This window comes from Brevundimonas sp. (assembly GCF_018608325.1).
GTDB lineage: Bacteria > Pseudomonadota > Alphaproteobacteria > Caulobacterales > Caulobacteraceae > Brevundimonas.
Genome location: NZ_JABAZW010000142.1, coordinates 325 through 41,311 on the forward strand (window position 1 = coordinate 325; position 40,987 = coordinate 41,311).

Genomic DNA, 40,987 nt, shown 5'->3' on the forward strand with positions numbered 1-40,987 from the left:
GGTCAGGCCGACTACGCCGACGGGCGGCTGGCTGAAGACGCCGGTGGCCACGGCCTCGTAGTCGAAGTGCTGGGCATTGTCGCGGAAGACGGTCTGGTGGAAGGCGACGGCCTCGCGGATCGCCACGGGCGTCAGGTTCATCCGGTCGGTGACATCACCGATGGCCCAGATGTTTTCCGCCGTCGTCTTCGACCAGGGATCGACCTTGATCGCGCCCTCGTCGTTCAGTTCGACCCCGGCGTGCTCCAGACCCAGTTCCTTGACGTAGGGGATGCGGCCTGTGGCGAACATGACCACGTCCGTCTCCAGCTTCATGCCGTTTTCAAGGTGGTTCACCAGACCCGTCTCGGTCTTCTCGATCGACTGGTGCTGACAGCCCAGGATCACCTTGATGCCGCGCTTTTGAATTTCCGCCGCCAGATGGGCGCGGACGTCATCGTCAAAGCCGCGCAGGATGTTCGGCCCGCGATAGATCAGGGTCGTCTCCACGCCCAGACCGGCGAAGATGCCCGCGAACTCCACTGCGATATAGCCGCCGCCTGCGATCAGGATGCGTTTGGGCAGTTCGGGCAGGTGGAAGGCTTCTTCGGATGTGATGGCGTGTTCGATGCCGGGCAGGTCTTCCGGCTTCCAGGGGCGTCCGCCGGTGGCGATCAGGATTTTCTCAGCCGTGATCGTGCGGTTCTTGCCGATGATCTCGACCGTGTGCGCGTCCTTCAGGACTGCGCGGCCGTGGACCAGTTCGACACCTGCCTTGCCCAGATTGGCGGCGTAGATGCCCGACAGGCGGGCGATCTCGACATCCTTGGCCTCAAGGAATTTCGGCCAGTCGAACTTGGCGTTGTCGAAGGACCAGCCATAGCCCTCGGCGATCTCAAGCGCGTGGCTGACTTCCGAGGCCATGACCATGAACTTCTTGGGCACGCAGCCCCGGATCACGCAGGTGCCCCCGACGCGGTATTCTTCCGCCACCGCCACCTTTTTGCCGTCCAGCGCCGTCAGCCGCGCCGCCCGCACCCCGCCCGAACCGGCGCCGATGACAAACAGGTCGTAGTCGTAGGTGGTGGACATCTTCAACTCCGCACCCGACGCGCTCTGCGGTGAGCACGGCGGCGCAAGGGGACAAATCAGTAGGGCCGAACGGCTCAGGTCGATCTAGGCGCCGCCTGTGCGTCGGGCAAGGCGTGGCTCAGGGCGGCGATGCCGCAGACTGCACGCGCGCGAAGCGATAGCGGGTCACGTCGCGGGTGGTCGACGCCCAGGGCAGCAGGCCCAACTGACGCCGCTCATCCAGCAGTTCCAGCCTCAGGCCGTTGGTGTCCGCCGAGCGTCGTGCCGCATCCGGCCAGTAGGCCGCTGAGGGCTACAGCCCCCAGACCGACCCGACTGGAAATGCTCAAGGGGTGATCGTCTCGACGTTGTCGTCGTGGCCGATGATGGCCAGATCGGCCAGATCCAGAAACAGGCCGTGCTCCACCACGCCGGTGATCAGCTTCAGATCGTCAGCCAGACGGGCCGGATCTGTGATCGCCTTGCAGGCGGCGTCATAGATCAGGTTGCCGCCGTCGGTGCGGACCAGACCGCGATCCGCCTGACGCACGCGTGCCGGGGCGGCGATGTCATGATCGGCCAGAACATCGGCGATGCGGTTGCCCGTGGTCTTGTGTCCGAAGGCGACGACCTCGATCGGCAGGGGGAAGGTTCCCAGCACCGGCACGACCTTGGCGGCGTCCGCGATGACGATGCAGCGGGCCGACGCCTCCCACACCAGTTTCTCACGCAGCAGGGCCGCGCCGCCGCCCTTGATCAGGGCCAGACCGGGGCCGATTTCGTCGGCGCCGTCGACGGTCAGGTCGATGCGCGGCGTGTCCTCCAGCGTGGACAGGGTCAGGCCCAGTTCACGCGCCAGATCAGCGGTCTTTTCCGAGGTCGGCACGCAGCGCAGGTCGGGCAGGTTGCGCGCCGCCAGCGCCTTGACGAACCAGGCGGCGGTCGAGCCGGTGCCCAGTCCCACGATCATGCCCGCTTCAACGTGCTGGGCGGCGGCTTCGCCGGAAAGGCGTTTTTGATCATCTGCGCTCATGCCCGCTCCATACGGGCTGTGCGCGAAGGCGTGAAGGGGGCAGGGCTTGGGGCAGGCGACAATCGTGCTATTCGCGGGCTGATCGTTTCAGACTGAGGTAAGCCCGTGTCATCAATAAACCTGTTGGAAGCCGCTCTGGACGCCGCCTTCTCGGACCCGTCGCGGCAAGGCGGCGTGCAGACGGCCTTGCTGGCCGCCGAGCTCTATGTGTCGCCGACCGGCGGCAAACCTGCTGACGGCGTGGTTCTGGGGCGTGACGCGCCGTTCCGCCTTAACGGCATTGTCCTGCAGGAAGGGCATAACGCCACCGCCGCCTTCACGCGGACAGAGTTCGCCACCGCCCTGTTTGGTGAACCCGCAAGTATGGCCATTCGCGGTCGTCATCTGCTGGAAGCCTTCATTGGCGGGTGGATCGTGCTGAATCCGGGGCAGGAGAGAGGGCTGGTGCTGTCTCCAGCTGATATCGCAGCCATTCTAGCGCACGCGGGCGATGCGCAGCCTACCGTCGAAGATCCGAACATCGAAGTCTTGACGCCAGAGCCCGCGCCAACCGCTCTGATTGCGAACATGAAGGTAGTGCTGGACCATCCCGCAATCCGTTCGGCCTGGGTGTCGACGACGCGGGATCGGACGACCGGGCAAACCGGATGGCGGATGGAGGTCTATGGCGACCTTGAACTGGCCGAAGTCCGCGAGCGCGTACGTCAGGGCACCCGTGGTCTGGACTTCGGCGATGAGCCGCTGGATCTGCTGATCGGCCCCGCGTCCGACGCGGTCGGCGCAGGCCTGCGGATCATCTGATCCGGGTCAGTTCTTGCCGGACGCCTTGGCGGCCTTGGCCTTCTCGCGGAAGGCGGCTCCAGCGTCCGGCTTGAACGCCTGGCGGGCGCGACCAAAGGCCAGGGCGTCGGCGGGCACGTCCTTGGTGATGACCGAGCCGGAGGCGACGATGGCCCCGGCGCCAACGCTGACCGGCGCAACCAGCGAAGAGTTTGAGCCGATGAAGGCGCCGTCGCCGATCTCGGTGCGGGCCTTGTTGAAGCCGTCGTAGTTGCAGAAGATCGTACCTGCGCCGATGTTCGCGCCCGCGCCGACCGCGCCGTCGCCCAGATAGGCCAGGTGGTTGGCCTTGGCCCCTTCGCCCAGTTTGACGTTCTTGACCTCGACGAAGTTGCCGACCTTGACCCCTGTGGACAGGTCCGCGCCGGGGCGCAGGCGGGCATAGGGGCCGACCTCGGCGCCGGATGCGACGCGGGCGCCTTCGATGTGGCTGAAGCTACGGATGCGGGCGCCGCCTTCGATGCGGGCTCCGGGGCCGAAGACGACGAAGGGTTCGATGACCGTCCCGCCGCCGATCTCTGTGTCCCAGGCGAAGTGGACCGTGTCAGGCGCGCTCATGGTCACGCCAGCGGCCAGGAAGGTCTCGCGCTGCACCTTCTGGAACAGGGCCTCGGCCTGGGCCAGTTCACCCTGCGCGTTGACGCCCATTACGGAGTCTTCGGGCGCGAAGACGGCGCGGGTCGGGTGGTCGGCCTTGCGGGCCAGTTCGACCACGTCGGTCAGGTAGTATTCGCCCTTGGCGTTGTCGTTCCTCACGTCCGCCAGCAGCGAGAACAGCAGGGCGGCAGGGGCGGCCATGACGCCGGAGTTGCAGGCGGTGATAGCCAGAACCTCGGGTGAAGCCTCCTTGGCCTCGGTTATGGCGGTCAGGGTGTCGCCTTCGATGATCAGCCGCCCATAGGCACCCGGATCGCGCGCTTCAAAGCCGATGACCGTCACGCCCGTTGATCCGAAAACGGGTTCGATATCGGCGGCCTTCAGCAGCGGCACATCGCCATAGGTGACCACCACCTCGCCCTCGAACCCGGCCAACGCCTGTTCCGCCGCGCGGACGGCGTGACCCGTGCCCAGCGGCGGGTCTTGAACCGCGATGGCCGCTTCGCCCAGACGTTTGACGACATGGGCGCGGACCTCGGGCGAATGAACGCCGACCACCACCACGATCCGCTCGCAGCCCAGCGCCTCGGCGGCGTCAATGGCGTGGTCCAGCATGGCGCGTCCGCCAACCGGGTGCAGCACCTTGGGCAGCGGCGATTTCATCCGCGTGCCTTGCCCGGCGGCGAGAATGATGGCGGCGCGAGCGCGTGTCTGGCTGGTCATGAATCGTCCCGGCGTCTAGGTCTTCCTTCGCCGTCTACAATGCGCAGGCGAGCAATAGAACCGTCATCAGCTTTTGACGCCGTCATCCTCGGGCTTGACCCGAGGATCGGGCGCTGGGCGTGACATGCTGCTTGTTTCGTCGCACGTGCGGCGGAACCTCCGATCCTCGGGTGAAGCCCGAGGATGACGAACAAGGATGACCTGAGACCATGACCCATCGCGACCTAGAAGGCTGGACCATCGCCTTTGATCTGGATGGGACGCTGGTCGATTCCGCGCCGGACCTGATCGGAACCCTGAACCGGCTTCTGGTCGAAGAGGGTCTGCCGACGGTCGCGATGGAAGAGGCGCAAAAGCTGATCGGCTCCGGAGCGCGGGCCCTGCTGGTTCATGGCTTTGAGGCAGCAGGCGCATCGGTCGAGCGCGCGGAATCCGACGAGTTGTTCGAACGGTTCCTGACCGACTACACCGCCCATATCGCTGACGGCTCCCTGCCGTTCGAAGGCGTGGTCGAGACGCTGGAGCGGTTGACGGAGCGCGGCGCTATTCTGGTGGTGGCCACCAACAAGCGCTCGGACCTGTCGGAACTGCTGCTTGAAAAACTGGAACTGACCCGGCATTTCGCCGCCATCGTCGGTCCCGACCGCGTCAGCGCCCGCAAACCTTCCGGCGCCCATCTGAAGGAGGCCGTCACTCAGGCCGGTGGTGATCCCGAACGCGCCATCATGGTCGGTGACGCCGCGCCCGACGCCGGTGCAGCGCGTGACGCAGGCATGCCCTGCATCCTGACCACCTTCGGCTATACCCCCGTGCCGGTCGAGACGTTGGGCGGCGACGTGTTGATCGACGCCTTTGAAGACGTTGAGGAAGCCATCGACGGCGTCCTGTCCGACTTCTACGTCCTGAAGGCGCTCAAAGGGATGATGTAGAAAAACTGAGGGTGGGTTGCAGAAAAACTGACGCCCGAACCCGCGCCGGTACGGTTGCGGATTGCGGGCGCAATGGACAGATTGGCGCACTGTTTTGAAAGTACGTCCATGCTCGCCCGCCTCTTCAAAATCCCCCTGTGGCAACGCACAGCCGCAGGGTTCGCCCTGGGCATCCTTGCTGGACTGATACTGAGAGAAAAGGCCGAGGTCTGGCTCCAGCCGATCGGCGACGTCTATCTGAACCTGATCCGCATGGTGGTCGCGCCTCTGGTGCTGTTCACCATCGCCAGCTCCATCGCCAAGCTGGGCGAGGGGGCAGGGGCCGTGCGTCTGGGTGTGCGCACCATCGTCTGGTTCGCCATCACCTCCCTGTTGGCCGTTCTGGTCGGTTTCGCCTTTGGTCACATCATCAATCCGGGCGTGGGCCTGTCCAACCTGCCACTGGGCGAGGTCAAGGAACGGGTGATCCCGACTCCGCTTGAGGTTCTGATCGGCGTGGTGCCGCGCAACCCGTTTGCGGCTCTTGCCGAGGGCAAGGTGCTGCAGATCATCTTCTTCTCGGCGCTTGTCGGGATGGCGCTGGTGGCGCTGGGCGACCGGGCGCAGGGCGTACGGCGGCTGGTGGACGAAGGCGCCGCAGTCGTCTTCCGCATCACCCGCTGGGTGATCCAGCTGACGCCCATCGGCGTGTTCGGCCTGATCGGTTCCGTGGTCGGCGGTTACGGCTGGGAAGCCCTGCTGCCCCTGCTCAAGTTCATCGCCGCCATCTATGCCGCCTGCCTGTTCCACATCCTGATCGTCTATTCGGGTCTGTTGAAGTTGCATGGGCTGAAGGTCCGCAGCTTCTTCCGCGGCGCCTTTGCCGCGCAACAGACTGCCTTCGCTACCTCGTCGTCGCTGGGCACCCTGCCGATCACCCTGCGCCAGACGGTCGAGCGTCTGGGCGTACCCCAGGCCTATGCCGCCTTCGCCGTGCCCCTGGGCGCCAATGTGAAGATGGACGGCTGCGGCGCCATCTATCCGGCCATCGCCGCGATTTTCATCGCCCAGTATTTCAAGATCGACCTGACGATCACCCAGTACATCCTGATCGGCCTCACGGCGGTTCTGGGCTCGCTGGGCACGGCGGGGGTTCCGGGAACCTCCATCGTCATGCTGACCCTGACCCTGTCCACAGCGGGCCTGCCGCTGGAAGGCATCGGCTATATCGTCGCCATCGACCGCATCATCGACATGATGCGCACAGCGACCAATGTGACCGGCCAGATGGTCGTGCCGGTGCTGGTGGCCAAGGAAGAAGGCATCCTGAACGAGGACATCTATAACGGTCACGTCGCCTGGCTGCCGGGCGACCCGGATGCGGACACCGCAGAGACGGTGAAAGCCGCAGGAATCTGAAACGGACGCTTGCGTGATGCGGAGGAGCGGGCTACATCGCCGCCTCCGCAAGGCAAGGACGCGTAGCTCAGCGGGAGAGCACCTCGTTCACACCGAGGGGGTCACAGGTTCAATCCCTGTCGCGTCCACCATCCTTCCCTTTTAAGCGATTGCCCGACACCGCTGTTTTGCAGGGCTTGTCTGGCGGCAGACACTCGGCGATCGTGCCAAGTCAAATACAGGAAAGCCGTCGCCCTGCGATGAGAACGACGGCTCAGGCTGCCGCGGCCGATCGGCATGCGAATCTGGACCGTTTTAGGAATGGTCCGCCGTCAGATCGGCCGTGGGGTAGTCACGCGGGCTCAAGGCTACGGTCTACGTGCACTCACATTTCAGACCAATGACATGATTGGGTGGCAGGTTGGTGCCACCGGTTTGCGGCGCCACCTTGTGACCCCAGTTGGCGCCATTGCCTCCATAAAGAATGGCCCGGCATTGTTGCTGCAACTCGACGCCGGCGATCCGACCCGCGATTTCCGGGTGGTGATATGTGGTCGGTCCACGCAGTTGGCGGAGCGTTGCACTGTCACGCGGGACCAGCAGCACGGTTTCGCCATTTCCAATCGCGAAAAGCTGCCTGTTTTCAGCATCCTTTGCGGCGCATTCAGCGACTTGCATCGGAGCGAAACTGGCTTTGGCGACGGTGGCTGACGCCCCGCTTGCATGAATGGACGCCGCAGCCAAGGCGACGGTTGCTGTAATCGCGGCAAATACTGGAACTTGATAAGACTTTTTCAAAATGGCCTCCCTAAGGCGTCTAGTTTTCACCCTCTAACCGAGCGTGTTATCGTCCGAAGACGCCATTGGGATAACATGGATTCATCAACTTGGAAGTGTGCAAAAATCTCCCATAGTTGTGTTTTGCGGGCTCTCCGCCGCATTGGGAGCGATGTTGCGCTTTCAGCCGCTTCACCGCGCTTCAGGTAGAAGTTGCGTGGGTTGGAAGGGCGGTATGGCGCAGCCGAGAGCGCGTCGCGCCGGGTTGCTCTAAAGCCGGTCAGTGCTCGCATATGCGCTGAAAAGACGATGGTGGGTGATCACAGGTTCGAACTGTGGACCCGCTGATTAAGAGTCAGAGGCGAGGCGTTGATTTTACTGATATTCGCTTGATTGTTCTGTGAATGTTTACGGCTGCTAAACGACTGATTTGATTGGAGTATGATGTTGAGTCTGACGGGCGATGCGGTTGGCTCTAGTGCGGCTTGCTGGCCCATATAATCACTGTCTCGCCAGCTAGGTTTTCGATGAGCCTCTCTCGGATGAGAGGCTCATCCTCCTCATCAGGAGACACAATGGTCGCGACTGACCGAACTTCAAATCCGACCCCTTTCAGAAACTCGGCCAGTCTGGTGTGCCTGAAATAGTGGATGTGCCACGGCGGCGCCCACCACTTCCAATCCTGACGCTCTGCCTGCGCCTTGGCGCTTCCCCAGTGCGGTAGAGCGAGTATCAGCAGGCCGCCAGGGCGAAGCAAATCCCAGAACTTTCTCAGCGCTGCATATGGATCCGGCATGTGTTCAAGTGCGTGGCTTGAGCAAATGGCGCCAACCCCACTTAGGATAGGAAAATCCGGGTCAAGGACCGTTCCCGACCATGCCTGAGCGCCATGGGCGCGAATAAATGAGGTAGCGTCGCCGTTCGGATCTATACCCCAAGCGTCATATCCAATCCGCGACCATTCAATGGGCCCGAGGCCGTGGGAGCAGCCTACGTCCATCAATGTCTCGCCATCCTGAATGCCGTTGCACCGCAGATCGCGTTGAAAATCAGCAGCCTGTTGACGCCAAGGGGACGGATCGCGCAACCAATCCGCCGCTATTCCATCGCCTTGGTCACTGAAGCAGTTCTTCTCTCGATATGCGTTTGACAAGTCCGGTATGGGCCAAATCATTTCGGCTCCGCACTCACATTCGACAAGCCTCCAGTCGTCGTGACGCAAGGTCACTGCACCAGATCGGGACGCGCAAGCGGGACAGATGAAGCGTTCGTGGAGCATTGAAAATTATCGCTCCAATAATCCTCGAGCGCAAGGCTAGGTGGTGATCTGGCTTGGCGCACTAGTGTAGTCGCTTACATAGCTTGCTGGTGCGTAATAGGATCCGACAACCTTTGCGCGACCGGTAGCGTCAGAGAACTCGATATTATTCTTCACCTTGTTGCCACCCGAACCAAGGAACGCGGGTGTCTCGATGACAAGTGATGTGTCGCCGGTTCCGACGAAAATATCTGACCAGGTATTGTTGGCTGCAGAGCCGTTATCGTTAAAATCGACACCCTTCAGTCGCCGGATAGGCAAGATGCTGCCACCGCTCGTGTAGGCCTGGCTAAGGACTCCGTGCTTAGCGTTCTTGTCAACTCGGAAGCCGTTGATCCGAGCCATCAGGCATTCCGGTGAAAAACGCAGACCGATCCCATTATTCAGATAGCTCGCCCCTCCATTGATATCGACTTGAGCTACAGCGCCTAAGACGATTCCGTCTCCCCCGCTCGTTCCGACATCCACGCCGGTGAGAATGCAATCAAAACAACCTATGAAGAGGGCGGCGTCGGTTAAGCTGCCGCAATAGTCGATTGCCAGGTCATAGGCTTTCGATAGGCCACGTGCCGCCCCAAGATACAGACCGGAACGGTTGCTACCTTGGAGGTAGAGATTGCTAGATTGCAGTCCAAAGCCGTAGGCACCGTCAGATCTGTCCATAAACTCGACGATATGTTGCGGCAACGGGATGTTTGTCGGGTTCCCGTTCAGAAGAAGGTTTTCAAGAACCACGTGTCCTGACTTTGGACGCGCCCGGATCAGTGGGGCAGTAGAGCCGTCAGCCAGCTTGAGGCCCACGCCACGGTCAAAACCCCGTCCGTTCAGACCGCGTGTACGTTCACCAGCACCAAGCCCAATGAAGGCGACGCCCAAGCCCGCAACAGTTGATGTGTCCCGCACCTCCAACCCGCTTGTCACGTAGAAAGTTGCCGTTCCGCGCGGGTCCGTCCCATCCTGTGGCGGGATGAAAAGGGCGCCATTGTAGGGCTGGAGCAGATCGATAGCCCTCTGAAGTTCTGCTTGGTTGTCTTTCAGCGTGCCATTCGGGTTGAACAGCGAGACGCCGAAATCCGTCACTGCATTGGCAAAATGTTTGTGGCGATCACGAAGATTCGACGGAACGATGCCCGCACCGGAGCCTCCGATGGGAACCGGGAAGACCTTGCCCGAATAGTCGCCAGCATCGACATTACCGAGGTTGGAATTGGCTTTACCGATAAGACCGATACTTTCACCAGCCTCTTCCACGGCATCAGCGATGAGCTGCGCCAGATCCTGCTGCTGAGCGGTCAGTCGGTTCAGCGCTTGGTCAACAGACCCGACAGGGACATTGTTGGCTGGCGAGAAGTTGGAAGCGCGCATCGGCCGGACGTTCCGCCAAATCCGCACCTCACCTGTCGCGGGCACGTTCAGAGAGACGGCTCCGCCTGCGTACCCGCCTCCATCCAGCAGAGTGCCGCTGAATGTGAAGTCTGACTGAAGCAACTTGACGCCATCGATCGATACCGACAGGTTCTCCTTTGCGAACAGGCTGAAGCTGATCGGAAATACGGCCTGCGCCGATGCGGTGAACGTCGCGAACGTCGGTTCGTCGGGAATGGTGAGGCGGGCCATTGCGGCAGATTGTGCGACCGTCGCAATGGCTCAACGCACGGGGGTTAGTGGGTTGTTGGCCTGACCAAGATCACAGGGTGTCCACCGCTGACGGGCCGCTGGGCGTCCTGCAGGATCATCCCGTCACGCTCCATTTCGGCGAGCAGCGCTTTGACCCTGGAATAGCCGTGTCGCTGGAACCGCTTGATGATGTCGCGCTGGGTCGCGCCCGGAGAAGCGTGGACCTGCTGGAGGATTCGGCCCTTCAGGTCGTCCTGGCTGGCGCTGCGGCTCGTGGTGAGAGAGCGCATGGAGGGCGTCATCGGCAAGCCGAGCACCTCCCACAGCTCACGAGCCGACTGCCGGCAAAAGGTCACTCGCGCCTCGTTCACCATCTGACGGCGCTCCTGAAGAGTCAGGCCGTCGTGCAGTTGGGGGACGTGGGGCAGGGCGACTTCCTGACCTGAAGGGCCGAAATGGTCAGCGAGAACCTGGAAGCACTCTCGCCGGTATAGGGTGATCTTGTCTCTGATCTCAGGCCGCACCCGCGCGGCGTCGACGCCGAACAGCCAGCCGTTGAGCAGGTGGAGGGGGAGGCAGATGGTTTCCTGGACGCCGCCGCTGGAAGGTGTTGCCATCATGGCAACGGCTTCTTTCAGGATTGGATCGCGGTCTATGCGCCGGTACTGCGCCGACCAATCCAGACCCAGCGCCTCGACTATGGGACGCATCGCCACGAAGGGTTCGCCCTCGCGCTCAAAGGCGAACAGGGTGTCGCCGTGAAAGTCTATGGTGGCGAGTTCCATCAGTGGCCCCGCAGGAATGCCAGAACCTCGCCCAGCATGGACCGATCCGTTCCATCGGCGCGCTCGGCGTTCCCCTCGTCGATCCACGCTAGCACGACCGCCAGCTTTCCTGCGGCGTCGGCATGGGTCTGGATCGGGGCCTTGGCCACCAGATCCCATATGGCCTCTTTGGTGGTCCACGCGGGTTCGAAGACGGCGTCATGCTCGGAATCGTGCTCCGACCAACGCATGATCGCATTCGTGGCGAAAAACGCCCTCGCCAGTTCAGCGGGTGGCGCGGGTATGCTAGAGGCTTCGCAGGCCATGACGTGATCCTCGGTGATCCGTTTCGGTTTAGGGCCGAGGAAAGGCTGCAATCCTTGCCTTGGCCCGTACTTTCTGGCATTAGAAAGTCATGTCGTCAAGCGTTTCTAACGTTAGAAAGAAAACCGGCCGTCCCCCGGTGAACGCGGTGCCGTTGTCGGTGCGCGTCCCTCCCGACCTCCTGACCGCTGTCGATCAATTCATTGACGAGCGCCGAGCATACGGCGAAGCTCTATCCAGGCCCGAGGCTATCCGTCGCTTGGCGACCGAAGCGCTTCAGAAGATGGGGCTCTATAGGCTCTGACCCTTTTGACGCCGCGATCATCCAAAAAGGCGTTGCAGCTAATGTCCTGCTTGCACACTCGCGTTCGGAATGCAGTGCGGATCGCAACATCACCGAGAACGATGTCGAGGGCTGCCATCCGTCGTTCGGCAGCATCTGCGCCAACTTCCTGCGCCAAATCTGACCGGATGCTTTCTCGGACATCGCTACATAGAAGCACCGCGACCCTTCCAGAATCGAGCAGCGGCTCAGCGCCATAACCGATGTAGTAGGCTGCCTGGTCGGTGCAGGCCTGATATCGAATCATATTGTCGTAGTTTTGAGCCGCCGTCATTTGCAGGGCGACTGCTAAAAGCATCTCAATACCCACCATCACGCGCCTCGTCCCTTCGCCTGATCTTCTCTGCCGCCATGTCCTGTAGGTCGCTGGCGTACCGCTCGTTTATCATGGCGCTCGCATCACGACGATAGGCGGTGATCACGTCCTTGATGTACTCGGCCTTGCCGCCGTCAGGGCCGTCGGTCAGGCTGAAATAATAGTCGCTGTCGGCGTGTTGACCGGACACGACCGCGTTCAATTGTTCGAACGCAGGCTCGCCCGCCAGACGTAGCATTTCGCTGTAGATGTCTGGACGGTTCTTTAGACTGACGCTTTCGCCCATGACGCTGATCGTCCGCCCCGGCATCGACACCGAGACGCCGTTGTTCAGGATTTCGAGATCGATGGCCGAGCCGCCAGCCGCGCGGGTTTGCACCGGCACGATGGCGTCATAGACGGTTCCCAGGCCAGTCTGATAGGTGCGCGGTTTGCCCCACAGATCGCGCTGCGGAGGCAACTCGTCGCTGAACCCCGGGATGGTGTTGCGGATTGCATCGACCACGCCTGCCGTCTCGCGCAGGTAATCGTCGGCTCCACGGCGCGTCATGCGGAGAGCGGAACTGCCGGGGATCATCCCGGAAATGCGCTGCTTCAGAAGACGTTCGGCATCGTCTGGCGTGCCGTCGAGCATTGCTGACGTGAACTCTGAGGCGCCCTTCAGGATGGTCTTGTCGAAGAAGGCCTGTCCGATGGCCTGCACGGCGTGGGCCGCAACTTCGTCCCATTCCTGGCGCCCAGCATCGTCCCAATCGCTGTTCTTCATAAGGTCGGCCATGTCGCCAATCAGGGCGAGGCCTTGCCCCAGTGGGTCGGCGCGCTCGAAGCTGTACCAGCGATCACCGAATCGGACGGAGTAGGGTTGCCAGACCTGACCGCCATACTCGTCGGATCGCATCAGGGCCTCTTTCTGGGCGCGGTTGCCCGGCCCCTGGCCCGTGATCTGTCCGTCCATCGCCATGCCCATCCAAACGGACCACAAGGCCGTGCCGACGGCCATCCGCGCCTTGGCGGTTTCAGCAGCGGCACCCCCAGCAGCAAGATCATTACGGAAGCGGCGGCTGAAGGGAGCGAGGGGAGAATAGCGCATCCCCATGCTGATTAGGTTAGCGGGCGTCTTGATGAAGGGAAGAATGACCGTTCCAAACGGCACCGGCGTGGAGTCTGCGCCTTCACGCAGCGCCATGAAGCCCTCGGCAATGGTTTCGCGCGGAGATTCCTTCTGCCCCTTGAACTCTCGGGTTGTGATGTCCCGCGTGAACGTCAGGTCGTGCATTTCCTGCTCGGCCGCTTTCAGCATGTCATCGGTCGGGTTCTCCAGCAGATCAGCCATGCGCTGCGCCGCAGGTCCGCCCTCCAGCCCTTCGTGCATCGTCTGACGGAAAGCCTGGGCGTGCAGTTCGCCCCGCGCCGCAATCGACTTGAACGCATCATCGGTCAGGTTGTTGATGTTCGACGGCGCGTTGACGATCATGTTCATGATGTCGAGCGTACGGCCCAGCACGCTATCTTCTTCGACGCGCCATGCGGCTGCTGACAGGGGGCGGTCTGCGCCGCTGCCCAGCATCCCAGCCTCTTCGCGCTCGGCGCGCAGCTTCAGGCCATCGGGAATGGAGTCGTCCAGACCCGGCGCCATGCCCCGAAACAGGCCGTCCCGACGCAGAGATTCGCCCGCGTTCGCCCCGATCCGTTCCGCCGCCTGCATGGGGTTCAGCTTGAACATGTCGCGAAGCGCCATCTGGTAGCCATGCACCAGCGCCGTCGCCTCACCGATCTGCGTTGACGCATTGCCTCCGAACGCGCGGGCGAGGCGAGGGGACACGGCACGGCTGGCGATGTTCATGCCCAGAATGCCGACGTTGCCGACGGCGTTGATTACGGGCGTGCCAATGCCGGACAACAGGCTGTTGGTGTAGATGAACTTGGCGACATCGCGCGTCCGCGCGCCCCAGCCGTTCTTGATCATCTGGTTCAGCGCTACGTCGCCCGCCTCAGCAGCCGCCAACACCCGGCTCGCCAGTTCCTGAGCGCTGTTCGCTCCGCCGATATCCGCCAGCAGGCTATCGACCTGACGCAGATAGGAGGCGGGCTGTCCGGCCGGAATCTTGAAGGCGTTCAGCGCGCGACCGGCCTCGGCACGGGCACCCAACAGTTCATTCTGGATGGCGCTGTGTGCGGCGGTCGCGCGACGGAAGGCGTATTGGTTCGCGACCGTCGGGTTTTCCTGCACCGCCCGCGCAAGCTCCAGCACCTTGGACGCGCTGGCGTTGGTTGCCTCGCGGAAGGCCAGTGCCGTTTCTGCATTGACCGCCTCCCCCGCGCGACGGCTGGCCATCTCCTGAACCCAATCGACCTTGCCGGATGCGGCACGGGTATCTTCCCACGTCCGCGTCGCACGGCGGGCCAGATCGGCGTCCTTGGCGAAACGATCCGCCATGCCGACGATGACGGCCTGCACGTCCTCGGGCGTGTCCAGGCGCGATAGGTTGATATCGAAGACGTTGGCGGACGGCGCGGCCTCGGCCACCTCTGCGGCCATCTCGGCGGGTTGTTTACTGGTCGAGCGCTCGGCTCGCTGTATTTTACGCGTGAGCAAAGCCGCGTCTGTTTCGGTGCGCTCCCTAAACCTCGGCGCCTCAGGATCGCCCAGCACAGCCTTGATCTGTTGCTGCATGGCCTCGCCTTCAATCTCGGCGCGCGGCTTGGGTAGATCGGGCGGCACCTGCAGCCCTTCGGCGGCCGCAACCTCACGCGCCATCAACTTGGTCTGGCGCGCGGCGCGCAGCGCACGGACGCCGCCGATCAGGGCGTCTGTGGCCAGCCCCAGGCCCGCACCCTCCAGCGCGTTCTTGGCGCGGCCCAGCAGTTCGGGGTCATCCTCCTTGGCGGCGAGGAAATCAAAGACTGGAGCCACGGCGTCCGGCGCATGCTCCGCCAACAGGTTGGACAGGCGTTCCTCCTGCCCGTCGAACACGGTGAAGTCTGCCAGTGCGCCTTGAGCCATTGCCTTACCGACACGGCCTGCGGTCGCCGCCGCCTTCCAGCCGCGCAGCGCTGCGCCACCGCCTGCCCATCCAGCCGCGAACTGTGTGATGCCCTCGATCAGGCGCCCCGTGACCGTCTCGGGGCGCTCTTCCTCCGTTTGGGGCGCACGGATGCGCGCGGCTCCAAGGCGCTGCCATATTGACCTTTGTCCGTACTGCGCCGCCTCCTGATCGGCCTGCGCCTGTTTGCGCGTCGTCAGTTCCAGCTTGAAGGGCGTCGATGCATCACCATCCAGACCCGACCACGCAATGGTGCCGGGGACGTACTGCTCGATCCAGTCGCCCGCCTCGTCAATCAGGTCCATCGTGGCGTTGAACGCCCGCTTTCCGCCCGACACGATGGCCTGACCGCCTTCGAGAAACAGACCCTTGCCGACATCCTTCGCCACGCCAATGGCCATTTCATCGGTGATGCCGAAACCGGCCTGCACAGCGTTGCTCAGGTCGCGCGTTTCCTGATCCAGGGCTGCGCTCTCACGCTCTTCCTGTCGCCGGGCATAGGACATGTCGAGCGGGGCAGATGCAGGGTCGCTGCCGACCACGCGCGCCCAGACGTTGCGATTGGGGTCCAGCTCGTAACCCTGCGCGCGCAGGCTCTCCGGCGTGTCGGTCGGCGCCAGATCCTGGCTGTTGATCACTCGATAGTTGGCATTCGTCGCATCGCTGCCGCGCCCAGCCAGAGCCTGCACATAGTTGCGCGTCTCGGCCGAATAGCGGCTCCAGTCCTTTCCGCGCGACCGCGCATTTCCGGGACCGGAGTTGTACGCCGCCAGCGCCAACTCAGTGTCGCCGCCGAAGGCCGTGAGCTGCTGAGACATGTAGCGAACACCGCCGTCGATGTTCTGGCGCCAGTCATTGGGGTTCACACCCATATCGCGCGCCGTCCCCGGCATCAGCTGCATCAGGCCGCGCGCGCCGACCGGGGAGACTGCGCTCGGATCGAAGCTCGATTCCTGACCGATCTGGCGCACGATCAGCTCAGGATCGACGCCATGCTCCTGCGCCTTGCTCCGGGCGAAGGACTCGATTTCGTTGCGGCTGGGGTTAGCGGCCATGAAGAATCTCGTTTCGCTTCTGGTTGAATTCGCGCGTGGACATGGGGCGTCCGGTTCCCGCGCGTTGGTTGCGTTCGGCAGACAGGGCGGCGAGGCGGGCGGCCTGATCGGTTTGCGCGGCCTGCTGATTGGCCGGACGGCCCGCGCCCTGACCGCCGAACACGGTCTTGGCGACAAACTCTCCGAACTCGATCCGCTGTTGCAGCGTGGCGTCAGGGTTGGCTCGCGCCCAGGTCACGGCGTGCGCTTCAGCCTGCGCCATAGGAACCGCATTGCCGCGCTGGCTCATGCCGGGGCGGCGTGACGCATCACGAACCGGCGCGAGCACGTCCGCGACGATGGGCTTCAGGGCGCGGTCGTTCAGACCCTGCAGGGTGCGCGCCTGCCCCTGCGTGATGATGCCTGCCGAAAGGGCGTCTGCGATCTCGGATGTCGACAGGGTTCCAGCCTGTGCCGAATCCCTGATCTCGCCATAGGCCAGACGCGCATTGGTGCGCTCAAGCTGCGCATCGCGGTTGGTGTCCGCGCGCTCGCGACGTTCTTGAGTGCGAACCGAGTTGATCAGGCCCGCCTTCGCCGTGTCGCTCAGATCGGCCCGCGCCTTGATGTCGCTCTCTGTGACCTCCCCCATCAGAATGCCAAGGCGCAGATCGCCAACGGCTTCCCGCTCGGCGGCGCGTGCAGCACGCTCGGTTTCCTCCTGCAGACGCTTCTCTTCACGGTCGGCTGCGCTGAAGACGCGCACCTGTTCCAGCGCATCACGATTCACGCGTGCGCGACGTTCAGGCGTCAGGTCTTTGAAGGCCTCGCCCTGCAGCACCTCAGCGTTCAGGAAGCGCGTCGCTGCCGCCAGCCCAGCCTGTCCGCCCCCGGCGTCAGAATAGGCCTGCACCGCAACGCGAGCGATGCCCGCACCCAGCACGGCCTCATCGACCTTGTTGTCATCCAGAGCCCGCTGCTCAGGCGAATAGGTGATGGCGGGATTGTCTTGACGCTGCTGCTGCAACGACTGCCGCTCGTCGGCGGCGGCGAGATATTCCGGCGCATCCTGGCCGCCCGGCTGCGAGGCCAGCGCGATCAGGCGCTCATCCAGCTCACGCACCCGCACAGTGAGGGCCTGGTTCGTCTCTGCCTCGTCCCGTTGCGACCGCGCATCCGCAACGGACGACAATCCGCTCGCCGTCACGCCAGTGGCGTATTGCTCTACAGCGACGGCGAAGTCCGGGGGCGCGCCCTGGATAAAGCCGGACACCATCTCCTTGGCGGCCTGCTCATATCCGATGGGATCATAGCGAAAATCGCGGCGGATCTGGCGTTCACGTGCATCCACATCACTGCGAACCCGCGCACTATAGGCCGTCTCCACCGCAGACTGCCGCGCCGCCGCGACATCACCAAAGGTGAAGCGCGGCGCCACATAGTCTTTCTCGCCCGCCGCAATGGCCGCGCCTTCCTCCATTCCGCGCGCCTGGGCGCGACGTATCTGGTTGGGCTTGGCCGCCTCCGACAGCCGGTCGAATACGCGGGTCGCCTGATCCCACATCTGACCTTCGCCGTTCCGAAGATCGACCTGCGGCGCGATGTTCGAGACTTCGATATTGCGGCGCGGCTGCGCGCTCTGTCCGGTCGCCATTCAGATCACCACTTGAACGCGCTGTTGGGCAGGGCGCGGTTCGGCGCCTTGCTTCCGCCCAGCCCTGCCGACACGGCGTTCGACACGCCGTCGGCCAGGGTTGTTCCGGCGCCGACATAGCCCATGATGTTTGCGGTCGATCCGGCGCGGCGCTTGGCCTTCGCGCTCATGCGCAGGGCGCCAGACTGATTGGTGAAACCGACCCGTTCCACATTCTCATCACGGACGGCCTGACGTGCCAGCTCCTTCTCAATGGCGATGCCGCTTGGACTATCCAGAGACAGGCCGCGCGCGGCGCGACTGGCCATGAAGGCGGCCATGTTGGCGTTCAGCTCCTCGCGGCGGCGCTCGCTGCTCTGAAGCGCCTGCAGGTCCACGCCCTTGGCCTGTGCCTCCAGCATGACGCCTTCAGTCTTTAGGGCCTTGGCCTGGGCGCGACCGCTCATGATCTGGGTTGCGGCCGAGAGGCCTGGCGCTGCATCGCCCATCAGCTTGTCACTTCCATGGTGATAGTCCGCACCTCCAGCGGGCCGCCGACGTGCTGCTCAATCGTGAAGGTTGGGTATTTTGCGCGGCCCAGCGGACGGAAACGACGCACGCCCGTCGTAGGCGTCACCTCGCCGCCAATCACGCCTGACCAGCCGGACGGATCGCGCCCGTTGCCCTTGAAGCCGACGGATTCTATGACATCGACATCGACACGCGTGATCTTGTAATTGGGTCGCAGCCCCATCTGCTGATCGATAGGTGGCACACCCTCGACAATCAGGGGGAAGTCCAGGCCCACACGCACGGCGCCGAAGCTGTCATCTACGCCGATCAGGCGTCCGTCAGGTCCGACCTCAAACTCGCCCAGCTTGGACGGGCCAGACCAGACGCCGATGGTGTGGCCGGCATAGAGCGGAACAGGCGTGTTGAGGTCGGGCAGAGCCACCATGCCGTCAGCCCACGCCGTCTCGTCGAAACGCTCCAGGCGGAACTTGCGAACACCGTCGACGACGCGCTCGGCCACAACGAACAACTGCCCGTCCGCGACGACCAGCGATCTCCAAGATCCCGCCGTGTGCCACAGGCTCCAGGCTGAGAACTGCGCGCTGCGGCGATAGGTCAGCACGGCCATCTGTCCGTCATCGCGCAATACCGGAACCAGACGGTCACTCTCTGTGCCCGCCGCCAGCAGCTCAAGCTCAATCGGCGTTCCCATCAGGTGGAAGGCCAATTCCGACAGGTCGGCAATCTCCCACGAGCGACGCACGTTGCCGGTCGGCAGGCAGATCATGGTGCGGCCGCTGTCGCGCTCGATGAACATCATGCCCTCGCTGACCAGCAGCGGTTGCGGCGAGGCGGCGGACTCGGGGCCGATCTTCAGCAGTTCGAAGTTGGTGGGTGACAGGGGGGCAGCGACCTGCTCCGGCACGTAATAGACCCCCGCTTCGGTGAAGAGTAGAAGCTGCTCAGTCGATCCGAAGTGACGCAGTCCAAGGCTCGTTTCTCGACCCACGCGCTCGATGATGGCGTCAGTCTCAAGGCCGGTGCCGGTGCTGAAGTCCTCGATGTCTCCGGTCGCGCTGGCGGCCATGACATTTTGCGCGGCGTCGAAATCACCCAGCATCAGACGATTGCGGTGCAGCGCGGTCGATCCGGGATAGCCACGCGCGCCACCGATCAGAGCCTCATCCCAATCCACGGTTGGCGCTGGCGTGGCGAAGTTGGTTACCGCGCTCATCTTGGAGCGGGCCGTGGGTCCAACCAACGCCTCAGTCGCGTCGAACAGGGTGAACCCGTCGATCATCTGGATCTGAAGTGTGGTGGCGCTTGGCACAGCCGACACAACGCCGTTGATCTGCGTATCCTCGCCCTTGACCTGCTGCCCGATAATGAAGCCGTCAGACGACGCCAGGGTCACGGTTACGGTTGGGTAGAGGGCACCGATGACGTTGCCGGTCGCCGCTGTCGGGCTGCTGACGCCCGCGATCTGGATCTCCACGCCCGTGTACCGAATGCGCGTTCCGACATGGCTCGGCAGGAAGAAGTCTGCACTTGTCGCCAGATTGATCGCGCCACTGTAGCCCGACGGCGACAGGCTGATCCCGCGCGCGGCGTAGCGCCAATAGGGTTGGAGCCGCGAACCATTCAGCCCATCAGCGAAGGCCAGCGGCGCAATAGCCCAGGTCGAGCCGGTCAGGGTCAGTATCTGCGGTTGGAACGACCGCGCCGCAACGACGACCTTTCCGTCCTCGATGGCGATCTGCATCGTGAACAGGTCAGCCTCACGCCATGGCACAGCAGTAGCAATTACCTGCTGCACGGCGCCATCCAGACCGCGCACTTCGAACCGACCATCGCCAAACACCAGCAGACGCGCATCGCTGCGTCCGATGCCGTAGGTTTCCAAACGCGATACGCCGTTCAGACCGGCGACATCGGCGGTCCCCCAGCGGCGCTTGAAGCCGCCTCCAGCCATGTTCAGGGCATTGCGAAACCGGCGCGCACCCTCATTGCGAACCTGCAGGTCGGTGCGCAGCAGGTATTCCTCGGCAAGCTCACCGGCCGCCATGCTGGTGATGAATGGAAAACGGCGCGCCATCAGCAACGTCCACGACGACGCCGCCACGCTTCTGCCAGCGGAGCCGAGGTCAGAACATCGACGCCCGGCTCCTGCCGCTTGTCGCGCAGAATGGCGTCACGCATCTTCTGGTCGGCGTCTCGTTCCTTCAGCCGTGCGTCTTGTGGCTTGTCACACAACGCCTCAAGGAACAGGGCCTGCAGACGCGTGACGATGGCCTCGGACAGGTCGCCCGGCCAGACAGACTCATGCGCGCGCACGTTGGCGACGACCTGTAACGTGGCGCCCTCGTAGCGATCCCGCGTCAGGATGCGACCGCTCTCGATGGCATAGTCACCAGATCGCAGGCGCTGCCCCCGATACATCAGATACTGGATATTGATGACCTCGGACGGCGCGACCCAGGCGTGGCGATACGGACCCAATTCGACTGCTGACTGATAGGTTACCGGCAGGGTCTGCTTGGCGAAGGTCCAGGCATGACGCGTGAAGGCGGCGCGGACGATGCCCTCATAGTTGCTGTTCGCCACACGCGCGGCGCTGTCGTCGCCGTCCAGCGACGGCAACTCCTCCTCACCGATGCGGTGCAGTGCGGCCTGAATGACCTCGATAGGTGCGGCATAGGCGGGCATTGCGCCAGATTGAGCGGCGCAGGGAAGTCCTCAACGCACGGGCCTTGGCGTAAGTGCGAGGCGGGGGTATGGAGCGTGCAGGTCGGTGGCGCAGACCGGATTACCTACGCATGGCCGCGCTTAAGCCTGACTATCATATGCCCCAGACGCCTCGCGGACTGGCCCGGCAAGGCGCCCGGCTCAAGATCATGTGCTCTTCGGCGACCTGCACCCACGAAACCAGCTTCTCAGCGCATGAGCTGATCCGAAAAGGATACGGCGACATTCATATGAGCGCCATCGAGCGGCGCCTGTTCTGCGCCAGGTGCAAGGCCGTGAAGCCCGTCGTGCAGATTGATCTGGCGTAGCAAAACGCCCCCGGCGTGAACCCCGACCGCTATCCATGCACAGACCTCAGGTGCATCTGAGGATCGATCGACAGATCGAATTACGGTCGGAGCTGGACGAATTATGAGTCGGTCTGGCTTGGGATGCAAGGCCGTAGAAACGAAAAAGGCCCCGCCGAAACGGGGCCAGTTCCAGGAGGGTAGGGTAGGGATTACTTCTTGGAGCCCGCTTCCTTCAGCGCGTCACGCTCAGCGGTGACGGCTTCCAGACTGGTCTTCAGTTCAGCGTTCTCCGCATCACGAAGCTCTGCCAGTTCGCCCGCTTCCTTCAGCGCGGCCTCCAGTTCGGCCACGCGAGGGTCGGGACCGGCAGCGGGCGCAGGCTTGGTTACGGCCTTGTCGCGCTTGGCGACAGCAGCCTCAGCGGCCTTGTCCAGCGGATGCCAGAAGGTGCCGGGGATGGCGTCGGATTCGAACTCCTGACCGGTTTCGATCAGGCCGTCCTTCAGCGCCAGACGGGCGAGGGCTTGATATCGTGCCATGTGCGCGCCCCCTACAGCGGATTCTTCTGGACGGCAGCGACGATGCCTGCCGTGATCTTGCCCGCCGTACCCGCGCCAGCGACGGTGAAGTTCAGGCGCGAGTAGCGTTTGCGCGCCTTGTACGGGATCTGATCGATGGCGAACTGGAAGCCGGGCTTCAGGTCGGCAACCGGAACCGCGCCGGACGACACGACGGTGTCGACGCCCGAGCCGAAGTTTTCCGCATCGCTGGTCTGATAGCTGACCTGAACAGTCGTGGCGCCAGCAAAGGCCTCCACGACCTGGACCAGCAGCGGCACTTCTGGGCCAACGCCCAGATCGCGCGTCAGGGGAACAGACGAACCGTAGGGAATGCCAGCCGCCAGATGGTCGATCACATTGGTGGACGCGGCGGTCGCTGTGACCGCCTGCGCCGCTGAATACTGAAGGGTCTTGTCGAAGATCATGGTGATGCGCTCCTTAGGCCACAGCGGCTTCGGTGTTCAGCAGGGCGTCGGTTTCGCGGATCGGGATGCCGCGATAGGTCATCACCTCCTGACCGGCGATTTCCATCGGGGTCAGGCGGACGAAGTTGTCCGATGCGCCCTTGTTCTGCGCCAGGGCCTCCAGGGCCTCAAGCACATCGCGGTTGCAGTAGATGGCCTGACGCGGCGCGGCCTCGCCGTCCGGCAGATTGGCGCCGGGGCGCGCAACGCGGCGGGACTGCAGCTTGTAGTAGGCTGAGCGCAGGAACTTGTAGAGGTCGACATTGCCCGCCTGCATAGCGGCGACATCGATGTTGGCGACGCGGGAGTTATAGCGCCAGTCACCGACCGACAGGCCCAGGTGCCAGCGAAAGGTTTCCTCCAGCACATAGTAGGGGTTGCCCGCCGCGTCCGTGACGCGTTGGCGGCCGTTGTCTTTGCGCTGCAGGCCGCCCGGCGCATCGGCAGGATGGATCAGCGACGTGAAGCGGTCACCCCAGGTCACAGCCCAGATCGAGGTGTTGTTCGATCCGGTCCCGCCAGCATTGACGACGTTCTTGTTCGCCAGCGAGTTATAGCGCGCTCCCAGACCCTTGAACTTCTCAGGCGTGGTGGCGGTGTCGTGGTAGAAGATGCCGGTCGCGGCCTCCTGCGACATGGCCTCCAGCACGCCAGAGGCTTCGTTCAGGCGAAGCTGATTAACCTTGGCCGCCTCGATGTCGAGCATGCGCTCGTCAACGGCAGACATCTGCTCGATCCAGCCGGTTGTATCCTCGACCGACTGGGTGTGGCCCTTGGACTGCGGCACGCCCTGGTAAAGCGCGCCCCACGAAACCGAGGGCAGGCCGGTGCGGATCGAATGGCGGTGCTTGTTGCCGTTGTTGCAGGGAATGACCCAGGCGTCATCTAGAACCGGGTTGGTCTGCGACAGCACTTCCAGCACCGCGCCCTCTGGCGTGGTCCGCAGCGTGTCGATCAGATTCAGATAGGAGTTGCCGATGGTGGCCATGTGTCAGTGATCCTCAGCCGTAGAGACGGGTCGCTAGATCCGGCAAGGCCGGGGCGGGTTGGGGGGCGGCCGAAAGCGCTGGGCCGGACAGTTTTGAGACGAGCTGTTCCAGGGCGATCACGCCCTCTGCGTCGCCCATGTTTCGGCGCAGAGCGTCAGCGCCCGGTGCGCCGATGGCGGCTGTGACAGCGGAGTGAATGGCGGCGGTGCGGGCCGCATGGGACGAACCTAGCTTGGCCTGCTCAGCCGCGATGAAATCGTTCTGCGCCTGGGCGGCGGCGATCTCTTGGGCGGCATAGACGCCCAGAATTTCGGACACGGCCTCCTGCGGCATGCCCAGCTTGTGCATCACCGGCAGCATGGCGGCCGCCAACGGATCGGCGGCGTCGAACTCGACAGGCTTCCCGTCCAGACCGACGATGGGCTCGGCTAGGGTCAGGGTGTATTTGTCGGGACTCTCGGGAACGCCTGCACGACGTGCGGCGTCCGCAGCTTCCAGCTCAGCGAGGCGCGAATAGGCTTCCGGCTTGATGCCCGTCGCCTCATCCCAGAACGCATCAGGCAGAGCGTCGGGGCGGGCCGGGGCCGCAGGCTCAGGAGCGGCCATCACAGCGGCTGGTGCGACCGGAACTGCGGTCGTCGGCGCTGGCGCCGGGGTGGGTTCTACAGGGGCGGTTGCGTCCGTCATGGTCGCGACGTTGCGGCGCGCGACCCATGCCCTCAACGCACGGTCATTCTGGCGCTATGGACCTCAGAACACCGTTCATGAAGCGTCGTGCGCCCTCGGCCTCCCGCAGCGTTTCGTTGCTGGAATTCAGAGGGGTGACGGCGTTGGCGCGCTCCAGAAGCCAGCCCATCACCCTCAGGCCATCATGTCCGCTGAACAGGCGACGCGCTGTTTGCTCGATCTTTTCGTCAACATCGCCAGCGATGGATTTCGACGGTTGAGCGCGTAACGATGCAAAGGTTCGCTTAGGCTGTTGCACCATCTGGCATCCCTCCCTGTGCCGCAGCCGCCATGGCAGCTTCCTGCGCGATCTGCTCTGGCGACTTCATGACGATGTGCCGCTCCTTCGCCGTGGCGATCAGGTTTTCCATTGTCGCGGTTGCGTCGATCTGGACACCGACCTGCAGCGCGGCGCCGATGTTGGATGCCATAGCCAGGACCTGCCCCGTCAGGTTCATGTCCTCCAGATCCTTCGCCTTGGACAACGGACTGATCGGACGCACGTTCACGACCTGACCGCCCTTCAGCTTGACCTCCGGCAGGACGCCGCGCTGCGCCAGAATCCAGGCCACGCGCTCGATGATCGGCAACACCCATTCACGGACGCAGCGGTCACGGGGCAGTTCCTTGCGCCGCGTGTTCCAGGCCTTCTCGTCCATCCACTGGCCCAGCGTCGGCGGTGTATCGCCGGGCTGCTCGGGACGATCCTGATAGGCGGCGCGCTTGATCTCCTTGCGCATCTCGTCCTCTTTGAAGAACGAGGCGTCGAAGCGCGCTTCCGGCATGAAGGGCTCGGGCGGTTTCGATCCCGGCGCGCGGGCGTAGGCCTTGCCCGCCTCTATGCCGCCTTCGAAGTTGGCCAGTCCGTCCTCTTCATAGGAGAACGGCGCGTCAATGCTGTTGCCCAGACCCTTGAGATTCAAATAGCCAAGCTCGTCCAGAACCCGCGCGCGCGGCGTTGCTTTCTTGAACGGACCCGGCCCCCATGCGCTGTCGGCCTGTTGACGAAACCTGCAGGCGATGACCGCGCATGATCCGGCGCCCTCGAACACCTTGTGAAACCGCTGCTTGTTGCCGACCATGATGCGATAGTTCCAGCGCTCGACGCCGGGCGTGCTGTAGTCGCGGTCGCAGCCCTCGACGACGGCCTGCTTGCGGTTCGCCTGGTTGCTGGTCGGCATAGGGAACTCAGACGGAAGCGCCACTCCCCAGAGCATGTGCTGCTCGGCAGGCGTCAGAGACATCTCCCGCCATTTGCCGGTCACGCTGCCATCGGGCCCCCGCTCCATCAATAGGTCGGGTATCTCGATGGGCTGGAAGTGCAGGGGATTAAGCGCTCCCATGTCGCTGACTGCCAGCGCCATGGCTGATACGCCCCAGAATGCGAAGCATTCCTGGGCTGCGTCCCAATAGTTCGACCGCTCAATCTCAGCGAATATCGTGTCGCCAATCGCCTTGAGTTGCGGCGCGATCTCGCGGCGCTGCCCCTCGCTCAGGCTCTCGGCAGGTTCAAACATCACCCAGCGCTCATGACGGGGGGTGAAGGTCGAGATCATGTCAGAGGCGAAATCCTCAGCTACGATCTCCAGCGTATTGTCGAACTGATCGTCCTGCTCCTCGATCTTCTGCGCGGCGTTCGATGAGTTGGTGCTTCGGGATTGAGCGTCCGCAATCCGCCGATAGGTCGGAAGGGCCAGGCGCAGCGTCTCGTCAATCCACACCTGATGGCGGGCGCGGTCCTGCCGGGCCAGTGTAACGCGCGCCAGAACCTTCTTGGCGTCATCCATCAGTAGAGGACCAAGTCTGGACGGGTAAGTCCACCGCCGCCGCCACGTCCACCCCCAAACTGCGCGCCGCCAGATCCTCCACCTCCAGAAGAGCCGGTGGACTGTGATGGGGTTGAGCCACCACCAAAGATCGGGACCGATCCGCCCGAAGATACCTTCCCGAAACGACGGATGCGGCGGGTCGTGGCGCCCGTCAGATAGGCCTGCGTTTCTTCGGTGCGTGCGACTTCAGCGCGCCGCTGCTCACGCTCGCGCGCCTCGACAACGGCGGGATCTTCTTGCTGCGGTTTAGGGCTTCTCATTCGGCTGGCTCTCAAACGCAGGACGCGCACCTTGAGCGAGCAAGTCACGGCATAGGGCTTGAGGCCTCAACGCACGGGTTCTGACGCCTACGAGGTGCGCCACAGCGGGCGTGCACCAGAAGCCGAAACGGAAGGCGGGGCGGCTGGCGTCTCGCACCTTGAAAGCCAGCAGGGTGCGGCTGGCAGGCAGGGCATCAACCCAGGCGTCCATCTGCGCCGAAGACAGGGCGCGAAGGTGGGTCTGCTTCAGCGTTACATCATACAGCAGCCAGACGGACTGCTCCGCGTCGTACGCAAAGGCGACGACATGCCGAAAGCCTGGACGACACAGGCGCCACCACCAATGCGGCTGCTCGCCGTCATAGAAGGCGACATACCATTCGCCAATCGGAGCGATCTCGCGATCAATCATGACCGCGACCGAAACACGGACTTACGGCCACGGTCGAACACGCGGGCATGCACCTTGGTCTGGACGGCGGCCGTGTTCCGTCCCGCACCGAACAGCAGGTTGCCGCCCTCGCCCATGCCCAGCACCATGTAGCCGAGGGCCTCGCAGGGGTGGCTGTAGGCGTTCTTGACGATATCGCCGGAGACGAACTGACCTGCAGAGGTGTTGGTGACCTTGAACTGATAGCCGCCACCGAGGCCCTGTTCCAGCATCCGGCAGTTGGGGTCGATCAGGAATGCCTGATACCCATCAACCTGACGGGTCAGGATGTTGTCGATCACCTCTTTCCGACCACCCTTGCCGGCAAATCGGTTGGCGCCGGGCGCGCGGCGCACAGGCATTCCGTGCTGTCGGAAGATGTCGAAGGCCGTCTTCTCCTCGGCCTGTCCTCGAATGTCGCCGCCAGGGTCACCAAAGAACTTAACGCGGGCCGGGTCGACATCAGGAAAACGACGCAGCAACTCGGCCTTGACGAAGGGGGCGAAAGTCACGGCTCCCACGTCCTCGGCGTACAGTTCCGCCAGCGCGAAGATGCGGCCCCGCACCGTCTGGCCGAAGACGGCGGCAGGCGTCAGGCCGAAGTCAAGACCGACGTACAGGTCCAGGTCCGGCTGATATTTCAGAGACGAGGACGCGACGTGGCTGTTACGCTCCGTCGATGCGCGGAACAGTGGGTGCACGGCCTTGCCGCGCATGATCGAGGCGGCGATGTTGCGGCAGTTCGCGTCGATCCACTGGCGCGTCACGCCGTGAATCTTCTTCGGATAATAGTCAGGCCTCAGCCAGCGCAGGTTCTCGGCGTTCGGATTGACACAATACTCAACCTCGTCGCCCGGATTTAATGGTTCAAGGCCGTGCGCCCGCAGATCGTCATCCAGCACCAGCAGCGCGGGGGGCTGAACGAACAGGTTCCAGCCGGGCGGCCTCTTGTGCTTCTGTACATCGTCAGGCGTGAAGTGGTCGGGGACGGGGGCCTTGCCGAACATGATCGGCGCCCAATGCAGGCTCTCCGGCGCGTTCATGTCCGCGATGCCGCCAGACCAGTTGCAGCCGCCGTTCTTGACCGACGGATAACGTCCGCAGCGCGAAAGCCCCTCTGAAACCAGCAGTAGGCTGATGTACTGAAGCTCGTTGAAATAGATGCCAGTAAGCTGCAGCGAGCGCAGCTTCTTCACATCGTCTTCCTTGTCCAGCGCCAGGAAGATGAACTCGGCTTCGATGTCGCCATAGCTCATGTGGTAGGTGAACGGCGGCGACCAGCTCATTTCTCCGAACCCGCCGTCCGCCTCCTTCCCCTCGGGGAACAGGTTGCAGAATGACGGAATCGTGGTCGTCTTCAGCTCAGGGAAGGTCGAGCGGACAATGGCCCACCGGCTTCGACGGCGACGATCACGCTGTGGCGGCTGGGCGCTACAGTGCATGAACAGCCGCATGATCGCGGCGTCCGTCTTGCCCGAGCCAATCGGCCCCTGGATGATGTCGAAATCACCCGATGAGTGCATGAACGCCGTGAGAATTTTCCCATCGGGTTCAAAGACTATCGGCTCTTTCGGAGGTGCTGGCGGGGCTTTACGGGCCATGCGCCAAAGAGAGGCGAGGCCCGGTTACGCCTCAACGCACGGGGGGCTCAGATGATGTGAGGGTGTGGGGGTGGCTATCACGCAGCCATAGACAGGAAGGCCTGAGCGACCGGCAAGGCGAGGCCGTTGGCGATGACGTCGTGCCCGTCCTGCGAAGGGTGAACATCAGAAGCCGTGCCGTAAGAGGCTGAGAAATCCGACCCGGCGGCATAAATCCCGAGCGCGTGGAAGTCGACGAACCGGACCCGAGCCTGATCGGCCGACGCCACAGCAGCAACACCGGCAGCGATGGCAGACGTGTAGGTTCCGGTGGCATCGACAAACGGGCCGACGACGACAATGCGAAGATAGGGCAGCGCCTCGAGAAGCTCGGCGAGCCTCGCCGTCACCTCAGCGGTCAGGCTTGCAAGGTTGACTTCGTTGCTAGCATCGTTCGTACCGAGCGCGATCACCAGCATGTCGGGCGCTTCGGCGATTATGGCCGCAACATCCAGTGAGAACGGCGTCGTGGCCAACCAGCCCCGACCTGAAGTGCCAAACGGTACTGACCGATCCCAGGCCCCCAACTTCCATGCGACCTGTTGCGCCCAGATGCCGCCGGCGTAATCGGCCAGCTGGTACTCGGTGATGCTGTCGCCAGCGAACAGCAGCTTCGCGCCAGTCAGTTCAGCGGGAGTGACCGAGGCGTCCGCGTCCACGTTTATCTCACCCAGCATCGTGCCGTAGTCGGCGATGATGTCGATGCGCCGGGTCTTCTTGGTGGTGTTGACGCGGTTCCAATAGACCAGCAGCACAGCCCCTGTTCCCGACCCACCTGTCACCGCGACCGTGTTGTTAGGCACCACGCTGTAGGCGCCGGAATCGGTGACGGCGAGGCTGATTATCGCTCCCGAGCCGTTGACCGCTCCGACCCGCACCTGAGCAGGCGAGGTGAACGTCCCGCCCGTCAAAGTCAGCACGTCGCCGACGACGTAGCCCGATCCGGACGGAGTGCCGATGTTGGCGCGACCACAGCGAAACGAGACGAGGTTCGCGCCGAAATCGCATAGAAACCGATGGCGAGCCGTCGCGCTACTGGCCTTATTGGTCAGGCCCGGCAGGAACTGATCCCATGGCGTTTTAGTCACCAGCTCTCCATCGACCAGGATCGAGAAACCGCGCGTGGAGCCCGACACTCGGGCACCGCGAATATCGAACCGGCGGCCCGTCAGCTTGAAGCTGATATGGGCGCCTGCACGCTCTGGAGCGTTGAACGCAGTGTCGCCGCTGTACTGAGTCCAGGTGCCAGACCGAGAGATCAGCAGGCTATCCTTGCTGATGGTGTTCGGCGTCGGGATGGTGCTGGCCCCGCCCACCGCGCTCATGTTCATGGTTGGCGGAGACGCCATGACGGGCGGCAGTGCCTGCAAGCCGGAGAAGCGCTTGGCCCAGCGATGGAAGGGAAGATCCTTCAGGCCGTCAGCCAAGGCCAAGGCCTTATCGCCGGGGGCTTTGACGTTGACGACATCGGCGCCGGTGAAAGCCATGATCAGTTCTCCAGTACGAGCAGGTCGTCGTTCAGCCCGATGGGCTGGCCGTCGAGCATGAGGATGCCGTCGATGATCTCCACCACACCCGTCGCAGGGGCGAGCCTGAAATCCGGTCGCTCATTCGCCCCTACAGCCACCACGCGGAAATCAGGCAGGCGTACGCCGATGACTTCGGCATAGGTGAAATCCGGGCGCGGGGATGCGTCCGGATCCACCAGCAGCACGCGGTAGTCCGGGCGCGGAGATGCGTTCTCAGCAACAAACGTGATGTTGAAATCAGGGAGCGCCATTTGAGGCGAGTAGGCGGATAGCGGCTGATGACCTCAACGCACGGGTTAGTGGCGGACGGAGACAACGTCTCCGCCAGACTTGCAGTCCAGCGTCATGGCGGCGCGAACCGCCTCCTCAGCGGTCGCTCCTACGGCCATGGCTCCAGCCGCGAACTCACCCCCGGAGCCCATCGCATAGTACGGAACATCCAAACGTATCAGACCAGCATCATTGATGAGAAAACAGGCGTCAGGCGTGGCGATGAAGCCCCAGTAGGACAGATCGGGATTGTTGGCGCTAGGCGTTGGAGGCGGAGCGCCAATGCAACCAGCCGAAACCCAGGAGCGAAAGTCCCGGCACATGGCTGCCGTTCCAGAGGCGGCGGCAAGCACCCGGCCCCGCTTGACGACCTTCACCTGACGGCCTTCGATCTGATCATGCAGGGTCATACGCGTGTCAGCCGCCAGCACGCCATCCCGATAAGCAATCGTCGTCACACCAGCATCTCCGGCGTCACCGTAACGCTGCCGACCTGCCCCCATCGCGCATGATAGGTGTAGGCGGTCGCCTGCCGCTCGCTCATCCACCCGCCGCGCGCCGCGTAGGCATCTCTGGCCGCCAGGGTCGAATGCTGGACCACCTTCATGCCGGAATGCTCCTTCACCTCTTCATGGTGCCGGTGGCCGCAATGGGCGTACCTCTTGGTCGTCGCGCCCCACTCGCGCGGGTATTGCGCCGCGAACAACAGGGGCAGGGCTTCGTTCTTTTTCAGATGTCCGTGGTGGAAGGCCAACATGACCTCACCATGCAGGTGGACATAGTAGGGCAACTCCGAGTCGATCACCTTCACGCGGGGCTCGCTCTCGTACAGGGCGGCGAACATGAGGCGCAGCCAAACCGATGAGGCCAGATCGTGATTGCCCTCCGCCATGACGACGAACACCGTCTGGTGCTTGGCCAACGCCATGTCGATCACCCGGCGCAGGATGCGGATCGCCGCGCCGACCATCTTGGAGAACCGACCGTCCTGATCCAACACGTGGCCCGAGGTCGGCGTTACCGGTAGAAGGCCATCACTATGCAGCCAGTCGCCCAACTGGTTGACGACGCAGGTCGTCGCGGCGGGAGAGGACAGGACCATCTGCTCAAAGCAGCCGGTCAGGGTCTGCTCTGCGATGTTGAGATCCCAATCTGCGCCGCCCTCCTTGCGCCAGGCCAGCATCCCAACATGACTGTCGGTCAGGGTGTAGAGATTGCACAGGTGGTCCGCTGTGGCGCCGGGGGCGGGCAGGGGTGGCGCGCGCGGAACATCGTCCGTCATCGCCGCGATGGCCTCACGGATCAGCTCAAGGCGCCGGTCGTCGTCCAGTTTGGTCTTGACCCATTGCAGCTTCACCTCGCCATCCGCGCCGTACAGGGTCGAATGCCCCTTGGCGACCATGGGCGAGGGGATGGCGTGGTTCAGGTCGTAGTCGGGCGCATAACCCTGCACCGTGGCCAGCGCCTTTACGCGCGCGACCGTCTGCTGAAACCCGCCACGGCGTTGTCCAAGCTTCCGTGCGGCCGCTGAGACGTTTCCGTCCGTGTCGATCAGCGCCTGAATGACGGCTCGCTGGCTGTCGCTCTCGCAATAGTGCAGCAGTTCGGCGCGGGGCGTCGCGTCCGGCTTGAACGACAAGCTCATGTAGGCCACCCGCAAAGGGCTACGCCCGTCGCATTGTGGGATTTCACCTCCCGTATCGTCTGGTCAGTGTCGCGCGATGACCATGAGATTGGCTTGGCGATCCGGCAGTAGGTGTCTGCGCCGCGCTCAGGCTCAGTCGCGACGGAACCCGTCCGACTGGCGCAGGCGCTCAGGATCAGAATCACGGACGGCAGCGTCAACGCGTGCAACATCCGCCCGTCGAACCGCATGGTCCGCATCGGCTCGTTCCTTTTCGATGATGGTGGTCGAGCCGTCTGAGCGGCCCTTTCTGTAGATGAACAGCAAGGCGATTGCCGCGATGCCGGAAAGCAGGCCCTTGGTTCCGAAGGTGCGGAACAGCACGACCAACAGGGTGATGACCGCGATGGCGCCGATGATGAACTTGGCGTGGTCGAGGAGCGCGGTCACGAGAGCGGATCCGCCGAAACGCCTTGGCCACAGGTTACAGGCCATGGGCCTCCAGGATAGTAAGGCCTCTGGAAATCGTAGCGCGGCATGGGAGGTGGCTGGGTCAGATAGTTGGGTCCAGCCTGAAGCGCCACGTTTTCGCGACGGACAGAAAAGACGCGTTCTAGCTCTTCGCGAAAAATGCGGCGGACGTCTTCTTCGGTCATCAAACCCCACCTCCCACCTTCAGCTGCCGCCGTCCGGTCAGAACCAGGCCAGCAGCCAGCAGCACGACGACAAAGGCGGCGAGCGCCCAGGGGTTGGTGACACCTTCCAGCACAGGCTTGAGGACAGCAGCCGCGCCGCCGATTCCACCCAGTCCAGCCAGCACGCCGCCGATGGCCGTCTTGTCCGTCTTCAGGTCCGCACCGTCAGGCTTGGCGGCCTCAACGATGGCGGACGGAACGGGCAGCTTGGTCACCTCAGCAGCGGCGCGACCGTTTCCAGAAAGCACAACCTTCGCCGCCTCCTTCCGCGCCGCGATCAGCGAGTCGAGGAAGTTGCGGTAATAGCCAGCGATCAGCGAGGCCTTGTCCGTGCCGTTGACGATACGGCGGGCGCCCTCGGGGTCTTCGGTCGTGGCATTGAAATAGCGGTCCAGATCGTGGCCCGGAGCGAACAGGCCCTGACGCATCCCAACAACGATAGACCGGGCGCTGATCTCAGGGTCCAGCAACAGTCCGGGGTTGGCGATCAGGTCCAGTCCAAGGGCCGTGCTCATTCGGTGATAGTTTTGTTTATGGGTGACCTGCACGTCGCCGCGCCCGAACCATCCGTCGCGCCAGTAGGGCTTCGAAACCTTCAGCGCGCCAGAGGCATAGGCCGCGTCGAGACGGCGGATGGCCTGCGCGCCGCTCGTGGCGAATGTCTCGCGCACCGGCTGCATCCTGCCGCCCGTTTCGCGGAAGTCCGTCGCCAGCAGGTAGGCCAACTGTCGGTCGTCATCGACGCCGTGTTCGTCCCAGGCTGCAATCAGGCGTTCGACGCCTTGAACCTGATCCTTCGTCAGCCTGCCGCCGAACGGCGCGTTACGGAGGAAGGCGAATAGGGTTGCGTGGTCGCGGGTCACTCCGGCGCCCTCCGGCGTTGGCTAGGGCGTAGCGCGCTCGCCAACTCTTGAATGGATGCAGTCAGGAACTTCACCTGCTCCTGCAGGCGGATCACCTCGTCGCGCGTGGCGTCGTGGCCCGCCTCCTTGGCCTTCAGCGCATTCACACGGCCCTCCAGCCTGACAAGCCATGTCACAGCGGCGATCCCTGCCAGGGCGAGCGTGATGAAGTGCTGGGGTTCGAGGTTCACGAACACACCCAGCGCGTATCGATCTCTCGACCTACAATTGTCTCAGTCGCCAGGGTCTGGTTCGCGCGTGTCATCCGCGCATAGCGCCCGCCAGCACCGTCACGCTCAACGCACGGGATCATTCCTCCGGTTCCTCGGCAGGAGGCTCCGGCTGGGGGGCGGGCTGAAGCATCGCTTCAACCTGCTTGACCATGCGGGCCATGCGCTGCATGTCGTCGGAGCGAACGGGCAGGGGTGCTGGGATGCTACGGCGGACGGTCGGGGGCATTAGGTTTCCGGCGCCTTTCGGGCCGAGCCGATGGCGGCGAAGACCGCAAGGAACACCATCACCGCCACGCCAAAGCTTCCGGTCACATCGCCCGCAAGAAGGCCCGCGATTGAGGCAGCAAATGACCTTCGCATCACACCACTCCCGCCATAATGCGCTCCAACTCCTCAACCGTCCTCGGACTGTCGGTGCGGTCGATGATGGTCTGGATGACGGCGCGGGTGATGTGGTGGTTGCGCGTGTCGTAGCTGTGAACGCTGCGTATCTTGAATTCTTCAGGTGTGTGCTCACCGACAGCATCAGCACACGCCTGCAACAGCAGCCCTGTCTTCTCCGGCTCGGTCAGGGCTTCGCGGATCGTGGACTCGGCAATCATGGCAGTTTCTCCAGTTGCGAAAAATTCTCAGAAAGGGTTCTGGACTCGAAAATTCCGTGTCGGATACCCCACGGTTCAGACCGGACCGGCGATTTACCCCCACCCCCGGCGTCCTCGACCTGGCTGGGATTTCGGCCGGATCGGACGGCGGCTGGCAGGCGGGGCTTGGCAAACGAGCGTTCTCCGTCAGACGCCCATTTACCGACGGCACTAGGGGCGTCATTCATCGTCATCGTCCTCGAAATCAGCCCGTCTGACTCGCTCAGAGTCTGACGATGGAAGGCTAAGTGGCTGATATGGTTCGGCTTCGATGACACCCGGCAACCGATTGTTTGTCGGTTGCCCTCCCAAATGCACCTCTTTCGTGATGATCTGGACGAGCTGACGGGCCTGCTCGGGCATGGCTGCACGGGCGTCCTTGTCCGCGTCGATGAAGACCTTGGCGGCCTTGAGGCGCACATCCTCAGACATGCCTCGGCGCTGCAGATCGGCCGCCGTGAGCCAAGCCTGCTCTGTTTCAGAGGCCAACCACGCGCGCTTGACATCGGCCCTGAACGCTTTGACGTGCGGCTTGATTAGGGCTTTGGCTAAGCTTTCGGTCTTGTAGCCTGTGCGTTTGGCGGCATCCGCAACTGTCAGGCCCTCATGAACGATGAGCGTGATCGCGGTGCGCAGAGCGGGGCTTACACGGCCCTTGCGGATCATGGCGCCGTCGCGATCATACAGGCCGTGGTCGCCAGTGGACATCAGGCGGCGTCCTTGTGCAGTTCAGCGCGACGAGGGGCGGGTACAGCTCCGATGTCCTGGGCCTGTTGAACCGGCATGAGGACGAGGGCGAGGCCGAGGCTCTCAAGCCATACGTCGCCCATCATCGAGATCGAGATGCGGCCGGAGAAGGCGGCGGTCGAGTTGTCGGGATCATCGGACGAGCAGGGGGTGATGACGAAGCCCGCCTTTCCAGACGGCTTGTCGCCATGCTCCAGCTTTGAGGTGTACCGATCCGACCACCCCGCATGAGCATCGAGGTCTTCGCAGGTCATAGCCTGGGCCATGCGATGCGACCGAAGCAGGGCGGCTATGTCGGCGCGACTGTGAACGATGGTCGGCGCGGTTACAGCACGTGCGTCACGCCATGCTGCCCGGCCCATGCCGATGACTGGCTGTTCGGAGTGTGAGGCGACGTCCTGCTGCACTTCTTCGGTCCCCGCAGAGAGGGCCGGTCCGAAATGAGGTGCGCCAACACCCTGTCGTTATGCGTGACGATGCTTAAGGCGCGGCTAACGATAGGGCCGAAAAGGGGTCGAAAACCGAGCGAGAGGGGATGACCCCCTATGTATATGTCTCCATATTGATAAACGATATGTATCTACGATACCCCCCCCACATCCCACTCGCTCGATAATTGGGGTATAAAGTATTGATATATATAAGGAACCGAGTGGGATTTTAACCATCCCACTCGAATCCCGCTTGCCCCGTTTTTGACCTGTTCAGGTCGAGTGGGATGGTCGAGTGGGGATGACAAAATCCCACTTGCATTAAGTGTTTGGTAAGCGGGTGGGAGGGGTGAACTGGGGTGGACGAACAACGAAAAAGGGGCCGGATTCTCATCCAGCCCCCTCTGCATGCGTCCGTATGAAGTGGCCCTACACCGCCACCCTGTACCACTTCACCTTATGCCCGCCTGATGGCGGCTGACGGTCCTCTCGCTCCAGATCGCCCCCATCGACAAGGCCGTCCAGCATCTCCTTGAGGTCTTTGGAGCGCATGCGGTTCTTGAGGGCCTGGGCGATGTCGCGATAGGCCATCCAGCTCCGGCCGCGCAGAACACGCATGATGCGCTGCGCCTCGCCCTGATGCTGCGTCTCGGCCATGTAGCTGCCCGCCATCGACAACACCTGCTGGGCCGACCACATGGCCAGATCGGCGCCCCAATCCATGTCCTCCAGCGTGACGACGGGATTGGCCGGATTGATGCCGATGGCGCGAATGACCGCCAGGCGCTGCGCCATCTCGGCCGTGCGGGTGAAGAACACCTGATCGTGGTCCATGCGTCCGATGCGCTCCGACAGGGCCATATAGGCCTTGTGGGCATGGCCTCCGGCGCCGTCCTGCCATGGAACGATGATCATGGGCGCATCGGCTGACATGCTGTGGCTGGTGGCGCGGGTGAGGGGATTGCCGGAGTTATAGATCGCCGTCATCCCCTCGGTGATCGAGGCCGGAACCTCCATCTTGTCCGCCAGCGGCTCGCGCTCCTCGACCCGCAACAAGGTCGGAATGATAAGGAAGCGGTTCAGGAAGCCGTTGAACACGTCGCCGCCCTCCAGGTTCTCGAAGAACTCCTCGTGCGTGGACACGCCGTACAGGCTCAACGCCGGGCTATGGACCGGCTCTCCCACGCGTCCCGCCCACTCCGGCATCGCCATGGTGTCGAAGCTGGATCCCCATGCCGACCGCAGGATGCCGGTAATGGCCCGCTCGTGCGTCGATGCCTTGCGCCCATTGATCCTGCCAAGGAACGACCCGAACTCGTCAATGCAGGTCAGGGTCAGCGGCTGACGGGTCAGGCGGCTGATGACGGCGGACAGGGACATGAATCCGCCCGGACCGTAGTGGTGCCCCATGCTGCAGGCGTGAAGCACCCGCCCCACGCACTTCAACGGATGATCCTTCGCAGCTCCCGACGGCGCCAGAAACAGGCCGTACAGATGGGTGCCGGTCAGGGTCGGCCCGGCGAACTTGCGACCGGCAGCGGTGCCGATCAGCTCCAGGGCAGCCAGCAGGGCCCCGCCCCGCTGCGGCTTGCGGGCAGAGTCCGAGATCCAGTCTGTTAGCGCGCCCACAAGGCCGGGGACGCGGGTCAAGTGGTCGGGCAGCTCGTGGTCTGCACTCGAAACGCCCTTTCGAGTGTTTTCGAGTTCGGCGCCGCCCTCGAATCCAGCATCGGCGGGCTTTTGGGGCTCAAAAGGTGGCGAAATGGACGATTTGGGCGCCAGCGAGGCCGAAGCTTGCTTAGGGCGCAGCGGCTCGGGCAGATCGTCGTCGCTGATACCCTGCTGGACCTCGGTTAAACCGAGGCCCAGATCAATCACCACCCCGTCTTCCTTCAGCCCCAGCCGCTCACGCAACCAGTCCGTTGCAGCGGGCTCTTCCACGTCGAGCGCCGCCATCACAAGATCGATGGCGCTGTAGGTGTGGTTGGTGCCGAAGTCCTTGATGCCGTCGCGCTGGATCGACAGGTTCAGCTTGCGCTCTGGGATCGGCCGACCGGTACATGACGCGCGCCACGTCGCGACCGCCTCGTATCCGCCGCGCGCCGAACGACAGCCGTAGAGGTCCAGTGCTGGAACCCATGCCGACAGGTTGTCCAGAGCCGCCGTCTTCGTCTCTGACCAGATGTCGTCGGGGTCGATATCAGGCGGCGCGGCCTTGCGCGGCCTGTTTGTGACGGACGACGTGCGTTCACGCGACCACCCGCATTGCTCCAGCGCCTCTTCCAGCGCCTCCATGTCCTCGTCAGTGAGAACCGGAAGCTCCTTGGCGGCGACCGGACCGCGCGTCCAACTGTAGGGCTGGCGCGTGTCGGGGTGGATCGACGGCGGACAAACGGTCTGGCGCGTGTCGAAGCCGGTCAGGACATCGAGCAGGCGACCATCTGGTCCGTCATACTGCGCCGTCTTCCGCGTCTTCGGCGCCAGATAGAACCGGCTCTCGCCTTTCTGGCCGCGCTTGACCATGGGCGAGGCCGGAGCGACCGCCAGCAGGGAGGTGAGGGCGTCAGGATCGGTCGCGTCGAAGTCCAGCACGACGACGTGCAGGTCCTTGCCGACCTGAGAGCCGCAGACGATGCCGATGTTTGCGCCGGGCGCGGCGAGGGCGACTTTCAGTTCGATGCCTGACAGTGTTTCGTCGCGGAATCGTTGCCATTTCGACATCCCCTGCCAGGCGCCGGATCGGTACGTGCCCGGACATTTTCCCCGGCCATTGTGGGGCGTGTAGTCGTAGGCGATCAGCGGTATTGGGTTAAAGCCGAGAGCGACAAGCTGCTCGTGGGCTGAGGCGAAGGGGGTCATGCAGGTTCAATCACCCTCACACCAGAGCCGCGCGCCAACGCGACCATGTTCGCCGTTCCGCGTCCGCCTGGAAAGGCGACGACCAGATCAGGACGACCCTCACGCAACATCTGCTCGTTGCGGATCGGACCGGCAGCACGACCATGCTTGCGCCAGTCGGCTGGATACGATTCCACGGGAATCAGCTCGCGCGCTGCATACCGTGCCGCAAAAGCGTCTGCACCGGACGCCGCTCCGTGGATCACGCACGTAAACGGCCCATACTGCTCGTTTATGGCCGACATCTGCAGGGAGAAGGAGCGTTCGTCGCTGTAGTCGCGACCGCCACAAATCAGGACCCTCACCCCTCACCCCCGAGCGGCACGGTCAGCGCAGCGACGATCCGGTCACCCGCCGCCTTGTTCGCCTCGTTGACGATGATCAGGCAGGTAGTCAGCCACTCGTCGGGCGTGATTTTGTCGAACGCAGAACCCTTGCCGATGCTGTCGAGGTGCTGGCCCGCGATGGCGCCCGCGCGGCGAACGTCGTCGCGTGTCATGTAGGGGGTCATGTCTCGAACCTCGCAGCCCAGGCCGCCTCAAGCGTCGCGAAGGGCCCTGACTGATAATGGCGAACGACCGGACCGCGCGACCCGATGTCAGTGTCGGTGGAGCGGAACCAGAACCCGCCGTTGCGATAGATGAATCGGACGCGGGTCATGCTGGCTCCTTTTGTGGGGCGCGGCGCGGCTCTTCAAAGTCGGTGGCGGTTTCCAGCCATGCGCTCAGGTCGCGGCGCTGGACCTTGCGGAACTGGCAGGCCGCGTAGAAGCCGTCCACGCTGGGCAGGTTGTGGAACCCCGCCAGCCTGACGACGGCGATCCCGCACATGAAGGACACCGCCTCAGCCCGATAGATCGCCCCTATTCTGAGTTGCCTAATCCCTCGCGGCGTCAGGTGCGCATATTCGGGCGGCATCCCAACACACACCAAATCATCGCCCGGTTTGAAGTCGCACATCACTGCACCCCCTCGATCTTTCCAGCTTCCAGCCGGACGCGCTTGCCCTCGGGCAGCGCCTCGTAATGTTTGACCTGCACGGGCGGCCCGTTGTCGGGCTTGACCCAATGAACGAAGGCCTTGTCACGGTTCTGAAAGCCGCTTTGCACGGTCGCGTTGAACGGGATCATGCGGCCCCTCCTACGATGGCGCTCAACCGCTCGCGCAGGTCGGGCGTCAGGCTGTAGGCGCTGGTTCCGTAAGCGCAGGTGATGTCGCCCGGCATCCGGGACATGGCCAGACGACCACGCAGCTTGCAGATCTGCACATGAACGATCTTCGGCGTGGGGCCGCTGCCGTCAGGCCGTTCGAACACCTGCGTGTAGATGGTGTCCTTCGGCACGGCGTAGGGGCGCTTGAACAGCAGCGTCAAAATGCCTGCCATCTGCTCGGACAGGTTCAGGGCGCCGCGCAAACGATCACGCTCGGCAACTGTGCCGGTGAACTGCGCCAGCTTGTCACGCAGGGTCTGGTTTTCGTTTTCGAGTCTCTCTTCGCGGGTCATGCTGCTTGCTCCTCATGAGGAATACGGGCGCCCTTCGCGAGATTATCTCGCGCCCAGAGCGGCTGCAGATTGGTGTAATGGAAGCATCGGCGTTGCTGCGCCGGGTCGGTCAGATCAAATGCCGCGCAAGGCATGATGTGATCGACATGCCAGAGGCTGCTGTTGCTCCACGACATACCGTCGCTGAACTGATTTTCGATGTGGGAGAACAACTGCTGTCTCGAGCATCCGGTCAGATCCCAGAATCGATTTGATCGGTTTGCATGAGACAGAGCTGAGCGAATGCGCCGTCTCAGTCGTGCGACTAAAGCGTACTCGGGATCTATTTTTCTGCGATTCGTCACGTAGATGGTCGAGCGCTCGCGAAGTCGATCTGCGTTCTCGTCTTTCCATTTCTGATAGTAAGTACGAGCTTCTTCGCGGTGCTGTTCTCGATATTTCTTTGCGCGATCTTTGTTCGCTGAGCGATAGGATGCGTCATAAAGTCTTGTGCATACCTTACACTTAGGGCGCAGTCCGTTTTGGCCGAGCTTATGCTTTCCAAAATCAGAAGACTGCTTTTCCTTTCCGCATTCTGTGCATTTACGCATCACGCAGCCTCGCTTTCATCATGAGCAAATCTTCTGCCCACGAGATCAAACCACTTGCCGTTTTTGCGGACTTGAACGTGGGTCGGCTGGACCAACTCTGCCCATCGGTTCAGCGCCTCTTCGACGCACTCAGGCACGGGCAGGGCGCCGCCGTGGCGTTTCCACCAGGCTTCCGCCCGGTATCTGCCGGGCCCGCCGTGTTCGAACAGCACCCATTCCTGGTAGGACATCAGCCCCGCCGCATAGGTGACGCGCAAACTGTCCTTCGATCCCTGTTTCTGGTGACGACGCGCCGTCCACGTCACGACGGCGATCTCCTCCGGCGCCTGTTTCTTCAGGTCGCGCGACAGGATGGCCACGTCATCGGCCTCAGCCTCATGACGCGCACGATCCATTGACCACTCATGGCCGCAAACGATGCAGGTGCGTGCGTTGAGGGCGGCCAGCGTCTTGCAGTTCGGGCATTCCTTGGCGCGGATGTCGGAGACTTTCGCCGCGTCAGGCGCACCTTTCTTGCCGGGCCGTCGGTCGATGGTGATCGTGTCAACGGGGCCGAGACGCCGCGCTGTGCCAGTGAAGTCCAGCACCAGGCAGTCGTCCTTGCCCTCGGCCTTGCGGGTGCCGCGCCCCATCATCTGGACATAGAGGCCCGGCGACAGGGTGGGGCGAAGCAGGGCGATCAGGTCGGTGGCTGGAGCATCGAAACCTGTCGTCAGGACGTTACAATTGCTGAGGCAACGCAGCCGACCGGCCTTGAAG

The 40,987-nt window shown here is 63.3% G+C and carries 45 protein-coding genes and 1 tRNA gene; 5 read left to right on the forward strand and 41 right to left on the reverse strand.

Annotated features, from left to right (window positions below; genetic code table 11):
• Together QZ281_RS13790 and rpiA are read right to left on the reverse strand one after the other, a co-directional pair.
• Positions 1-1,071 (reverse strand): FAD-dependent oxidoreductase (locus QZ281_RS13790; RefSeq protein ID WP_292229288.1); only part of this gene is annotated, 1,071 nt, incomplete at its 3' end.
• A 325-nt stretch (positions 1,072-1,396) separates the two neighbouring features.
• Positions 1,397-2,083, reverse strand: coding sequence for a ribose-5-phosphate isomerase RpiA (gene rpiA / locus QZ281_RS13795; RefSeq protein WP_292229290.1), 687 nt, complete (start codon positions 2,081-2,083; stop codon positions 1,397-1,399).
• A 105-nt stretch (positions 2,084-2,188) separates the two neighbouring features.
• Between rpiA and QZ281_RS13800 the strand changes: the two genes are divergently transcribed.
• Positions 2,189-2,884: an SseB family protein gene (locus QZ281_RS13800; RefSeq protein ID WP_292229292.1), complete on the forward strand. Its 696-nt coding sequence runs from the start codon at positions 2,189-2,191 to the stop codon at positions 2,882-2,884.
• A gap of 6 nt (positions 2,885-2,890) precedes the next feature.
• On the opposite strand, the gene glmU is transcribed toward QZ281_RS13800, so the two are convergent.
• A complete protein-coding gene (gene glmU / locus QZ281_RS13805) occupies positions 2,891-4,243 on the reverse strand; it encodes a bifunctional UDP-N-acetylglucosamine diphosphorylase/glucosamine-1-phosphate N-acetyltransferase GlmU (RefSeq protein WP_292229294.1) in 1,353 nt (450 codons plus the stop codon).
• Positions 4,244-4,452: 209 nt separating this feature from the next.
• On the opposite strand from glmU, the gene QZ281_RS13810 reads away from it, so the two are divergent.
• The 3 genes from QZ281_RS13810 (at position 4,453) to QZ281_RS13820 (ending at position 6,701) form a co-directional block, all read left to right on the forward strand.
• Positions 4,453-5,172, forward strand: coding sequence for an HAD-IA family hydrolase (locus QZ281_RS13810; protein ID WP_292229296.1), 720 nt, complete (start codon positions 4,453-4,455; stop codon positions 5,170-5,172).
• A gap of 108 nt (positions 5,173-5,280) precedes the next feature.
• Positions 5,281-6,570, forward strand: coding sequence for a dicarboxylate/amino acid:cation symporter (locus QZ281_RS13815; protein WP_292229298.1), 1,290 nt, complete (start codon positions 5,281-5,283; stop codon positions 6,568-6,570).
• A gap of 56 nt (positions 6,571-6,626) precedes the next feature.
• Positions 6,627-6,701 (forward strand) — tRNA-Val (locus tag QZ281_RS13820).
• Between the two features lie 223 nt (positions 6,702-6,924).
• Here QZ281_RS13820 and QZ281_RS13825 read toward each other — a convergent pair.
• The 11 genes from QZ281_RS13825 to QZ281_RS13875 form a co-directional block, all read right to left on the reverse strand.
• Positions 6,925-7,347 carry a hypothetical protein gene (locus QZ281_RS13825; protein ID WP_292229299.1) on the reverse strand — a complete coding sequence of 141 codons (423 nt, stop codon included), beginning with the start codon at positions 7,345-7,347 and terminating at the stop codon, positions 6,925-6,927.
• A 454-nt stretch (positions 7,348-7,801) separates the two neighbouring features.
• Positions 7,802-8,548: a class I SAM-dependent methyltransferase gene (locus tag QZ281_RS13830; protein ID WP_292229301.1), complete on the reverse strand. Its 747-nt coding sequence runs from the start codon at positions 8,546-8,548 to the stop codon at positions 7,802-7,804.
• Between the two features lie 93 nt (positions 8,549-8,641).
• Positions 8,642-10,261 carry a hypothetical protein gene (locus tag QZ281_RS13835; RefSeq protein ID WP_292229303.1) on the reverse strand — a complete coding sequence of 540 codons (1,620 nt, stop codon included), beginning with the start codon at positions 10,259-10,261 and terminating at the stop codon, positions 8,642-8,644.
• A gap of 44 nt (positions 10,262-10,305) precedes the next feature.
• Positions 10,306-11,046 (reverse strand): phage antirepressor N-terminal domain-containing protein, encoded by a 741-nt coding sequence (locus tag QZ281_RS13840; protein WP_292229304.1) that lies wholly within the window; start codon positions 11,044-11,046, stop codon positions 10,306-10,308.
• Complete coding sequence (locus QZ281_RS13845; RefSeq protein WP_292229306.1) at positions 11,046-11,276, reverse strand: hypothetical protein; 231 nt, start codon at positions 11,274-11,276, stop codon at positions 11,046-11,048. The genes QZ281_RS13840 and QZ281_RS13845 overlap by 1 nt, the downstream gene beginning before the upstream one ends.
• A gap of 321 nt (positions 11,277-11,597) precedes the next feature.
• Positions 11,598-12,008, reverse strand: a complete 411-nt coding sequence (locus tag QZ281_RS13850; protein WP_292229309.1) for a hypothetical protein — start codon at positions 12,006-12,008, stop codon at positions 11,598-11,600.
• Entirely contained in the window at positions 11,992-16,107 is a 4,116-nt protein-coding gene (locus QZ281_RS13855) for a transglycosylase SLT domain-containing protein (protein ID WP_292229311.1), read from the reverse strand. The genes QZ281_RS13850 and QZ281_RS13855 overlap by 17 nt, the downstream gene beginning before the upstream one ends.
• Entirely contained in the window at positions 16,097-17,740 is a 1,644-nt protein-coding gene (locus QZ281_RS13860) for a hypothetical protein (protein WP_292229313.1), read from the reverse strand. Before QZ281_RS13860 ends, QZ281_RS13855 begins: the two co-directional genes overlap by 11 nt.
• A 5-nt stretch (positions 17,741-17,745) precedes the next feature.
• Positions 17,746-18,228, reverse strand: a complete 483-nt coding sequence (locus QZ281_RS13865; protein ID WP_292229315.1) for a hypothetical protein — start codon at positions 18,226-18,228, stop codon at positions 17,746-17,748.
• Positions 18,228-20,327, reverse strand: coding sequence for a hypothetical protein (locus QZ281_RS13870; RefSeq protein WP_292229317.1), 2,100 nt, complete (start codon positions 20,325-20,327; stop codon positions 18,228-18,230). The genes QZ281_RS13865 and QZ281_RS13870 overlap by 1 nt, the downstream gene beginning before the upstream one ends.
• Entirely contained in the window at positions 20,327-20,938 is a 612-nt protein-coding gene (locus QZ281_RS13875; RefSeq protein WP_292229319.1) for a hypothetical protein, read from the reverse strand. Before QZ281_RS13875 ends, QZ281_RS13870 begins: the two co-directional genes overlap by 1 nt.
• A gap of 110 nt (positions 20,939-21,048) precedes the next feature.
• On the opposite strand from QZ281_RS13875, the gene QZ281_RS13880 reads away from it, so the two are divergent.
• Positions 21,049-21,285 (forward strand): hypothetical protein, encoded by a 237-nt coding sequence (locus QZ281_RS13880; RefSeq protein ID WP_292229321.1) that lies wholly within the window; start codon positions 21,049-21,051, stop codon positions 21,283-21,285.
• Positions 21,286-21,476: 191 nt separating this feature from the next.
• On the opposite strand, the gene QZ281_RS13885 is transcribed toward QZ281_RS13880, so the two are convergent.
• From QZ281_RS13885 to QZ281_RS14015, 27 genes are all read right to left on the reverse strand, one after another.
• A complete protein-coding gene (locus QZ281_RS13885; RefSeq protein WP_292229323.1) occupies positions 21,477-21,806 on the reverse strand; it encodes a hypothetical protein in 330 nt (109 codons plus the stop codon).
• Positions 21,807-21,817: 11 nt separating this feature from the next.
• Positions 21,818-22,252 carry a Bbp16 family capsid cement protein gene (locus QZ281_RS13890; RefSeq protein ID WP_292229325.1) on the reverse strand — a complete coding sequence of 145 codons (435 nt, stop codon included), beginning with the start codon at positions 22,250-22,252 and terminating at the stop codon, positions 21,818-21,820.
• Between the two features lie 13 nt (positions 22,253-22,265).
• Positions 22,266-23,279 carry a major capsid protein gene (locus QZ281_RS13895; protein WP_292229327.1) on the reverse strand — a complete coding sequence of 338 codons (1,014 nt, stop codon included), beginning with the start codon at positions 23,277-23,279 and terminating at the stop codon, positions 22,266-22,268.
• A gap of 13 nt (positions 23,280-23,292) precedes the next feature.
• Positions 23,293-23,886 carry a hypothetical protein gene (locus QZ281_RS13900; protein ID WP_292229328.1) on the reverse strand — a complete coding sequence of 198 codons (594 nt, stop codon included), beginning with the start codon at positions 23,884-23,886 and terminating at the stop codon, positions 23,293-23,295.
• 365 nt (positions 23,887-24,251) lie between these two features.
• Positions 24,252-25,793: a portal protein gene (locus tag QZ281_RS13905; RefSeq protein ID WP_292229330.1), complete on the reverse strand. Its 1,542-nt coding sequence runs from the start codon at positions 25,791-25,793 to the stop codon at positions 24,252-24,254.
• Positions 25,794-26,081: 288 nt separating this feature from the next.
• Positions 26,082-26,507, reverse strand: coding sequence for a hypothetical protein (locus tag QZ281_RS13910; RefSeq protein ID WP_292229332.1), 426 nt, complete (start codon positions 26,505-26,507; stop codon positions 26,082-26,084).
• The gene (locus QZ281_RS13915) at positions 26,504-28,048 is read right to left on the reverse strand and encodes a hypothetical protein (RefSeq protein WP_292229334.1); all 1,545 of its coding nucleotides are present in this window, start codon (positions 28,046-28,048) and stop codon (positions 26,504-26,506) included. The genes QZ281_RS13910 and QZ281_RS13915 overlap by 4 nt, the downstream gene beginning before the upstream one ends.
• 155 nt (positions 28,049-28,203) lie before the next feature.
• Complete coding sequence (locus QZ281_RS13920) at positions 28,204-29,652, reverse strand: SGNH/GDSL hydrolase family protein (RefSeq protein ID WP_292229336.1); 1,449 nt, start codon at positions 29,650-29,652, stop codon at positions 28,204-28,206.
• 2 nt (positions 29,653-29,654) lie between these two features.
• Entirely contained in the window at positions 29,655-29,945 is a 291-nt protein-coding gene (locus tag QZ281_RS13925; RefSeq protein ID WP_292229338.1) for a hypothetical protein, read from the reverse strand.
• A 45-nt stretch (positions 29,946-29,990) separates the two neighbouring features.
• The gene (locus QZ281_RS13930; RefSeq protein WP_292229340.1) at positions 29,991-30,422 is read right to left on the reverse strand and encodes a hypothetical protein; all 432 of its coding nucleotides are present in this window, start codon (positions 30,420-30,422) and stop codon (positions 29,991-29,993) included.
• On the reverse strand, positions 30,419-31,609 hold the full coding sequence (locus QZ281_RS13935) for a hypothetical protein (RefSeq protein WP_292229341.1): 1,191 nt from the start codon (positions 31,607-31,609) through the stop codon (positions 30,419-30,421). The genes QZ281_RS13930 and QZ281_RS13935 overlap by 4 nt, the downstream gene beginning before the upstream one ends.
• 132 nt (positions 31,610-31,741) lie before the next feature.
• A complete protein-coding gene (locus QZ281_RS13940) occupies positions 31,742-32,038 on the reverse strand; it encodes a hypothetical protein (protein ID WP_292229343.1) in 297 nt (98 codons plus the stop codon).
• A gap of 205 nt (positions 32,039-32,243) precedes the next feature.
• Positions 32,244-33,146 (reverse strand): glycoside hydrolase family 19 protein, encoded by a 903-nt coding sequence (locus tag QZ281_RS13945; RefSeq protein ID WP_292229345.1) that lies wholly within the window; start codon positions 33,144-33,146, stop codon positions 32,244-32,246.
• Complete coding sequence (locus tag QZ281_RS13950) at positions 33,143-33,376, reverse strand: hypothetical protein (RefSeq protein ID WP_292229347.1); 234 nt, start codon at positions 33,374-33,376, stop codon at positions 33,143-33,145. Before QZ281_RS13950 ends, QZ281_RS13945 begins: the two co-directional genes overlap by 4 nt.
• A gap of 267 nt (positions 33,377-33,643) precedes the next feature.
• On the reverse strand, positions 33,644-33,778 hold the full coding sequence (locus QZ281_RS13955) for a hypothetical protein (RefSeq protein WP_292229349.1): 135 nt from the start codon (positions 33,776-33,778) through the stop codon (positions 33,644-33,646).
• On the reverse strand, positions 33,778-34,020 hold the full coding sequence (locus tag QZ281_RS13960) for a hypothetical protein (RefSeq protein ID WP_292229350.1): 243 nt from the start codon (positions 34,018-34,020) through the stop codon (positions 33,778-33,780). The genes QZ281_RS13955 and QZ281_RS13960 overlap by 1 nt, the downstream gene beginning before the upstream one ends.
• Before the next feature lie 219 nt (positions 34,021-34,239).
• Positions 34,240-34,767, reverse strand: a complete 528-nt coding sequence (locus QZ281_RS13965) for a hypothetical protein (RefSeq protein WP_292229352.1) — start codon at positions 34,765-34,767, stop codon at positions 34,240-34,242.
• Positions 34,767-35,072, reverse strand: coding sequence for a hypothetical protein (locus QZ281_RS13970; RefSeq protein ID WP_292229354.1), 306 nt, complete (start codon positions 35,070-35,072; stop codon positions 34,767-34,769). Before QZ281_RS13970 ends, QZ281_RS13965 begins: the two co-directional genes overlap by 1 nt.
• Before the next feature lie 594 nt (positions 35,073-35,666).
• Positions 35,667-38,096, reverse strand: a complete 2,430-nt coding sequence (locus QZ281_RS13975; protein ID WP_292229356.1) for a bifunctional DNA primase/polymerase — start codon at positions 38,094-38,096, stop codon at positions 35,667-35,669.
• Positions 38,093-38,440 (reverse strand): SLOG family protein, encoded by a 348-nt coding sequence (locus QZ281_RS13980; RefSeq protein ID WP_292229357.1) that lies wholly within the window; start codon positions 38,438-38,440, stop codon positions 38,093-38,095. Before QZ281_RS13980 ends, QZ281_RS13975 begins: the two co-directional genes overlap by 4 nt.
• Positions 38,437-38,646: a hypothetical protein gene (locus QZ281_RS13985; RefSeq protein ID WP_292229359.1), complete on the reverse strand. Its 210-nt coding sequence runs from the start codon at positions 38,644-38,646 to the stop codon at positions 38,437-38,439. The genes QZ281_RS13980 and QZ281_RS13985 overlap by 4 nt, the downstream gene beginning before the upstream one ends.
• The gene (locus tag QZ281_RS13990) at positions 38,643-38,795 is read right to left on the reverse strand and encodes a hypothetical protein (RefSeq protein WP_292229361.1); all 153 of its coding nucleotides are present in this window, start codon (positions 38,793-38,795) and stop codon (positions 38,643-38,645) included. The genes QZ281_RS13985 and QZ281_RS13990 overlap by 4 nt, the downstream gene beginning before the upstream one ends.
• The gene (locus tag QZ281_RS13995; protein WP_292229363.1) at positions 38,792-38,965 is read right to left on the reverse strand and encodes a hypothetical protein; all 174 of its coding nucleotides are present in this window, start codon (positions 38,963-38,965) and stop codon (positions 38,792-38,794) included. Before QZ281_RS13995 ends, QZ281_RS13990 begins: the two co-directional genes overlap by 4 nt.
• A 128-nt stretch (positions 38,966-39,093) precedes the next feature.
• On the reverse strand, positions 39,094-39,264 hold the full coding sequence (locus tag QZ281_RS14000) for a hypothetical protein (RefSeq protein WP_292229365.1): 171 nt from the start codon (positions 39,262-39,264) through the stop codon (positions 39,094-39,096).
• The gene (locus QZ281_RS14005; RefSeq protein WP_292229367.1) at positions 39,261-39,638 is read right to left on the reverse strand and encodes a hypothetical protein; all 378 of its coding nucleotides are present in this window, start codon (positions 39,636-39,638) and stop codon (positions 39,261-39,263) included. The genes QZ281_RS14000 and QZ281_RS14005 overlap by 4 nt, the downstream gene beginning before the upstream one ends.
• Positions 39,635-40,228, reverse strand: a complete 594-nt coding sequence (locus QZ281_RS14010; protein ID WP_292229369.1) for a hypothetical protein — start codon at positions 40,226-40,228, stop codon at positions 39,635-39,637. Before QZ281_RS14010 ends, QZ281_RS14005 begins: the two co-directional genes overlap by 4 nt.
• Positions 40,228-40,987 (reverse strand): helicase-related protein (locus tag QZ281_RS14015; protein WP_292229371.1); only part of this gene is annotated, 760 nt, incomplete at its 5' end. The genes QZ281_RS14010 and QZ281_RS14015, both read right to left, overlap by 1 nt.

What these genes read in the sequence shown, in the direction of transcription:
- rpiA (WP_292229290.1), bottom strand. Translation starts at nt 2,083, where the DNA reads ATGAGCGCAGATGATCAAAAACGCCTTTCCGGCGAAGCCGCCGCCCAG.
- glmU (WP_292229294.1), bottom strand. Translation starts at nt 4,243, where the DNA reads ATGACCAGCCAGACACGCGCTCGCGCCGCCATCATTCTCGCCGCCGGG.
- QZ281_RS13810 (WP_292229296.1), top strand. Translation starts at nt 4,453, where the DNA reads ATGACCCATCGCGACCTAGAAGGCTGGACCATCGCCTTTGATCTGGAT.
- QZ281_RS13815 (WP_292229298.1), top strand. Translation starts at nt 5,281, where the DNA reads ATGCTCGCCCGCCTCTTCAAAATCCCCCTGTGGCAACGCACAGCCGCA.
- QZ281_RS13835 (WP_292229303.1), bottom strand. Translation starts at nt 10,261, where the DNA reads ATGGCCCGCCTCACCATTCCCGACGAACCGACGTTCGCGACGTTCACC.
- QZ281_RS13840 (WP_292229304.1), bottom strand. Translation starts at nt 11,046, where the DNA reads ATGGAACTCGCCACCATAGACTTTCACGGCGACACCCTGTTCGCCTTT.
- QZ281_RS13845 (WP_292229306.1), bottom strand. Translation starts at nt 11,276, where the DNA reads ATGCGTTGGTCGGAGCACGATTCCGAGCATGACGCCGTCTTCGAACCC.
- QZ281_RS13855 (WP_292229311.1), bottom strand. Translation starts at nt 16,107, where the DNA reads ATGGCCGCTAACCCCAGCCGCAACGAAATCGAGTCCTTCGCCCGGAGC.
- QZ281_RS13860 (WP_292229313.1), bottom strand. Translation starts at nt 17,740, where the DNA reads ATGGCGACCGGACAGAGCGCGCAGCCGCGCCGCAATATCGAAGTCTCG.
- QZ281_RS13865 (WP_292229315.1), bottom strand. Translation starts at nt 18,228, where the DNA reads ATGGGCGATGCAGCGCCAGGCCTCTCGGCCGCAACCCAGATCATGAGC.
- QZ281_RS13870 (WP_292229317.1), bottom strand. Translation starts at nt 20,327, where the DNA reads ATGGCGCGCCGTTTTCCATTCATCACCAGCATGGCGGCCGGTGAGCTT.
- QZ281_RS13875 (WP_292229319.1), bottom strand. Translation starts at nt 20,938, where the DNA reads ATGCCCGCCTATGCCGCACCTATCGAGGTCATTCAGGCCGCACTGCAC.
- QZ281_RS13880 (WP_292229321.1), top strand. Translation starts at nt 21,049, where the DNA reads ATGGCCGCGCTTAAGCCTGACTATCATATGCCCCAGACGCCTCGCGGA.
- QZ281_RS13885 (WP_292229323.1), bottom strand. Translation starts at nt 21,806, where the DNA reads ATGGCACGATATCAAGCCCTCGCCCGTCTGGCGCTGAAGGACGGCCTG.
- QZ281_RS13890 (WP_292229325.1), bottom strand. Translation starts at nt 22,252, where the DNA reads ATGATCTTCGACAAGACCCTTCAGTATTCAGCGGCGCAGGCGGTCACA.
- QZ281_RS13895 (WP_292229327.1), bottom strand. Translation starts at nt 23,279, where the DNA reads ATGGCCACCATCGGCAACTCCTATCTGAATCTGATCGACACGCTGCGG.
- QZ281_RS13900 (WP_292229328.1), bottom strand. Translation starts at nt 23,886, where the DNA reads ATGGCCGCTCCTGAGCCTGCGGCCCCGGCCCGCCCCGACGCTCTGCCT.
- QZ281_RS13905 (WP_292229330.1), bottom strand. Translation starts at nt 25,793, where the DNA reads ATGGATGACGCCAAGAAGGTTCTGGCGCGCGTTACACTGGCCCGGCAG.
- QZ281_RS13910 (WP_292229332.1), bottom strand. Translation starts at nt 26,507, where the DNA reads ATGATTGATCGCGAGATCGCTCCGATTGGCGAATGGTATGTCGCCTTC.
- QZ281_RS13915 (WP_292229334.1), bottom strand. Translation starts at nt 28,048, where the DNA reads ATGCACTCATCGGGTGATTTCGACATCATCCAGGGGCCGATTGGCTCG.
- QZ281_RS13920 (WP_292229336.1), bottom strand. Translation starts at nt 29,652, where the DNA reads ATGGCTTTCACCGGCGCCGATGTCGTCAACGTCAAAGCCCCCGGCGAT.
- QZ281_RS13925 (WP_292229338.1), bottom strand. Translation starts at nt 29,945, where the DNA reads ATGGCGCTCCCTGATTTCAACATCACGTTTGTTGCTGAGAACGCATCT.
- QZ281_RS13935 (WP_292229341.1), bottom strand. Translation starts at nt 31,609, where the DNA reads ATGAGCTTGTCGTTCAAGCCGGACGCGACGCCCCGCGCCGAACTGCTG.
- QZ281_RS13955 (WP_292229349.1), bottom strand. Translation starts at nt 33,778, where the DNA reads ATGCGAAGGTCATTTGCTGCCTCAATCGCGGGCCTTCTTGCGGGCGAT.
- QZ281_RS13960 (WP_292229350.1), bottom strand. Translation starts at nt 34,020, where the DNA reads ATGATTGCCGAGTCCACGATCCGCGAAGCCCTGACCGAGCCGGAGAAG.
- QZ281_RS13965 (WP_292229352.1), bottom strand. Translation starts at nt 34,767, where the DNA reads ATGTCCACTGGCGACCACGGCCTGTATGATCGCGACGGCGCCATGATC.
- QZ281_RS13970 (WP_292229354.1), bottom strand. Translation starts at nt 35,072, where the DNA reads ATGGCCCAGGCTATGACCTGCGAAGACCTCGATGCTCATGCGGGGTGG.
- QZ281_RS13975 (WP_292229356.1), bottom strand. Translation starts at nt 38,096, where the DNA reads ATGACCCCCTTCGCCTCAGCCCACGAGCAGCTTGTCGCTCTCGGCTTT.
- QZ281_RS13985 (WP_292229359.1), bottom strand. Translation starts at nt 38,646, where the DNA reads ATGACCCCCTACATGACACGCGACGACGTTCGCCGCGCGGGCGCCATC.
- QZ281_RS13990 (WP_292229361.1), bottom strand. Translation starts at nt 38,795, where the DNA reads ATGACCCGCGTCCGATTCATCTATCGCAACGGCGGGTTCTGGTTCCGC.
- QZ281_RS13995 (WP_292229363.1), bottom strand. Translation starts at nt 38,965, where the DNA reads ATGTGCGGGATCGCCGTCGTCAGGCTGGCGGGGTTCCACAACCTGCCC.
- QZ281_RS14000 (WP_292229365.1), bottom strand. Translation starts at nt 39,264, where the DNA reads ATGATCCCGTTCAACGCGACCGTGCAAAGCGGCTTTCAGAACCGTGAC.
- QZ281_RS14005 (WP_292229367.1), bottom strand. Translation starts at nt 39,638, where the DNA reads ATGACCCGCGAAGAGAGACTCGAAAACGAAAACCAGACCCTGCGTGAC.
- QZ281_RS14010 (WP_292229369.1), bottom strand. Translation starts at nt 40,228, where the DNA reads ATGCGTAAATGCACAGAATGCGGAAAGGAAAAGCAGTCTTCTGATTTT.